This is a genomic window from Flavobacterium sp. C4GT6 (assembly GCF_036347315.1).
In the GTDB taxonomy this organism is placed as follows: domain Bacteria; phylum Bacteroidota; class Bacteroidia; order Flavobacteriales; family Flavobacteriaceae; genus Flavobacterium.
On sequence record NZ_JAZGZU010000016.1, the window covers coordinates 57672 to 98617 of the forward strand.

The 40946-nt window shown below is 37.9% G+C and carries 52 protein-coding genes (1 of these 52 only partly in view); 22 read left to right on the plus strand and 30 right to left on the minus strand.

Going from position 1 to position 40946, the window contains the following annotated elements:
- From V3Z67_RS15680 to V3Z67_RS15710, 7 genes are all read right to left on the minus strand, one after another.
- Nucleotides 1–580: the 5' end (the start) of a pyocin knob domain-containing protein gene (locus tag V3Z67_RS15680; RefSeq protein WP_330444210.1), read on the minus strand. The gene continues 4106 nt to the left of window position 1, outside the view; only the first 580 of its 4686 coding nucleotides appear in the window; it begins with the start codon at nucleotides 578–580; the stop codon falls past the left edge of the window.
- Nucleotides 581–582: 2 nt separating this feature from the next.
- Nucleotides 583–1080, minus strand: a complete 498-nt coding sequence (locus V3Z67_RS15685; protein ID WP_330444211.1) for a DUF6712 family protein — start codon at nucleotides 1078–1080, stop codon at nucleotides 583–585.
- Nucleotides 1055–2212, minus strand: coding sequence for a hypothetical protein (locus V3Z67_RS15690; RefSeq protein WP_330444212.1), 1158 nt, complete (start codon nucleotides 2210–2212; stop codon nucleotides 1055–1057). The genes V3Z67_RS15685 and V3Z67_RS15690 overlap by 26 nt, the downstream gene beginning before the upstream one ends.
- Complete coding sequence (locus V3Z67_RS15695; protein ID WP_330444213.1) at nucleotides 2212–2613, minus strand: hypothetical protein; 402 nt, start codon at nucleotides 2611–2613, stop codon at nucleotides 2212–2214. Before V3Z67_RS15695 ends, V3Z67_RS15690 begins: the two co-directional genes overlap by 1 nt.
- A 14-nt stretch (nucleotides 2614–2627) precedes the next feature.
- On the minus strand, nucleotides 2628–3227 hold the full coding sequence (locus V3Z67_RS15700; protein WP_330444214.1) for a hypothetical protein: 600 nt from the start codon (nucleotides 3225–3227) through the stop codon (nucleotides 2628–2630).
- A 287-nt stretch (nucleotides 3228–3514) separates the two neighbouring features.
- A complete protein-coding gene (locus V3Z67_RS15705; RefSeq protein WP_330444215.1) occupies nucleotides 3515–4573 on the minus strand; it encodes a hypothetical protein in 1059 nt (352 codons plus the stop codon).
- Nucleotides 4573–5598, minus strand: a complete 1026-nt coding sequence (locus tag V3Z67_RS15710; RefSeq protein WP_330444216.1) for a head maturation protease, ClpP-related — start codon at nucleotides 5596–5598, stop codon at nucleotides 4573–4575. The genes V3Z67_RS15705 and V3Z67_RS15710 overlap by 1 nt, the downstream gene beginning before the upstream one ends.
- A 293-nt stretch (nucleotides 5599–5891) precedes the next feature.
- On the opposite strand from V3Z67_RS15710, the gene V3Z67_RS15715 reads away from it, so the two are divergent.
- From V3Z67_RS15715 to V3Z67_RS15730, 4 genes are all read left to right on the plus strand, one after another.
- A complete protein-coding gene (locus tag V3Z67_RS15715) occupies nucleotides 5892–6185 on the plus strand; it encodes a hypothetical protein (RefSeq protein ID WP_330444217.1) in 294 nt (97 codons plus the stop codon).
- A gap of 2 nt (nucleotides 6186–6187) precedes the next feature.
- Nucleotides 6188–6496, plus strand: coding sequence for a hypothetical protein (locus V3Z67_RS15720; protein ID WP_330444218.1), 309 nt, complete (start codon nucleotides 6188–6190; stop codon nucleotides 6494–6496).
- A 117-nt stretch (nucleotides 6497–6613) separates the two neighbouring features.
- Nucleotides 6614–7708, plus strand: a complete 1095-nt coding sequence (locus V3Z67_RS15725; RefSeq protein ID WP_330444219.1) for a hypothetical protein — start codon at nucleotides 6614–6616, stop codon at nucleotides 7706–7708.
- A 4-nt stretch (nucleotides 7709–7712) separates the two neighbouring features.
- Nucleotides 7713–9464, plus strand: a complete 1752-nt coding sequence (locus V3Z67_RS15730; RefSeq protein WP_330444220.1) for a hypothetical protein — start codon at nucleotides 7713–7715, stop codon at nucleotides 9462–9464.
- Nucleotides 9465–9492: 28 nt separating this feature from the next.
- On the opposite strand, the gene V3Z67_RS15735 is transcribed toward V3Z67_RS15730, so the two are convergent.
- Together V3Z67_RS15735 and V3Z67_RS15740 are read right to left on the minus strand one after the other, a co-directional pair.
- Nucleotides 9493–9735: a hypothetical protein gene (locus V3Z67_RS15735; protein ID WP_330444221.1), complete on the minus strand. Its 243-nt coding sequence runs from the start codon at nucleotides 9733–9735 to the stop codon at nucleotides 9493–9495.
- A complete protein-coding gene (locus V3Z67_RS15740; protein ID WP_330444222.1) occupies nucleotides 9736–9975 on the minus strand; it encodes a hypothetical protein in 240 nt (79 codons plus the stop codon).
- 109 nt (nucleotides 9976–10084) lie between these two features.
- Between V3Z67_RS15740 and V3Z67_RS15745 the strand changes: the two genes are divergently transcribed.
- Entirely contained in the window at nucleotides 10085–10939 is an 855-nt protein-coding gene (locus V3Z67_RS15745) for a hypothetical protein (RefSeq protein WP_330444223.1), read from the plus strand.
- A gap of 58 nt (nucleotides 10940–10997) precedes the next feature.
- Here the strand turns inward: V3Z67_RS15745 and V3Z67_RS15750 are convergent, their stop codons facing one another.
- The 6 genes from V3Z67_RS15750 to V3Z67_RS15775 form a co-directional block, all read right to left on the minus strand.
- A complete protein-coding gene (locus V3Z67_RS15750; protein WP_330444224.1) occupies nucleotides 10998–13979 on the minus strand; it encodes a hypothetical protein in 2982 nt (993 codons plus the stop codon).
- A gap of 9 nt (nucleotides 13980–13988) precedes the next feature.
- A complete protein-coding gene (locus tag V3Z67_RS15755; RefSeq protein WP_330444225.1) occupies nucleotides 13989–16169 on the minus strand; it encodes a hypothetical protein in 2181 nt (726 codons plus the stop codon).
- Nucleotides 16170–17051: 882 nt separating this feature from the next.
- Entirely contained in the window at nucleotides 17052–18194 is a 1143-nt protein-coding gene (locus V3Z67_RS15760) for a hypothetical protein (protein WP_330444226.1), read from the minus strand.
- A complete protein-coding gene (locus V3Z67_RS15765) occupies nucleotides 18181–18657 on the minus strand; it encodes a hypothetical protein (RefSeq protein WP_330444227.1) in 477 nt (158 codons plus the stop codon). The genes V3Z67_RS15760 and V3Z67_RS15765 overlap by 14 nt, the downstream gene beginning before the upstream one ends.
- The gene (locus tag V3Z67_RS15770) at nucleotides 18647–19096 is read right to left on the minus strand and encodes a hypothetical protein (RefSeq protein WP_330444228.1); all 450 of its coding nucleotides are present in this window, start codon (nucleotides 19094–19096) and stop codon (nucleotides 18647–18649) included. The genes V3Z67_RS15765 and V3Z67_RS15770 overlap by 11 nt, the downstream gene beginning before the upstream one ends.
- A 371-nt stretch (nucleotides 19097–19467) precedes the next feature.
- The gene (locus V3Z67_RS15775) at nucleotides 19468–20007 is read right to left on the minus strand and encodes a hypothetical protein (RefSeq protein WP_330444229.1); all 540 of its coding nucleotides are present in this window, start codon (nucleotides 20005–20007) and stop codon (nucleotides 19468–19470) included.
- A gap of 292 nt (nucleotides 20008–20299) precedes the next feature.
- Here V3Z67_RS15775 and V3Z67_RS15780 point away from each other — a divergent pair, with 292 nt between their 5' ends.
- Entirely contained in the window at nucleotides 20300–20497 is a 198-nt protein-coding gene (locus V3Z67_RS15780) for a hypothetical protein (protein WP_330444230.1), read from the plus strand.
- Between the two features lie 57 nt (nucleotides 20498–20554).
- The gene (locus V3Z67_RS15785; RefSeq protein ID WP_330444231.1) at nucleotides 20555–21646 is read left to right on the plus strand and encodes a hypothetical protein; all 1092 of its coding nucleotides are present in this window, start codon (nucleotides 20555–20557) and stop codon (nucleotides 21644–21646) included.
- Nucleotides 21647–21659: 13 nt separating this feature from the next.
- Here V3Z67_RS15785 and V3Z67_RS15790 read toward each other — a convergent pair whose 3' ends face one another.
- From V3Z67_RS15790 to V3Z67_RS15810, 5 genes are all read right to left on the minus strand, one after another.
- On the minus strand, nucleotides 21660–22985 hold the full coding sequence (locus V3Z67_RS15790; RefSeq protein ID WP_330444232.1) for a phage terminase large subunit: 1326 nt from the start codon (nucleotides 22983–22985) through the stop codon (nucleotides 21660–21662).
- A complete protein-coding gene (locus V3Z67_RS15795; RefSeq protein ID WP_330444233.1) occupies nucleotides 22969–23472 on the minus strand; it encodes a terminase in 504 nt (167 codons plus the stop codon). The genes V3Z67_RS15790 and V3Z67_RS15795 overlap by 17 nt, the downstream gene beginning before the upstream one ends.
- Before the next feature lie 867 nt (nucleotides 23473–24339).
- Entirely contained in the window at nucleotides 24340–24849 is a 510-nt protein-coding gene (locus tag V3Z67_RS15800) for a hypothetical protein (protein ID WP_330444234.1), read from the minus strand.
- A 2-nt stretch (nucleotides 24850–24851) separates the two neighbouring features.
- Complete coding sequence (locus V3Z67_RS15805) at nucleotides 24852–25304, minus strand: Panacea domain-containing protein (protein WP_330444235.1); 453 nt, start codon at nucleotides 25302–25304, stop codon at nucleotides 24852–24854.
- A gap of 364 nt (nucleotides 25305–25668) precedes the next feature.
- On the minus strand, nucleotides 25669–26166 hold the full coding sequence (locus V3Z67_RS15810) for a hypothetical protein (RefSeq protein WP_330444236.1): 498 nt from the start codon (nucleotides 26164–26166) through the stop codon (nucleotides 25669–25671).
- A 134-nt stretch (nucleotides 26167–26300) separates the two neighbouring features.
- On the opposite strand from V3Z67_RS15810, the gene V3Z67_RS15815 reads away from it, so the two are divergent.
- The 4 genes from V3Z67_RS15815 (at nucleotide 26301) to V3Z67_RS15830 (ending at nucleotide 28123) form a co-directional block, all read left to right on the plus strand.
- Nucleotides 26301–26717 (plus strand): hypothetical protein, encoded by a 417-nt coding sequence (locus V3Z67_RS15815; RefSeq protein ID WP_157482296.1) that lies wholly within the window; start codon nucleotides 26301–26303, stop codon nucleotides 26715–26717.
- Between the two features lie 16 nt (nucleotides 26718–26733).
- Nucleotides 26734–27162 (plus strand): hypothetical protein, encoded by a 429-nt coding sequence (locus V3Z67_RS15820; protein WP_330444237.1) that lies wholly within the window; start codon nucleotides 26734–26736, stop codon nucleotides 27160–27162.
- A gap of 378 nt (nucleotides 27163–27540) precedes the next feature.
- Complete coding sequence (locus tag V3Z67_RS15825) at nucleotides 27541–27906, plus strand: hypothetical protein (RefSeq protein WP_330444238.1); 366 nt, start codon at nucleotides 27541–27543, stop codon at nucleotides 27904–27906.
- Between the two features lie 19 nt (nucleotides 27907–27925).
- The gene (locus V3Z67_RS15830) at nucleotides 27926–28123 is read left to right on the plus strand and encodes a hypothetical protein (RefSeq protein ID WP_330444239.1); all 198 of its coding nucleotides are present in this window, start codon (nucleotides 27926–27928) and stop codon (nucleotides 28121–28123) included.
- Nucleotides 28124–28156: 33 nt separating this feature from the next.
- Here the strand turns inward: V3Z67_RS15830 and V3Z67_RS15835 are convergent, their stop codons facing one another.
- From V3Z67_RS15835 to V3Z67_RS15870, 8 genes are all read right to left on the minus strand, one after another.
- A complete protein-coding gene (locus tag V3Z67_RS15835) occupies nucleotides 28157–28480 on the minus strand; it encodes a hypothetical protein (RefSeq protein WP_330444240.1) in 324 nt (107 codons plus the stop codon).
- Nucleotides 28481–28680: 200 nt separating this feature from the next.
- Nucleotides 28681–29229, minus strand: a complete 549-nt coding sequence (locus V3Z67_RS15840; RefSeq protein WP_330444241.1) for a hypothetical protein — start codon at nucleotides 29227–29229, stop codon at nucleotides 28681–28683.
- On the minus strand, nucleotides 29141–29941 hold the full coding sequence (locus V3Z67_RS15845) for a hypothetical protein (protein WP_330444242.1): 801 nt from the start codon (nucleotides 29939–29941) through the stop codon (nucleotides 29141–29143). Before V3Z67_RS15845 ends, V3Z67_RS15840 begins: the two co-directional genes overlap by 89 nt.
- 62 nt (nucleotides 29942–30003) lie before the next feature.
- Nucleotides 30004–30252, minus strand: coding sequence for a hypothetical protein (locus V3Z67_RS15850; protein ID WP_035136234.1), 249 nt, complete (start codon nucleotides 30250–30252; stop codon nucleotides 30004–30006).
- A gap of 178 nt (nucleotides 30253–30430) precedes the next feature.
- Nucleotides 30431–30682: a hypothetical protein gene (locus tag V3Z67_RS15855; protein ID WP_330444243.1), complete on the minus strand. Its 252-nt coding sequence runs from the start codon at nucleotides 30680–30682 to the stop codon at nucleotides 30431–30433.
- A gap of 403 nt (nucleotides 30683–31085) precedes the next feature.
- On the minus strand, nucleotides 31086–31343 hold the full coding sequence (locus V3Z67_RS15860; RefSeq protein WP_330444244.1) for a hypothetical protein: 258 nt from the start codon (nucleotides 31341–31343) through the stop codon (nucleotides 31086–31088).
- Between the two features lie 106 nt (nucleotides 31344–31449).
- A complete protein-coding gene (locus V3Z67_RS15865; protein WP_035136239.1) occupies nucleotides 31450–31701 on the minus strand; it encodes a hypothetical protein in 252 nt (83 codons plus the stop codon).
- A 111-nt stretch (nucleotides 31702–31812) separates the two neighbouring features.
- A complete protein-coding gene (locus tag V3Z67_RS15870) occupies nucleotides 31813–32115 on the minus strand; it encodes a hypothetical protein (protein WP_330444245.1) in 303 nt (100 codons plus the stop codon).
- A 129-nt stretch (nucleotides 32116–32244) separates the two neighbouring features.
- Here V3Z67_RS15870 and V3Z67_RS15875 point away from each other — a divergent pair, with 129 nt between their 5' ends.
- The 9 genes from V3Z67_RS15875 (at nucleotide 32245) to V3Z67_RS15915 (ending at nucleotide 37911) form a co-directional block, all read left to right on the plus strand.
- Complete coding sequence (locus V3Z67_RS15875; RefSeq protein ID WP_330444246.1) at nucleotides 32245–32979, plus strand: helix-turn-helix transcriptional regulator; 735 nt, start codon at nucleotides 32245–32247, stop codon at nucleotides 32977–32979.
- A 334-nt stretch (nucleotides 32980–33313) separates the two neighbouring features.
- On the plus strand, nucleotides 33314–33778 hold the full coding sequence (locus tag V3Z67_RS15880; protein ID WP_330444247.1) for a hypothetical protein: 465 nt from the start codon (nucleotides 33314–33316) through the stop codon (nucleotides 33776–33778).
- A gap of 242 nt (nucleotides 33779–34020) precedes the next feature.
- A complete protein-coding gene (locus tag V3Z67_RS15885; RefSeq protein WP_330444248.1) occupies nucleotides 34021–34503 on the plus strand; it encodes a hypothetical protein in 483 nt (160 codons plus the stop codon).
- Between the two features lie 271 nt (nucleotides 34504–34774).
- Nucleotides 34775–35059: a hypothetical protein gene (locus V3Z67_RS15890; protein ID WP_330444249.1), complete on the plus strand. Its 285-nt coding sequence runs from the start codon at nucleotides 34775–34777 to the stop codon at nucleotides 35057–35059.
- Nucleotides 35060–35183: 124 nt separating this feature from the next.
- Entirely contained in the window at nucleotides 35184–35963 is a 780-nt protein-coding gene (locus V3Z67_RS15895; RefSeq protein WP_330444250.1) for a hypothetical protein, read from the plus strand.
- A gap of 12 nt (nucleotides 35964–35975) precedes the next feature.
- A complete protein-coding gene (locus V3Z67_RS15900; RefSeq protein ID WP_330444251.1) occupies nucleotides 35976–36392 on the plus strand; it encodes a hypothetical protein in 417 nt (138 codons plus the stop codon).
- Between the two features lie 59 nt (nucleotides 36393–36451).
- A complete protein-coding gene (locus tag V3Z67_RS15905) occupies nucleotides 36452–36844 on the plus strand; it encodes a hypothetical protein (RefSeq protein WP_330444252.1) in 393 nt (130 codons plus the stop codon).
- A 69-nt stretch (nucleotides 36845–36913) separates the two neighbouring features.
- Nucleotides 36914–37264, plus strand: a complete 351-nt coding sequence (locus V3Z67_RS15910) for a heavy-metal-associated domain-containing protein (RefSeq protein WP_330444253.1) — start codon at nucleotides 36914–36916, stop codon at nucleotides 37262–37264.
- Nucleotides 37265–37332: 68 nt separating this feature from the next.
- Nucleotides 37333–37911, plus strand: a complete 579-nt coding sequence (locus tag V3Z67_RS15915; RefSeq protein ID WP_330444254.1) for a Crp/Fnr family transcriptional regulator — start codon at nucleotides 37333–37335, stop codon at nucleotides 37909–37911.
- Here V3Z67_RS15915 and V3Z67_RS15920 read toward each other — a convergent pair.
- Together V3Z67_RS15920 and V3Z67_RS15925 are read right to left on the minus strand one after the other, a co-directional pair.
- The gene (locus V3Z67_RS15920) at nucleotides 37894–38508 is read right to left on the minus strand and encodes a biopolymer transporter ExbD (protein ID WP_330444255.1); all 615 of its coding nucleotides are present in this window, start codon (nucleotides 38506–38508) and stop codon (nucleotides 37894–37896) included. The two genes, V3Z67_RS15915 and V3Z67_RS15920, sit on opposite strands and share 18 nt — an antisense overlap.
- Before the next feature lie 6 nt (nucleotides 38509–38514).
- Nucleotides 38515–39093 carry an NAD(P)H-dependent oxidoreductase gene (locus V3Z67_RS15925; protein WP_330444256.1) on the minus strand — a complete coding sequence of 193 codons (579 nt, stop codon included), beginning with the start codon at nucleotides 39091–39093 and terminating at the stop codon, nucleotides 38515–38517.
- A 146-nt stretch (nucleotides 39094–39239) separates the two neighbouring features.
- Between V3Z67_RS15925 and V3Z67_RS15930 the strand changes: the two genes are divergently transcribed.
- Together V3Z67_RS15930 and V3Z67_RS15935 are read left to right on the plus strand one after the other, a co-directional pair.
- Nucleotides 39240–39848, plus strand: coding sequence for a hypothetical protein (locus tag V3Z67_RS15930; protein ID WP_330444257.1), 609 nt, complete (start codon nucleotides 39240–39242; stop codon nucleotides 39846–39848).
- 17 nt (nucleotides 39849–39865) lie between these two features.
- Complete coding sequence (locus tag V3Z67_RS15935; protein WP_330444258.1) at nucleotides 39866–40699, plus strand: hypothetical protein; 834 nt, start codon at nucleotides 39866–39868, stop codon at nucleotides 40697–40699.
- Nucleotides 40700–40946: the final 247 nt, after the last annotated feature.

The window sequence follows — 40946 nt, forward strand, 5'->3', positions numbered from 1 at the left end:
CTAAAGAAATTACATTAGATTTACTGTTTGCAGTAATATCTTCCGGCAGTAACGATTCGGGTGGTAACTGATAAAGATGTGAGGGAAGTACAGCACTTCCGCCAGCTCCCCAGGTTCCTTTTCCTCCCATAAACTGAAAACGCAGTTTTTGGGCAACCGAAGCTGTAGAAGCCGACTTATATGCTGTAAAAAATACCGGGTTATCTGTAGCGGAAATAAGTGTGGTTTGTGAATTAATATCTCCTAATACCTGAGTTAGTAAATCACTGCCGTTAACATAGTCAAGGTAAATTATCTTGCCCACATTGTTTTGCTCTACAACTTCTACTTCGTCACTGCCCAGTGTGGCTCTGGAATAGACTACAGTTTGTAGTGTCGACTGTAAATCGGAAGCATTGCTATAAGTTATTCCGTTAAGGCTAACCTCACTATAATGGGTTAAAGGGAGCATAACATCGTCGCGCTCATAGCAGTTAAAGATTTCTATCCTTTCACCGCGAACAACCGATATGTAGTTCCTGAAATATTCTATTCCGTTAAAAGAGAATAGGGTGTTGCTTACACTGTTTATTATGATCATGGTTATCCAATTTTAGTAAATCGTAGTCGTTGAGGTGTACTGCTGCCTTTACAGTTAAAATCAGGATGAGAGGTGCGTACCAAATAGTTTTTTACGTTTTCCCAAATTTTAAAGGCATTGTCCCTGTTAAGGGTATATATGGCTTTTTTTGCCGATGCATCTGCCGTTCGGCTGCTGTCGTTAAGCTTTTCTACTACCGAGTAAGGTGTATCTGTAATCGAAGAGAACATTATATGCCTGGCATAAGCAAAATAGGAGAGCACCATTTTAAGTCCGTAATTGGTATAGGTTTCACCTTTGTGGTCATAAGTGCCACCGTCCATTAATTCGTTGTATTCCTGAGGAGCAGAAATTATCTTATTGTAGAGTTTTTCACCTAAAAGCGGTGCCATATCCTGAATTTGGGCATCCAGTATCATTTCATTCAGTTTATCGGTATTTGGAGTTTTGGATATCTGCCTGTATTGGGCTATATCACTTCGTGTTATTAACAGCTGCATTATCTATCAGTTTTTGAGGTTCAACTTTAAGGCTTGGATAGTCCTGCGATTTTTGTAGTAGTTGATTAATTATGGAAGTTAGCAGATTACGCTCTTTTGTGGTGTTTTCCCAGTAGGTACGTTTCATTTCCCTTATGGCTTCGCCGGAATTGCCAAACAACGAAGTTTCGTTGGTTTTTATAAGTCCGGCAGGGAGGTTGTTAAAGGCAACCAATATATTTTCGCGGACACTGGTTTCGGTATAATTAAAGAGTTTGTCGTCTATTTTGCTTTCAATCTGTTTTATCAGTATTGCATCGTCCAGTTTTTCTCCGGCAAAATCCATTTCAAGGCATAAAACCCCACCTGTACTTTCGGCACCCAGACTGTCTTTTATGGCCTGTTGGAACTTTTCCCTTTCGCTTTCGGCTTCTATAAGAGCTTTGCTGCCGGGTTCGAGCCCTTCGCCGATAAGCGGACGGGTAACTACCAGTGTATTCCCGAAAAAGCCTTTGCGCAGCAGCCTGTTTTTGTATACTGATGCCTGCGCCTCACTATCACAATCGTTAGCTACACTGTCAATACGGGAAAGGGGATAAATAAGCCCGGTATCCATACTAATGTAAAGTACCTGACCTTTGTATTTGTCCCATCCACCTGCTTTTTCAACCTGTGCATCAATAACCCTTTTATCAGGGTTGTATACATCTATAAGCTGGATGTCGGTTTTTTTAGGTTTTAGCCATTCCTTGCATACGGCAATTTTACCGTGATAATCGTTACTGTCGGCTTTGCCCAGTCTGCACCATTCGTAAGGAATAATGCTAAAATCGGCAATTTGATACAGGGCATTCCAGTTAATATGGATATACACCCCGCGTTGTTTTACCAGTGCTTCGGCCACATCGCAGGCAAAATCAATAAGTTTAGTGTTTTTGCTTTTGTTTACAATAATGGTATCGTTTTGCTCCCCGTAGCCTTTACCTATAAGGTATTGTACCATTATGGCTGCTGCCGATTTTGCCGTTACACTGTTGTTTATGAGCCTGTCCATGCGTTCAGGATAGGCATTATCAGTATCGTTGGCGTATACGTCGGCCGACTTACTCCACGGGGTGAGCCTTTTCCATACGTCTATTAACAGGGTTCTCATTATACTTTATTTTGGTTGTTGTTTTTTCTTGGTTTACGCTTTGGTTTTGGCTTTTCTGTCGGTTCTTGGATTACTTCCTGTGGAATATGGGCAAAATAGCGCTTGCCGTTTTTATGTTGCAGCAGTTTTTTGGCATATTCTGTAGTGATATTGGCATTGTTTACCAGTATGGGAGATCCAAACTCCAGCGGAATGTTTTCATATTTGGCATGCAGCCTGTATGGTGTGGTGTTTTCCATGCTTTTAAAATAGTTTTTGTACTTCTCTAAGTAAGCGGTTAAACATTTAGGGCAGGAGGGGTTTACCCTTTCGTTAAATATTGAGGTATACTCTTCCAGAAAAAGGCGGAGATACCGCACACCATCACCTGTTACTGAACGGGCGATGGTGCTGATATCCATTTGGGTAAAATCCATTATCCTGCTGCCTGAGCGAACTTGTTATTAAATGCTGTTTTAGTAGCAGCATAGTCAACATCAAGAAGTGTTTGTGGCATGGTTACTTCTTCATAGCCGTCTACAGAGGCTAATTCGAACATAATCATGTTGTCGTTCTCTTTAGAGTTGTTTGTCATGGTAGACAGTTCAAGGCCCGATGTTAATCCAAGTATCTCAAAGGCATCTTCACTGAGTTCGCCTTTCCATACCTGCTCTATAACCACTACATATTTGGCTCCCATTGAAAGGTTTGCTGCCTGTAGTTTGTTTTCTGCTGTAGGGTTAAAAATTACACCGCTAAAGGTATGTTTAAACTTATCGGGTGCGTTTTCTTTTTTAACCAGTTCCCACGCTTTTCCGTTGGATTGTTTTACTCCGGTTAAAAGGTAACCCGTAGTACCCGGTTTTAACTGAAGATTAGTTGTTTTTACCCTGTTGTTTTCATCTGTCACGACATTGGCATAATCAATATGTTCTTTATTGATAAGTATCACATTTTGTTCGATACCTGCTACCGGTGCATAGGCACAGTCAAATTTAATTTCTTCGGTAAGAATTGATGTACAATCTATTGGCATATGTTTTTTGTTTTAAGATTTAAAGATTGAATTATTGTAGATGTAAGATGATAGAGAATAGATGATAGACTTTCTCTAAAGAGAAATAAAAGGCAATGCACAATTCACACAATGTAGTAAGGAATGCCGGGCGGGCGCTGTGACGGCAAAGGCTTTTTAAATTAGTTGTTTCAGGTTTAAAGTTTCAAATTAAAATGGCTTCCTTATGAGGTTTGGGAAGGGAATGTGTTTTTAATACCCATTCATTTTTAGTATAATCTGAAACCTGAAATTAATAATAGCGGAGCTTAGTAAGCTGCTACTGTCATGTAGCTTTCAAGGTGCTTGGCATCTATAGTATAGGCAGCATCCATGATGTTTGTTTTAAGGGTTTTGTCGTAAAACACATCCAGTTTAGAAAGGTCTTCGTCGCTTAGTGTACCTACAGGGATGTTTGATTTTGTAGTGAATACAGCCCTGTGCGGAAGGTTATGGATGGTGCCGTTGTCCTGGTAGGTTTTAATGTACCTGTCCCAGTCGTAACGTACTTTTACCTCGATACCGTCGAAGAACAGGCGCGGACGACCTTCTTCCACCACCTCAAGGAAGCCTGAGCCTAAGTTCTTTTTCCTTAGTGTGGCACGGTAGTTATCGGCAAGGGAACGTGTTGCTAGTATGTAGGCATCATCTGCAGATACCAGACGCTCATCTGCGGCGGTTACCATTTTTTCAAAGATATCCAGTGCTGCATCTTCGGCAAGAGCCTGAGAGGCATAGTCAACACCTGCGTTTTTATCGATGCTTACATAGTTTGCCGCTGTGGTAGGTACTTCGGCAAAAATTTGTTTAAACAGTCCGTCAAACGAGTTAAAGTAATCAAGGTCAGTTCCGTTAGTAAATACACCGTTATTATCTACAGTTTCTGCAGTGGTGTCGTTAAACCATATTTTGCGGTGCATGTTTTCGAGCATGGCGCTTTCTACAGCCGATATGATTACGCCAAACTCTTCGGTACCCACAGCATCAAAGAAATCAGGGTTAATGCGTTTTGACTTTTTGAACAGCTTTAAAAGGGCCGGCATATCTGCCTGACAGTGAGAAAGACGGAAATCTTCCAGTACCGGAGTCCAGTATTTCTCTGTTAATTCAAAGCCACCAGCCTCGTTTGGTGTACATCCTACAGCTTTTTTACCCAGTAGTCCTAATCGTCCGGCAAATGCAATTTGTGTACTTACATCGATTCCGGTTTCAATATCGTGGAATTCCTGCAGGTCTGAATCGTTATAGACTCTGCTGAAAATCACCCCGCTTACCGTTTCGGCCTCACGAGGGTTTAGAGTAAGGTTGTCTGCATTTACTAATGCCATTATCGTGCTTTTTTAGATCTCAAGTATTCTTTCATTCCGGCTAATTTGTCGTTTTCGGCAGGTCTTTTGTAAGCTGCCCTTTTTCCGTCAAGGCTATAGTTGCTGGTAACCTGCCTTTTAAGCGCCATTACCTCACCTTTAATAACGTTAAGCTGTTTTTTAAGCCTTTTGTTTTCTGCCCTTAGTGCAGCGGCTTCTTCAGCCGGGGCATCTTCTTCGGGTTCAATAATTTCGGTTAGTTCACCTTCTGTAAAAATGTAGGTAAATCCGTCGGGCATTGTAAACTCACCATCTGCCGGAAGTCCGTCTACAGTTGCCATTTGTCCAATTTCGATTACAGCGTCGTCTTCTAAATCGGTAAAATCAATTTCGGTTCCGGTGGCATCCTGCACCACTTTGTTAAACATGTGGCTGTGCTTAAATTTCGCCAGCACTTTTGTAAACAGGCTTTCCATCCAGTGCCTGTCTTTCTCGGTAAATTTGGTCATAGTATTGGGTTTTAAATATGCTTTTGCAGCTATTGCTACCTGCTGCGAGGTGGTAAAGCCTAAATCAGTTAACTGTGTAGCGGTAAGCCATGTTTCGTTTTTAAGGAGGGGGAGTATGGCCTGCTCTTGTATGTTTAGGGTGTTTTTGTAAAAACCAACGAGTTTTTTCTCGATGCTTTTTAACTGTGTGGCAAATTTTGAGAGTTCGTCTGCCGTTCCCATGGAGCCGCCCCAGGGCAGGTGAATCATGAAAGGGGTGTTTTCACGAATGAGCCTTTTGCTGCCTGCCATGAATATCACGGTGGCTATACTGGCTACTATACCGCTGCCTATGGTGGTTATGGGCCTGCCCAGCGATTTGAGGTAGTGGTAGATGTCGAAGCCCACATCTACGAGTCCGCCCTCCGAATTGATGTGTACGTTAAAAGCAGTGGCTTTAGGTTGTTTTTTTACCTGGCTTACAACGTCTATAAGCTCTATGCCGGGGGTTCCGTCAAACGAGCCTATCTGGCCGGAGATGTAAATGTTTCCTGTCATTTCATTGTGTTCATTTAAGATTGAAAGATTGAAAATTTGAAAGAGGGGATTGCAGAAAAGGAGTGCAGTAAACAGTGGAGAGGGGAATTGAAAATTGAAAGATTAAAATATTGAATAAAGATTGATGATTTGTATGGGTGGAATCTTTAAATCTTAAATGTTTTAATCTTTAAATAAGAAGTATTTGTTATCTCATTTTCACAGTACAAAGATACGACGGGTTTTTAGTGTTTTACTGAAGCGGTTTTTTCAGTAAAATGTTTTTATATTTGGACAACCAACAAACACACCTAATGATTTTATTTTTTTTTACCTCAATAGAGAATGAGGCTATATTGGCTAGTTCTATTTTTAGTAATTATATCGTTATGATAGTAATGAGATGGATAGCCATTATTGTTATTGCTGCCTGCTTTATAAGGTATATTGGGGTTCCGCTGCAAAACGTACTCTATAATTTTATTGAGCACCTTTTGCCTAATTACAATAAAAGAATGAAGAAGCTAAATAATGATAATTATGAGGCATATTTAGCATGGGCAAAAAGTAAGGGATATGAACCTGTAATTGAGAAAAAAGAAGTGTAATTATGGGAGATATTAAATACATTTTTTTGTATGCTTTAGAAATTAGTGTGTTGATTTTAGCCATATGGTTTGGCTTTATAATTATATCGGGCATATTTGCCGTTGTTGGGCAATTTTTCAGTTCTGATAAAATGGAAAACTTCACACCGAAAAGAAATGATTATATAAAGCAACATCAAAAACTTATTGCGCGGGGGTATGATACTCGTATTGCGCATGATGCAGGTATTACAGAGTTAGTTTATAATGAAGAGGAGGAAAACGCAGAGGATGTAATTATTGAAAAAAAGAAGAAGAAAAAGAAAAAGTAATATACTGTTATGAAAATCATGTAAGAATATTGCCTTATACTCAAAGCCTTTTTATAAGCGGTAATAAAATTTTAACATTTTGCGTTATATTTGGTAGCAACCAAAACAACACAAAACATGAACCTTACCCGCTTTGTTTTTCTGTTTTTGACTTTATTACTTTTATCGTGCAAAAAGGAAACCCAAAACACGTTACACTCTATTGAGGTTGTTGATTTAAACCTTAATGGTGATCCAATTGCTGATTTTATTGAAGGTCACAGCCGTGAAAAAAGCTTTGGTGAAGCAGTTAATCTCAGCTTTTTTAAAAACACTACTTTTTTTACTACTCCGGCAGGCACTTTAAGTAAGAATAAAAATGCCATTTACTGTCCAACTCTATTAATGGCATGGGAGCAAATAGTAAAAACATATGATAAACCTATTGTTGTAGCTAGTAATTACCCCGAACTGGAAAAACTAAACAGTTATAAAGATTACAAAGGCTGCCTTACCGAAAACGAATATCAAACCGCCGTACAGATAATTGTTAATACTTTTGAGATAAAGGCTGCTGCCCGTTTTACAAAGCAACTTCCGTTTAGTGAACGTATGGAGGTGTATAGAGAACCGTTTTTGTTTAATAATGAAAACGTAGAGGCTTTTTATACACGGGGAGGTCATGATGAGAATCGTGTAAATATACTTAACTACAATAGCGATAATGACTTTATAGTAAGGCTAAACCCTAAAGATAAAAGCCATGAGATTTTGTTATGGATGCCTAACCAAAAACCACAATCATTACAGCAGGGTATAGAACAGGTAATCGAAACCGTTAAAACAAGAAGTTCTTTTGAACCTGCTGCCGATAAAGCCTGGAGATATAAGTTTAATGAAGAAGACCGTTTGGTTATTCCTAAAATATATTTTAACCTAAAATCTAACTGCCCTGATCTTACCGATAACAGGTTCACCCTTAAAGGACAACCCGAGGAATATAGAGTTAAAGAGGCTTATCAGCGTATTTCCTTTCAGTTAGACGAAGAAGGTGCTGCTGTGGAGAGTGAAGCTATAGTTGAGTCTATTACTGAAGAAATGCCTGAGGAGAAAATTGTACCTAAAAAAATGTTTGTAAACAAACCATTTATGGTACTGCTAAAACGCAGGGATAGTGAGAGTCCGTATCTGGCAGTATGGATAGAAAACACCGAGCTTTTAATTAAAAACTAACCCCATGAAAAAGTACCTTACGTTATTACTGCTACTGGTTTCTGTTTGTTTTTACGGGCAGGAAGAAGAGAAAGAAATTGTAATTGAAGGCTTTTATAAAATATCTCTTGGCGGAGGAGGCCATGCATTGTTTCCGGTAGTTAATAATACCGTTAATGGACCTATTAATCTGGAAATTGAAAGATATAAAATACCCAACGGGTTTGTTAATACAGCACGGGTTAGGATTAAAGGAAAAAAATTGAGAGCAAAATATAATTACGATTGCTATTATGTAAAAAACCGAATAGTGGTTGATGAGGTTACGCTAATTGACACCACTATGCTCATGGAAATATTTTTAAAAAAACATGCCGATGAAAAAAGGGAAGTTTTAAACGAAGGTGAAGAAAGAATTGAATATTTTGAAAGTGAAGGCTTTTACAATGAACGCTATGGGGAACTATATTATGTAGAACTGAAAGACGGAGAAGTTACAGATACTTTAGGCATTTGTTTTGAAGGGAGAGCTTCCCGTAAACATAGCGAAGTGTACCCTGATAAGTTTACTGCAGACGGGGTGTATGTAAAAGGCAGCGGATTTAAAATTACCGGTCGTAGTTATGGTTTATCAGGGGAATATAACAGTCAGTTTAATATTACCGAGTTAACAGAAATAGACACAACCAAAACTTTTTACAAGTATAAGCAGGAAAGAAAAAATAAAGAGAAACAAGGCGTTGTTGAGGTAGAAGGGTTTTATAAAATAAATGGCAGGGAAAATCTTTTTTTTCCATTAAAGGACAGCTTGGTACAGGTGCCAATAATAGTAAATCTTAAAAATAATAAGCTTCCTGATGGTTTTGTAAATACATCTTTTGTTAGGCTGAAAGGGAAATTAATAGAGCAACGTTCTTTTTTTGAAAGTTACTTTACCAAGTATACTATAGAGGTCGACGAGATTATTGAGGTTGATACTAATATTTTATTGGAAGATTATTTAAAGAAATATCAGGTTTATAAAACTAAACCAAAAATAGATGAACAGCGACTTGAATACTTTGAGAAAGAGGGATTTTATTCAGGTACGTTTGAGGGACATTCATTTGTATGGATTAAAGACAAAGAGTATGAGGGAGAAGGCTGGGCTTTTTTTGATGAAGATGTTAAACAAAGTGTGGTTGTTGAAGGTAAAATGGGATTAGGCATTAAAAGTTCGTTTAACAGGGGAATATATATGAAGGTGAAAGGTATTCGTACTTATGGAAAGCGTTACGGACATTTTGGAGGATGGAAAAGTCAGATTAATATTTCTAAAGTAGAAGAATTTGATATTAATAAATCATTATGGGAGTTTATTGAGCTTAAAATAAGAGAAAATGGTTTTTATAAAGATAGAAAACAAAAACTGATTTTTCCTAAAATACTCGAAGAGGGTAAAAAGTATACTTTTAAAGCAGTAGCTGTTTGCGACTGCACGCTTGAAGCAAAAAGAACAGGTGGTTATATTGATTATACCTTTACCGAGAAAGAAAGCACAGGTATAAAAAACAGTTTTAGCGGCAGGCTTATAACAAATCCCTGGACTTATGACAATAATACGTGGGATAATTACAGGGTTACCTACGAGAGTGTAGAAACTGAAAGTAAGGTTTATGACAATTCTAAGTTTACAGTTCAGGTATATCGTGAAAAAGATGAAAACGGTAACATAACAATTGCTATTGAAGACTATATAAATAACAGAGAGTTTGGCTTAACCCAAGTAAAAAACTAAAAAAAGAGGCTTATATAAAGCCTCTTTTTTAGCCCTCCATAAAGGCAACTACGTTAAACATGGTACGTTCGGTAATGTTATAGTTTTCGGCAACCTGTTGTATCATGTGGGTTTTACGCACTTTTTTAAAGTATTTTTTATGGTATTCGGTTTCTTTAAGGTAGGCTTCATAGTATACTTTCCAGTCCAGTACATGTACAGGGATAATATTTTTTGCAACAAGCTGCATAAAATTTTCCTGTAGGTTTATAAGTGTTTCATAGCGGGTCATTTACCATTTATTTTCAGGACAAATATCATTAGAGCGCACCTTTGCCGATAACGGGCACTTACATATATTACAGTAAGTTCCCTGTATTTCCTTAAGGTCGTCTTTTATAAAAACAAGTAGCTTTCCCTTTGCAGCATGCGGGCATAATGCACACAGGGCAGCACGCTTGCGGGCAGTGTTTTCGGTTACTTCGCTTTTTTGGATAAAGTTTTTCCAACCGCTAAGTATCTCATTTAACATGAGTTAAAAATGTAGTCAAATATTTAAAAAAAGGCACTTAAAAAGTTTTACAAACTTAGAAAATTTTCTCTATATTTGAAAAAAATCATACAAATAAACCACATCAATAATGAAACAGTTTACATTAGCATTATTATTACTATTTAGTGTGCTTGCAATAGCACAGGAAGAAAAAAAGCCAGAAATTTTTCCTTTTAAACGCCCGGAGCTTTTAGTGGGTAAAACCGTTACAATAAGACCGCTTACTGATGAGGAAATAAAAACACAAAAAGGCTATCATAATTTTTATAAAGACAAATATCATCGCCATTCCTATCATGAAATAGGATTTGAAACATCTGACCCAAAATCTCTGGAAAACAGGGTTTTTAAAGTAGTATCAACACACCCTAAGTATAATAATAAACTAACACTTGAAGCAGAAGATGGAGAAATTATTTATTACGACGTACTGGAAAATTATCCTAAACACTATTATTTTGAGGTAGAAGGAGGGCTTGATGTTCCAAACGATTTTTATTGTGATTATTTTGATAGAGGTGTTGAAGATGAGGATTTAATTTATCTTACAGCAGATGGCTTAGAAGATTATGCTAATGTATCGTTAACAAATGGAGGAACATTTGAAACAATGGAAAAAGATGTTGTAACGCTTACTATGCAGGTACCCTCAAAAGAAAATATGGGACTTACTGTAATTTTTGATAATGGTGCTAAATTGGAGTTACCTAATGATCCACTTATAGTTTCAAGAAAGGGTAAAGATAGGCGTGCAGTTATAATAGAAATAGAAAGTGATGAATATAAAAAACTTTTTAGTGAGAATAGAATAGTTAGTGTACTACTGGGAGGGAAAAAGGAATCGTCAGAAAATGATATATCTCCCGAAGGCGGCGAAAGAATAAGAGGTGTCATAGCATGTGGTATTGCCAAGCTTGAAGCCCGAGAAAAAAGCAAGAAATAATACAATATAATTAATATAAATAAAGGCTGTCTCAAATTTGAGACAGCCTTTATTTTATTTAAAAGTTAGCCCCTTCTCTTATCTGTACATAGCTGTTACCCTGTGTAATAATATCTTCTACAGCTACAATAGGAGGTGGTATGCTTTTAACGGCTTCGGCAGTTAGGTTAGCCAGTTCCTGCATGTTTATTTGTGAGGGGGCTATATCACGCGATACTATACCGCCACTCTCAAAATAATTGCCCGTTGTACTGCCACCCCCCGCCGGGAATGCATTGTTAAATGCCATGAAGTGACGAGCGGCATTGCGGTTCATTACGCCTATAAGTTCGCCCTTTTCGGCTTCAAAGCGGGTGCCGTCTTCACCGGTAAACATAGTACCCCCGGCACTGTGCCTTTGTCCGCCAATATTAAACAGCGCACCTTTTTCGGCCTTTGGTGTTTTGGTCGATGTAATTTTCTTTACGTTTGCCAAACCTGCCGCTACAGCGGCTCCTGCAGCCGCCGCACCAAGTGCCGGGCCAACAATAGGTATACCCGCCATAGACTTGTATGCTCCAACTGCCGACTGGTAGGTATCAATAGTGGCCTGAGCCGCTGCCATAGCCTTACCGGCTTTACTCTCTTTACCCAGTATGGTACTAAGGTTACCAAAGGTGCTTGAGGCAAGGCCCAGTTTAAAGTTGGTAGAAGCTTCTTTAATTTCCTTTAGCTTTTCTTCATGTTCTTTATCGTTTAACTGTATTTTGCTATTATATTCATCGTTTTTGTCTGATAGCTGCTTTTTATATTCATCTTCGCTAATAAGTCCGTCATCGCGTTTTTCCTTTAATTCAGCAACTTCTATTATTTTACGTTCGTCAAGTTTGGCTTTTTCGGCTGCATAGCGGGCATCTTCGGCAATAGTTTGCTCCTGGTACTGCGTTTCGGCATTTGCCATTTTAATATCAAACTGCAACTGTTCAGCCTCTGCCTTTTTTTGTATTTCCTCTATCTCTTTTGCTACACTGTCTTTATTGGCTTGTTTTTTAGCATCTTCACCAGCCTTTGCGACAGCTTGTTTTGCATTATTATAATCCTCTTCTATCTTTAAATACTGGGTATACAGTTCAATTTCGGCGTCTGTTAGCTCCTGGTTAGTATCTATTTTTTGGGCTATTGCTGCAGCATTTTTTTCAGTATCATCTCCTAACGTTTTTAACTGTAAATCTCTTAATTTTTGTAATCTTTCTTCCTCCTCAAAGTACATTTCATCTGTAAACTCTTTACCGTTATTGAGTTTACTTTGGTTTTGCTGTTTCCACAGTTCCAGTTCGGCATTGGCAAAGTTTACGGTAGCCTGAAATGTTTTTGAATCAAATTCATTCTTTATATTTTTCATTTCAGTATCATACTGCACCCTGCTTATTTTTTTCTGTTTCAGCTCTTCATTCAGCAGGGCTATAGATTTTGTCATGTACTCTTTTTGATAGTCGAGTTGCTCATTTAATGTTTTTGCCACACCATTATTTTGGGCTACATACAGGTCTAAAAGTTCCTTTTGTTTTTGGAGCATGTGGTCTACATATTTGTCCCACTGTTCCTTTCGTTTGTTTAGTTTGTCTTCCTGTTCGTCTGTAAACTTATCTGTAAGGGAATTAATATTGTCGTGGTGTTTTACGGTAAGGTTGGCATCTTCCTGCTGTATTTCAATACGTTTTAGTTGGGCATCTTTGAGTGCCTCTATTTCTTCTTCACTAAGACTTTTTGTTTTTTGCAGTTTTTGTGCATACTCATAGCCCTGTTCCTTTAGCAGTTTTTTTTCTTCATCATTAAGGTTGGCACCGTTAGCGAGGGCTTCGGCAGCAATTCTGTAAGCTTCTTCTGCATGGTCTTTACGCTCATTAAGGTTTTGCTGTTCAAGTTCGTTAGCCTCTTTAAGAGCTGCTAATCTTTCCTCTTCGGTTTTGGTTTGATCTTCAGAGGCACGGGTATATGCTTCAATGCTTTTTTGTGCCTCGGCATTTTTTATTTCCTGCAGTTCCATTTGCTTGGCAAGTTCCTGTTGTGCATCTTTAAGTTTGTAGGCTTCTGCGGCAGCTTCGGCCATGTTTTCTCCCATATCTGAAAACCAACTGCCTATTGATTTTGCTCCCGATAATACATTAATAAGATCGAGTATTGAGTTTTTAATAGACTCAAAAGCTGCACCTGCCGCCGCAGTAACTTTTTCTACCGTTTCTACAATTGGCTGAAAGGTTTTAAATATATCTACAACTGCCGATGCAGCAATTGCTACGGCTGCAAGTATTAACCCAAACGGATTTTTTACAAACTGCCATGCGGCTTTTGTCATCCCTACAATACCCGATGTCATACCCGAAAAGGCACTACTTAAAAGAGGTGCTGCACCACCAGCTTCTTTCGCTCGTGTGATAAGTCCGCCAATTCCGCCGTTAAATATATTAATCTTGTCGTAGGAGTCAGTAAGCTCTTTTTTATAGCTATTGAAAGTGTTTTTTACCTTTTTTACTTCTGTGTCACCCTGGTCAACCGCAGTATTCATTTTTGTTATTGATTTGGTAAATTCATTTAGGGCATCTTTACCATCTTTTGCAGTATCCGAAAGGTCGCTTAGGGTATCGGAGGTTTCATCTACCGAGTCTGAAAACTCTTCCTGGTCTTTTGCCGCTTTTTTTGCTGCCGAACCATAATCCTTCATTGCCGATTTTCCGTCTTTAAGAGCATCTGCAAAATCGTCTTGTTGTTTTGCGGCTTTTTTGGTAGTCTTGGTAAGGTCTTTTTGGCTATCAGTCATTTTATCATTTTCCTTGCTTACCTTTTTTAGGGCTTTAACCTGCTGTTCGAGCTTTAAGATAAGGCTTTCCAGTTCACTGCGCATTTTTTCAAACTGCTTGGTATTTTCCTTACCTTCTTTTTTAAGGCTGGTCATTTGTTCCTTTAAGGAGTTAATGGCCTTTTTTGCCTGCTTGGCACTCGCCAGTAATGCCTTTACGTCGATATCGAGCTTTGCAATTACAATTTCTTTTTCTTTTGCCATTGTTTTATGTTAGTCAAGTATAAAAGTATTGGAGTAGGTTTTGGTACTGTTGTACAGTAGCCTGAAATGGGTAGCATTTACACTGGTTGTTAAAATACCCGGTTGCCCCGGTAAAAGGGTTACCCTGCCTGTTTTCCAGTTAGTACCATCGGGCGAGTACTGGTGCATTACATCAAACCTGGTAGGGAAGTTGGTTATATAGCCTACCTGATAAGTAGTAGGGGTAAGCCTTACCACATTGTTTATGGTTAACGACGGGGTGCGCACTATAGGCCCTAAAACAAAACCGGTTTGTGGTGGCGAATAATTTACCCTTACCAGTTCGCACTTTGTTAGTTTACCCGGTATGTAGTTGTTTATTTTATTGACTAGAAAATACCCCGATAGCGCATCTATGTAATACAGTTTTTTAAAATCGAAATTTGCCACATCAGTATCATTAAGGTACATTTCGGTATTAACGATAAGGGCTTTTTCCAGTATGCTTTTAAGCGGATTATAGTAGGTGTTTATAATATCAAAAAAGGATAGTTTGCTAAAATTTTCGGTGTAAAATTTAGGTGACTGGGTAGATTGTGCCAAAACGCTGCTTATTACGAGTGTTGTCATGTTTACCGGTTCACAACGCATAAGGTAAAACCTATTATCAAGCGATTTGTAAGTTACGGTTGGTTCGCCCGGTTCGGGGTTTTCTACGGCTTCTTTTTCCCAAAACTTATAAATATTGGTAAGTCCGCCTATGGAGCTTTGGTAAGGCTCCGGACTGTAAATTTTTGACTTAATACTGTCTTTGGTCTCATTTAAATTTTCGTTGTCAACCCCTATGTAATGGTCGTTGTGCGCCGAACCTTCGCCATTGTACTTGTACCTAAACCAGTTTTGTTTTGCATAACTGCCATATATATAACTTTCGTTAATTTTTCGGGCAAATTTGTCACTCCAGTCGGTACTTGGCGGAGAGGTTAACTGCTCTGTGAGGGTTAGAAATTCGTATTTGTTTTCGTTTTTATCCTTGTAAAGTACCAGCCCAAAACGGTATATAATTTCCTTTAGGAAATCTTTTAGGGTAAAGCCCGAAAGCGCATCGGTAAAATTAGTTTGTGCAGCATTTAGCTTGGTAAAAGTGACATCTAAGGTAGGGGTGTCCCAAAACCTGAATTTTTTGTTGGTATTTCTAAATACCAAACAAACGGTTTCGCCTTCCTCAAGCCTAAATGTTTTTGAGGTACTGAAATTAGTATAGGGCTGTATGTTTTTTGCAGCGATGTAAAATTCGGGAATCAGAATGTTATCGTAAGCAAGAAATTCACCATGGTAATCGGCGTTTTTACATACAACAAGATCTACCGAAGTGTTTACATTAGTAAGGTTGCCTTTAATGCTTAGCCTGTACATGCCTGATTGTGGAGCTTTAAGGTAACGAATACGTTCGGGGTCATCGTTTTCGCTCCAGGTCTCTTCAAGCTCATTCACTTCGGGATCGTAAAAGGCAGCCGAGTATATTTTCCATTCTGGCCATCCCTGTTTTAACCAGTGCCAACTTTCGGGCGTACTTTTAAAAAGTACTTCACCATTGTTTTCTGTTCCTTTAGGATAGGTTAACCAAAGGTTTTTAAACTCATCTGAATCAAATACAGACCCCGAATATTCAAACCCGTATTTTTCAAATATCTTATCCCAAAGCCATGCTACATTAAGGCTGGGTATTAGGTAATCAACATATATTTTAAGTGTATTAGATACATTAAGCGGGTTTTCTCCGTTATAATCGGCAAGAATGTAACGGTAGGGCAAATCCTGATTCCATGTGTTTGCAACAGCTTCGGGGGTTTTGATGTGTTCTGTTTCGGTAAGATCAAGATCGGCGAGCGAAGCGTTTTCTATAGCCTTGAACAAATCTATTATACCGTCGTAAACCACAGCTTCATAGTAATCGCCAGAGTCGGTTATCACAGCATAGCCGTTATTTATAAAGCATTCGCCGGTATTGTTATACAGTGTGCACTGATTTTTTTGATAGGGTACGTTTGAGGCATTTCCGGTAAGGGTCATGTGGTCCAGTGCCCTTACATTATTTGCGGTTTTAGGGAGTTTAAACTTGTTGGTAAAGCTGGACTGACGGTCTTCAAGGCTGTTAAGGTCGTTTACCTGTTTGGTTTGGGCAATAACCTCGCCTGCGTCTAAGTCCATTAACTGCCGGTTAATGTAAAGTAAGAGAGACAAGTTGTTTTGTTATGGTCAAATATTTTTTTAAGACGGGAGATAATAGAGTGTAGACAGGAGCCTGTTATACTTACTGAAGAAGGATCTACTTTTTTTTATAACACGAGCGGGATGCTCGCGTTAGCATAACGATTTTTGATTAAGATTTTTCGACTCCACTCCGTTACGCTCAAAATGACAGAGTGTGTTTGTCATCCTGACGGAGGAAGGATCTTATTTTCTATTTCGACCGTAACGGAGTGGAGTGGAGAAATCTGAATAAATTAATACCTGTTCTTTTGTCCGTGACACAAAAGAAAGAAAAAGTCGGGCTTAGATGCTTTAGGCTAAAAATTATGGCTCTCGGCTAAACCATCCGAACTCGGCTATCGCCTCAAACAGCGGATGCTTTTTACGCCTCATTTATAATTTTCTTTACGCCACAGCACCTTAGGCCGTTTTTTACTGTTGTGTGCTCACTCGTGCCTGTCATCCTGACGAAGGAAGGGGATTTTTTATTGCGGGTTGCGGCATGAGCGGGACGCTCGCGCCAGCTTTAGAGTTGTCATTGCGAGGAGGAACGACGCGGCAATCTCATCTCCTTCCTTCTTTTGTCCTTGACACAAAAGAACCAAAAAGTCGGGCTTAGATGCTTTAGGCTAAAAATTATGGCTCTCGGCTAAACCATCCGAACTCGGCTATTGCCTCAAACAGCGGATGCTTTTTACGCCTCGTTTATAATTTTCTTTACGCCACAGCATCTTAGGCCGTTTTTCATACTGGTGTGCTCACTCGTATTTGTCATCTTGACAGAGGAAGGATCCCTATTGTTATTAGTTGAGGCACGAGGACTTTAGGACTTTACAGACTTTACAAACTTATTGTATATCGCTGCGGAAGCTCAATATCAAACGTAAAGTTGGTTAACGGCTGTTTTGGGTTTTTAACGCGGGCATTGCCTGTTTTTAATGTAACCTCTACCCAGCTGTTTTTGTTGTTTTGGCTAAGGGGCTTTCCTGTAAAAAAGTACACTTTCGGACTTTCCAGAATCCCTTCTACAATGCGGCGTTCGTTTTCGCTAAGCAGTTCGGCAGTGATTTTATAAGAGTCAATACTCTCTTTCCCTATTTGTATGCTTCGCCCAAAGGAGCGATCTATATTACTGTAGTCGTTATCAATTTCGCCCATGTATTTTGTGCTTCGGTCAATGCTGTAGGTGTTTTCAAAAAGCCAGTAACTGTAACCGCCATAGGAGTTTAGCCATTTTAGGTAGGCCCCTTTTTTATACGGAATTTTTTCGAGTGTGATAAAAGTATCATTATTACTATCGGTGCTACCTGCCTTAAACCTCAGTTCGTTATGCCCTTCAATAAGTGGCAGTACATTTTCCAGAGTTTCATCGGTACGACCATCACTAAGTACCAGCCTTGATACCCTGCCGCGTGTAAGCATTTGTGTAGATAGGGTAGTGGTGTTATTTTTCAGAGTAAAATACTGCGTGTTTGGCATGTGCAAGGTAATATCAAACGGATAGCCTTCCCAGTATTTTAGGTAAAAATGCTGTGTACTGTTTGACTTTGACGGAGTAAGCGGAAAATAATCATTAATCGTTCGGCGGTAATAATCAGTATGCTGATTAACGCCTGCCAGCCATGTTAGGTTATAAGTGGCCTGTGTTTGGGTATCGTTTTGAAAGTAGATGGAAAAATGGATTTCCTGCTCCAGATAGGTACCATCACTAAAGGCTTTTACATAAGAAGACGGATTTATACCACCAATTGACGGACTCAATGTGTCTTCAAAATTACGGGTGTTTATAAGCGATGTAACATAGGGCTTGAGGTTTAGGAAAAAAGTCCCGTCGGGTGCAGGGAAAAGCCTTATGGGCGTTTCTCCAAGTGTGATGTCGCAGTACTTTGGCTTTACCAAAAAGTTGTCGTAAAAGCTAAGTACGTCGTTATTATACGCCATCCTGAGGCGGGTGGTGTCAATAGGGGTTTTAAATACTATCATAAAAAGAGTTTAGAAGATTAGTAATATTTGAAGTAATCATAGTGAGTTCATTATCGCTTACATCATCAATAATAAACTGTATGCGTTGTGGGGTAATTACACTGCTTATCAGTTCGGTACCGCCATGTTCGGTTCTGTCCCAACCTTCACGGCCTATTTTTCGGGCAATAAGGTAGGCAAGGCTGCTAATGGATATATTGCCTTCAACTTGAGTAGAGATTCCTTTTGCAATAATCCATTGCTCTATGGCCTCACTAGGTGGTTGCTTACCGGGTTTGTAACCGTTTTCCAGAGCCTCGCTGTAGGGTGCACCTGTAATTTGAACGCTATAGTTTTCAACTTCAACTTTAAGCGTATCGGCCCAGTTTCCGGAGGCGCGCATACCCAACTCATCATATTTTTTAATGAGGTCATTTTTCAGTATTTCAAAATGAGATACTAAAATAGCTGTACTACTGCTCATAGCTTACCGGTATTCTAACAGAATAGGAGCATAGTAGTCCGTCCATATTAGCATCGAGCGCATCGGTAACATCTATGTTTTCCCACTGGTGTACAGCAATACCTTTACAGGCAATTTTATTACCCAGTGTTTGGAATACTGTAAGTAACGGCTCTATGTTTTGGGTAAACTTTCCGGTTTGGTTTGGATCGCGCTCTGCGAAATACTGCTGGTCTAAGTCCGACTGTTTTACAAGGAAGAATTTACCCGAGTAATTATCGGCTACAATTTTTGTACCCGTGTCGTTGTATTCGCTTTTACGTGTAGTAATTTCATGAAGGAAATAAGTGGTGTTGGGTTCGCCTTCACCTTCCAGCAGGTTTAGGGCAGCTTTTTTTCCGTAGTGGTAAATAAGGTTTTGGTCTTGGGCTATTTGCTGAAGAAAACGTACAATGTCCATGTTGTTTTAGGGTTTAGGGTTTCTTGTTTCTTGTTGTGGGTTGCTTTGTGGTGTGTTTGCTTGAGTTTGTCATCCTGACGAAGGAAGGATCTCTTTTAGTGAATGTTGATTTACCTGTTCTTTTGTCTTGAAACAAAAGAACCAAAAGTTCAAGGCTGTGATGCCTTAGGCTAAAAATTATGGCTCTCGGCTAAACCATCCGAACTCGGCTATCGCCTCAAACAGCGGATGCTTATTAACGCCTCGCTTATAATTTTCTTTACGCCACAGCACCTTATGCCGTTTGCTAAAGCGGTGTGCTTACTCCTGTTGTCGTCCTGACAGGGGAAGGCTCTTTTTTACTAAATAAACTGAGCAATGAACACTAATCACTACTTACTATTCAGTTTTTGGTAATCGTGTTCCACTTCATTTTGGGTTTTGGTTTGTACCAGCAGGCTGAATATTTCGCCATAAGGTTTCCTGCCTAAATCAAAGGGGTATTGCCCAAACAGCTTGCCTAACTGAAGCAGAGGGAGTGTATCGCTGTAGGGTTTTAACCTGTCGGCGCCCGCCATCTGCCACAAATGCGCATCGGTCGATTGGGAGGCGAGTGCCTTACTTTCGGTAGTAATGATTGTTTCAAACTCACTTACCAGGTATTTTTTTGCGGGGAAATATTCGGCTATCGGGGTTGCCCAAAACTCAGCTTCGGTAATATCAAAACAAATAGTGAAGAGTTGGCAAATGCCCTCCCAGCTGTTTATTTTTGGCAGCAGCCTAATGCAGTATTTTACGTTGGCATAAGGCATTTTATTAGTATCCATGCTCCTGCCGGCAAAGGTGTTTTTGGGGTTTAGGTGTTCCAGTACGGCATCATACATAAGGGTATCCTGCAGGGCTGTGTACTGTTTTATACTTATGTTTTTCATTGTAATGGGTATTGATGTGATGTTATTAGTTTTCGGTTGATGGTGGTAGTTGATGGTTTAGCTTGTATGTCACCCTGACGGAGGAAGGATATTTTTCCATTTCGACCGTAACGAAGTGGAGTGGAGAAATCTCAATAAATTAATACTTGTTCTTTTGTCCGTGACACAAAAGAACCAAAAAGTCGGGCTGTGGTGCCTTAGGCCGTTTGCTACAGGTATGTGCTTACTCGTACTTTAGTATATTAAGTAATAGGGAAAAATCACTATTTTTATAATTAAAACCACACTTACTATGCGTTATCTTACTGGTTTATTATTCCTTACTTTTTTAGTGTTAGCCTCATGCAGGGAGAGAACTGATTTTGAGAAATCACTCATGGCTAATAGTTGGGTGTATTGTGAACATGAAACACTGGATCGTGGTTATAATGTGGTTTTCGTAAACAGGATTTACTTTGACAAAGAGGGCAGATGCATAAAAAGGGAATAATTGCAAATATTGATTTTTTATATGATAACTTTCCGTTTTAGTATCTAAACCTACAACATGAAACACTTTATAGCCTTTTTTTTGTTTTTATCAGGGACTTACAGCTATGCACAATCTGATTCTTTAGTTTCTTATAAAGACATGATTGTAGATAGTCAAAATATTTATGCTCTAAGCAATACAGGGAAATTAACCGTTTGGAACCTTAGCACACTGAATAAGCAGCTTATAGATAATGATACCATTACTTATACAGCAATAGCTATGGATAGGAATGGGATTATTCATCTTGGATCAAAAACAGGTTATCATGCTACATTTGATTCTGAAAGTGCTAAAGTACATATAGAGTCAAAACTAAAATATAATAACGAGGTTCATTTTATGTTCTTTAATTCGCAAAATAAAATGTTTCTGATATATGCAGGAGGAATATATGATCCCGAAATAGATAAATATTGGAATAAGTTTAAAAACAGACCCAATGGTTTAATAGTTAAAAGAAAAATAAGTTTTTTACTCTTTTCTGTTTATAAGACAACCAATGTATATTTTATTACTCCCCAATATGCCTTTATGGATAGTAATGGAGTTATATGGATGGGGAAGATGTGTGGAGAATTTGGCAGTATGTTTTATGCTTTTGATTGTGAAAAGAGCGAAATTATAGACGTTAGTAATTTTGTATTTGCTGATGGGCTTTCTTTTCAATCTATTTTTGAAGATGACAACCATAATATATATATTACATCAGGTTTACAACATATTGGGAATAGTGGGGAAATTTATAAAATAGATAATAAAAATGCTGTCACCCTATTTGATTTTATCAAGGTTGATGATAAGTTGTCTGATAAAAGAGATTTGTTTATAGGCCCCGGGGCATACAGTAATACAGAACAAAAACTTTATTTTGCTACACAGGCTGGTATATATTGTACAACTGTACCAAATGAAGGGAGTATAAATGAAAATGAATTAGAGTTGTTGTTCTCACCACAATTAGGAGCCGTTCGTGAAAATCATGCAATGGGTATGAAAATGGCTGTGAAAAAGATGCTTTTCACCCGAGATAATAAATTGGTATTTCTCACAGCCGTAAATGGTATTGGCTTATACAATGGAGACGATTACATAATGTTGAAGTAGGTTGTTTAACAAATCACCCCACTCTTACGGTAGTCCTGTAGTCTTTTCGCAGGGCAAACCAGTAACGCATCATTATACTGTCCCACTCATCGGGGGAACGGCCTATGAGTTCCTTAACCCTTTCTTTAGGGATAATGCCCTGCTTACCATCGCGGTCAATATCCTTTAGTTTTACCTGTTCCATTTCCTCGGTAACGGTTTGTTGTATGTGGTGGTTATCACACAGTTCGCCTGCCATTCGGTTTACAACCATCCCCGCCATTTTAATGGAGCACTGGCTTTTAAGGTTATCGTAATTAGGTTTTACATAGGTGTTGTTTTCACGGACTTCAAGCGGTGCCGAATTGTTTACAAACCCTTTACACCTTAAAAAATCTACCACACCGCCGCCCACGCCATCCTCATCGGCAATAGTATTAGAAGGGGAGATACCATACTTGGCCTGTAATTTTTTTGCCTGAGCTACTACCACGTCAAGCCCTGATTTTGCAATATACTCCCGTGCTATACATACCCAGCCGTGCCATACCCTGAAAACGGTTTTGTCCTTACCCTTACGGGCTACATCTATAGTGAGGTATTTGGTGCCTTCGGGTTTAAGATGTATGGGATTAAAGTAGTCGGCTATACTGTCGTGGTCTATAAGGGTGGCTGGGTCGTCGTCATACTCCCAGTTGCCAAAGTAGAGCCTTTCCCTACTGTTTTTGTCTAACCGAAGCAACGACTTTAAATAGCTGGGGTGCAGGTGAGGGTTATCTGTAGGGAGTGATTGTACAAACTGCCGGTAAGGGGGGAGGGAGTTGTCCCGTTCGGGTTTGTAAAATTCTTTGTAAGTCCAGTTTTTTGCCGGATTGCAGCTACCCAGCATTTTAGGGATAAGTTTATACTCGTTGAGTTTATACCTTATTCGGGATTTTACAATTTGCCATGCGGCATAAGCTATTTGGCTGCATTCGTCAATAAAAGCTCCGGTAATTTCGAGTGAACCGAGGGAATCAAAATTTGGATCGGACGGGTACAGGAAAAGATCCTTCAGGATTATTTCGCTTCCGTTTTTCCATACAATGATATGATCGGCCGACTTATAAGTAAACTGATTGCCCAGCCGTAGTTGTGCTGCCAGTTCAAAAAACGTATTTAGGGTAGTTTCCCGAAGTGTTTTGAGCTTGCTGCGTCCCATAAGCCAACGGGTACCGGGGTAGTTTTGACACATTTCCATAAGCCAGAGGCAGCCAAGAGCACTTTTCCCTCCGCCTGCCGCTCCGCCATACACTACCTCTTCGGTTACCGGGTCTTTAAGGAAATACACGGCGTGTTCCTGTTTAATCAGTAGTTTCATGAGGGTTAAGGCCAGAGCCAAGGTTTAGGGTTATACTTTTGTCGTTTTCGCCATCATCATCGTCGTGTTTGTCACTCCACTGTTGCGGGTTTCGGTTTTTGAGCCAAAACTGCTGACTGCGGAAGTCGGCCGGAATGTGTTTTTCCACCTCTACGATTTCCACGCGTTCCTTTTCTACACGCTTGCCGTTTTGGTCGTAATACACCTCTTTGCATTTAATGGCCTGTTTTATGGATATTACCCTGTCCAGCGTTGCCTGATAAAGTGATGCGGCTACCTCCATATCGGCAGCTTTTTGTCCTTTTTGTACGGCAAGGTTAAAGTCGGGGTGCTGTTTTTTCCAGTTGGTTAATGTGCGTTTGCATACGCCGAAGAATGTGGCGAGGTCTTTATCGGTAGCGCCCAAAAGGCAAAGCTTGTGGGCCTGCGAAGGGAAGTGCTCCCCGTATATGGTTTTTTTTCGTGGTGAAGCTTTGGCTTCGGGCATGGTATTGAATTTGGGAAATATTTTGTTTTAATATGGCATAATAGTGTTGTTACAGCACGAGCGGGACGCTCGCGCCAGCTTGAGGATAATCTCACATGTTCTTTTGTCCGTGACACAAAAGAACGAAAAAGTCGGGCTTAGATGCCTTAGGCTAAAAATTATGGCTCTCGGCTAAACCATCCGAACTCGGCTGTCGCCTCAAACAGCGGATGCTTTTTACGCCTCGTTTATAATTTTCTGTACGCCACAGCACCTTCGGCCGTTTACCATTGTGATGTGCTTACTCGTGCTTTAGTATCTTATTTAATAGTGTTGTCATTTCGACCGTAATGAAGTGGAGTGGAGAAATCTCAAAAAATAATACTTGTTCTTTTGTCCGTGACACAAAAGAACGAAAAAGTCGGGCTTAGATGCCTTAGACTAAAAATTATGGCTCTCGGCTAAACCATCCGAACTCGGCTGTCGCCTCAAACAGCGGATGCTTTTTACGCCTCTTTTATAATTTTCTATACGCCACAGCACCTTCGGCCGTTTACCATTGTGATGTGCTTACTCGTGCTTTAGTATCTTATTTAATAGTGTTGTCATTTCGACCGTAATGAAGTGGAGTGGAGAAATCTCAAAAAATAATACTTGTTCTTTTGTCCTTGACACAAAAGAACGAAAAAGTCGGGCTTAGATACCTTAGGCTAAAAATTATGGCTCTCGGCTAAACCATCTGAACTCGGCTGTCGCCTCAAACAGCGGATGCTTTTTACACCTCGTTTATAATTTTCTGTACACCACAGCATATTAGGCCGTTTGCCACTGTGATGTGCTTACTCTTGTTGTAATGGAAAAGTGTATACTGATTACTGTCTGCTAAAACTACCCTATAGTATTATTTGCAGGGTTAGTGGGCATTGCAGGCATGCCGGACATACCCGGTTTTGTATTAGCTGAGGATGTTTCCTTACGGTAAAACAAATAGCGTAACACTAAGGTGTAAAAGGCAAAAATGGATGCGGTTAGGGAGCCTATTATAAACAGGAATTCGGTTTGTGACAGGGAGAAGAATTTAAACTGCTGCCCAAATCCGTGAAGTAATATCACTATGGCTATAAACACCGCCCAGGCTGATGAAAAGATAAAGGCAAGTTTGGCATTCTTTTTCCTTAGCTTACGTTCTGACTTTTCGTTTTTCTGCTGAATTTTAAAACGCTTAAACTGCATGAACTCGTTGTAGTTTTGCGGATTAGTGTTGCCGTTTTTAATAAGGTTCTCCTCATTTTCGGCTTCTGCAGATAGTGTGTTTTGGTTTGGAATATCCTGAACGTCTTTTGTTAGAGCTTCTCCTTTTAACTGATCAGCAATAGATACCTTGTCCTGTTGTTCCATTTTTAATCGTTTAGCTTGTGTTCGTAATAGTCTTTTATAATGCTGTTCTCTATGATAGCATTATGGTTTCCGTCCCAAACCTGCGACCATGGGCTGCCTTCTTCGTGTGTTAGTGCAGATAACTGCAGTCCCGAAAAATCTTTATAATTGTTCCATATTTTTTTTAGGAAGTCCTTATCCTCCTTACTCAGCTTGTTTTTAGTGTACAGCTTAAAAATATAGGGGTCTACGTTGTTCTTACCGAAAATTTTGATGGGGAAATATAAATCAGGAATTACAGAGCCGTATTTCCACGCCTGTATCTGATTATGAAATAAGGGTTTCCCGGTTATACCTAAATACCAACCATGAGCTATATAAGTAAGCTTTAATAGCTTCATGGGGTCAATTCCCTGACCCTCTTCTTTTGCCAGTTTTGTAAAAAAATCGGCTATGTCAAAGCAGTTATAAGTCATTACTTTATGATTAATGGTTATTTACAAAAATAGTATAAAATATTGTATTTCACCAGGTGGAATTACGGGTGTTTTATAAGTGTGGAAAATACTTAGTGAGTGTTGTTCTTTTGTCCTTGACGCAAAAGAACGAAAAAGTCGGGCTTAGATGCCTTAGGCTATTAGAGATTTATTTCATCAGTTCGGCTTTTAGCCTCGTGTTTCGACTTCACTTCGTTGCGCTCAAAATGATAGAACGTGATTGTCATCCTGACGTTAGGAAGGATCTCTTTTGAATGAAATTCTATAATCTATAATTTGTAGTAAATAAACATCCTTTCCCTCTCTGTAAGGTAACCATAATTGTTGTTTAACTCAGCAGATTTTACGGTCGCAGCCAGCTTTTAACGGCCGGAAAGGGCGGATGTCCGTTTTGTATTTCAGTATCGTTATAGGCAATTCCCATCCATTGGAGTAGGGGCAGACCTATGTAGTTTCCGTTTGAAAAATTGTCTATGTGCCAGTCAGAAGCGCCTTTGTAGCCATCGGGATGAAAAACTTCACTTAGTGGTATATCTAAGTGCTGCGCTACTGCTGCCGACCATGCTATGGCGGCAATTTCATCGCCCATGTTAGGCCAGTCTTGCGGCATTTTATCTGTGCCTATATACTGCCTTAGGGCCGATTCTGTTACGGCAATATGTCCGGCTTCATGTAATATGTCTCCGGGGTATTTCAGTTTATCAAAGTCCACGTAAATTACACAAGGCCCTAACTCGAGTCCCGGTAGGAATGTGGTGGCTGTTAGGGGGCCTTCAGCGACCTCTATCCTGATAGACTCGAGGAAAGACACTATTTGTGTTAGGCATGGTTTGTTTTTCACATAGCAAAAGTACAGGGGAAATTCCTGTTGGCACTAAGTAGTTTTACGGGTTTAGTAAGAACAGGTATTTTTACGGGTAAATAGGGAGGTTTTTCTTATTAAGTGATTTGCTTAAAAATCATTATATTAGCTATATGACACTGGTACGTTTTACTATAGTAAGCTTTGTGTTATGCCTAGGCATGATGCTGTTTTTGCTGTTTAAAATTGGGCGTTTTCCGGTTTTAGACGGTTTATCGCTCGTTGTGTTGGGTATTAATATCGCCCTGCAGCTGTGGCTTAACAAACGCTTGGGGAGAGTACCGTTCTCTTGGGGGTTTTATGGTATTAATATATTGTACCTGCTTTACTTTTTAACTACCACCCGTACGTTTTACGATCCGTTTAGGAGTTACACCCGTGTGTTTGAAATGCTGGGACTGCAAAGTCCGCAGGAAATATGGTTTGTTTTTTTCTCCATGTCGTTTTATGCCTTTTTTACTTCGGCTTTACTGGAGCTTGTAATTGTTGCACTTTTTTTAGCAAAGTACAGGGAAATCAAAACTTCTTAAAACGTATATCATTAACATGACTTTATTACGCTTTACCTTAGTTGCTTTTTTGCTATGCTTTATAGTAGTTCTTGTTAATAGTAACGAGTTTAAGTTTTTTCTTCCGTTTGATATTTTTGCTCTTGCCTTAATGGGAGGGAGTGCTTTGGTGGAATATCTGTTTATAAGGAAAGGATTTAAAATACCTTTTAAAATAGGTTTTTACATAACAATAGTATTGTTTATAATGTACTTTGTTTTCTCTGCAAATGTGTACCTTAAGACATCCCGTGATTTTTTTTGTAATACACATGTAAGGATATTAAGCAGGGGGAATGAATGGAACGGGTTAATGGTTAAATATAATACCGCTTATATATACTTTTATATGCTAGCAATACTAATGCAAATGATAACAGGTATTTATGCTATTATTATTTACAGGAAGAAAGCTTTGTCTACATAATATCCGGTTTCAAAAAGCTGGTTTTTGTACTTTAATTAAATAGTGTAATTATGTTAAACAATTAATTTTCAATACTCGGTAAGGCTTATTAACAAAGGGTGTTGAAATATTTTAATGTTAAATTTTGTACCCATCTGTTAATCTAAAGTTAAATTTATATATCTTTATACCTAACTAACTAAAACAGAGTGCTATGAACTTTAGATCGCTTATTGAGGTGCTGTACGATATTGTTCGTTTTGAGATTAGAGAACATAGAAATATCAGATTATAGCCTTACAAACCACTTTCTTCAAAAAACTTACTATTGTTAATTTATGTGTCTGATTATTGTTTAATAACCAGACATATAGGTTAACTTTTTTTATCTCTGGGCCTATGGTTATTAACGATAATATAGATGCTAAGGTAGCCGCTTTTATAGAGGGGCTTAATCGTGAGTACTTTGAACATGAAAAAGGTAAGGTTAGGCTTGTGCTTCGGGTTGATTATATTGATTTCAGGATGTATGGCTATGTATATGCCATTGACCCTAACGAAGAACAGGGTGTTAATACCAACCTAGAGAATACATGTTACATTCCGCTGATAATAAATAAGGATAGCGGACAGGTATATCAGCTTACCGGTTACCGTGATTTTGATCATGAAAAAGATACTCTTGATTATACTTTTACCCAACTGCTGCAAAATAACCTTATTGAACGCTACGACGAGTTTTACCGTATTAGTAACTTTGAGTGATTTTTTATAGCTTTAGCAGATGGATTTTGTACTGGAAATAGTTTTTGAATTTATTGCCGAATTTATTTTTATTTACCCCGGTGCTTTTTTGCGTTTGGTGTTTTTTGGTCGTAAACAAAAATTAGACAGCTATATTCAAAAAGATAATGCCTATAATTTTATAATCAGTTTTTGTTTAATAGTTGGTTTAGGAATGTTTTGTGCTACAATCTTATAAAGAAAAGAGAGCTTACTAGCTCTCCTTTTTAATTTATTCCCGGGTTACTTTGCCTTCGTTTGGTTTCCCCATTTGTACACCCTTTGGTTTTGGATGCATTTTTACTTCATTTTCCTTTTTTTTAATAGTTACATTATCATAAGGATTGTTCGATTTCTTTTTTGTTGTAGTTGTGTTGTAATTGTTTGTTGAAGTTGGCTGATCAATTATAACATCAATACCTTTTTCATGAGGAATTACGGTTGAGCTTTTATTTCCTTCGTTATTAGTATTGATTGTTGTAGTGCTTTGCGCTGAGGCATACCCAGCAACTAAAAACATCCCCAGCATTAAAACTAAAGTTTTGATTGTTTTCATAATGTAAAATTTTTAGTTGTTTATAATATGCTAATTTATAATGTTTTATGTTTTAATAAAATCCCCATTAAAGGGTAAATTTTAAATAAAAAGAAAAAACAATATGTCAAAGAACGGGAGACCAAATAGTCCAAAGTCTTCAGGTCAAAAGTCGAAAGTTGAAAGTCTTAAAGGGTGAAGTCTTAGTTTTTCATTGATTACTACTTATACCTCGTACTTCCGGTTAATACCCTTTTTATGTTTTTAGAGTAATTAAATTCCGAATGGCTTTTGTCGTCGTTATGAGTTCGTAGTGACTGCTGTTCGGCAAGCTGGCAGCGTTCTTCAAAGTATTCCCTAAAAAACGACAGTACCTTTGGGATGGTGAGGCTTTCGTAAAATTCGCCATACGCGCCACTGATTATTTTTTTAAACAAAAAGGTAAGGTCGCTTATTTTGAGGGTGTAGTAGGTTTCGTTAACCTCAATGGCACAAAGCTCAATTTGATCTTCGGTCATGGGTTTGTTTAGGTTAAGTATATCGTTAAGGTACACCAGCCAACCCATTGTAAGGCCTATAGCAAAATCTTTACTCTTTTCGCGTTGCAGTGTTCCCAGTGTGGGGGCGGGGGCATTTATGGCTTTGTCGATAGTGGTAAGCCTTCCGCCGTGGCGCATGCAGTTAACCGGACTGTAAACGCTTAGCAATTTTTCGTTTGAAGTCGTCGCTATACTTAACTTTCGACTTTGAGGCAGGTTCTTTCCCTGCATTGCCTTGTTGTTTTATTTCAAATAGTCCTTTCCATCCCTTGCTGATGCTTTGGTGCAGTATAGCTATGGCGGTAGTTTGTTTACCTTGAGCAAGGTTGGTTAGCTGTACCAGTGCTGCCTGTTCACTTTCGGCGCTTTGGTAGTTTTGGTTGTGCTCATTGTGGCGGTAGGTTTTCCAGAGTTGCCATTGGCGGGCAAACTCGGCCGAGGGGTAGGGCAGTACCACGGTTGGTTTTTCTCCCATACCCTCTTTTCCGTCAAAATCAGTTTTAATTTCAACTTCAATGTCAATATCATTGTCATTGTCAATGTCAGTGTTTTGCAACACTTTTGCAGGGATTTTGTTTAGGGTTGTTGTATTTTCTTCTGCTTTATTATGTCGTTTTTTAGCAGCTTTAGAACGTGTTTGTGAGATTGTTTTTTCACGTTGTAAACGTCGGGAAGTAAAACTGTAACCTCCTTGTATTTCATCGATTGCACATATATTATTAATGCTGAGTTCATCAATAAGTTCGGCAGTTTTATCGGCTGTACATTTCCAGAGAATTTGTAAGCCTTTTGCAGAGGTTTTATATACGGGTTCATTACCCGAAAGGTGCATTTTAAATATTATTTTAAGCCAGGCCATTTCGGCTTCCAGCGATAAAACATTACAGTCACGTTCCCAGTCGCCCACATAGAGGGCTATATGCGGAAGGTTTTTTTTGCTCATTAAGCGCAAAAATTCATTTCAAATATTTTTAGCAAATGCTTTGCAGGTGTTTTGCAGGTAATTTATACCCTTACAACATTATCAATAATCACGTTATTGTAAAGACCTTTAGATCCGCTAATGTGAAATTCAAGGTCGGCCACATCGCCCGGCAGCATATCGTCCAGTAGTTCTATTTTAGTACCCAATGCAGTAGGGTAAAACAATTTGCCGTCTTCCTGTTCAAACTGAAGTTGTTTAAGGGCTGTACCTTTTTTGGTTGTTTTGGTATCGCCTACGGCTACTACTATTCCTCTTATTTTATATTGCATGGTTCGTTTGATTTAAGATTTAATAATTATACTATTTAAAGATTAAGGTTCCCAAAAGGGCAGGTGACATTTTTAAATTTGAATGTTCAATTTTTCAATCTTACGAAATTGAAATTAACTATTTAAGTATTAAAGGTTTCTCAAGTAAATGTTAATATTTTTATAAGTAACTACCTGATTATTTAGTAACCGAATTGATTACACACAGTCGGTTTGCAACGTGGTTAAACTCCAGTGTATTTACCTGTTTTTGGGTAAGCTGACTGTACACTACCGCAGGGGCAAGGTTTGCCAGGGCATGGAAAAAATCGGCAGCATTGTTATTGTCTTCCAGTTCAGTAAGGGAAATGGCATTGTCACTGTTTTCGGTAAAAAGGGTTTCCAGTTGCTCCAGTATTTTACGGGTATATTCTTCCTGTTTGGTTTTCATGATTTTATGTTTTTTAAGATAATGAGTTAAAAGGCATAAGGCATAAGGCATAAGTAGAATTTTTATTTATTCAATTACTAATTATTTAGTTTTTTTTGATTTTCAGATAAAAAAAAACTAAATAATTAGTAACTTTGATATTTCCTATTATCATAGGAATCAAGATATTTCCCTTATTTTATTAATTATGCCCAAACAAAAGGCGAACTGGGGATTAGACCTCAAAATTTCAGAAAAAAGCTTTACTAATCTCATCATTTTTATAGTATTGCTTATTCTATTAATTTATCGTGAAGAATTTGTTTTACTTTTCTTTCACAGTTTACTCAAGAAAATAAAATAACTGAAAAGTTTTTAGCTCCTTTAGGGGCTTTTTTTATGAGTTCTATCTCCCCAATATTTTCTACCTTAAAATTTGTGTTACATTTTGTGCTACAAAATTATTGTACTGTATGCCGCTGTTTTTAGATATTTTGCCTTCCAGCATTACACTAACCTGTATTTCGTCGTTTTCTTTAAGGCCGTGTAGGTCGTCCATTTTACGTCCGCGAAACTCTACAAAGGCTCTTTGGCGATGATCGGGCACTATGGTTACTACTTTTTTTTCGTGTCCGGCTGTGTTGCGGTACTCAATGTTTTCAATGTTTCCTGTAATTGTCATGGGATTTAGATTTAAAGATTAAAAGATTGAAGAATTAAATAGAAGGTAAAAGGCATAAGTAAAAAGCAGGCGTGGAAACTTTTGCCTTATGCCTCATTGTTTTGAACTAACCCGCAATAGCATATTGCTCACTTGCGGCTTTTTCAAATTTTAGTGAAGTTTCCAGCTGGTTTAGCAGGATAATTTTTTGGGAGTGGTATCCCTTTAACTGAGAAGTGAGTTGGGTTAAATCGGAAGTGCGCTGATCTTCCAGCTTAAAAACCGAATAGTAAGGCAGGTTTTGAATGGATTCTATTTCCTGTTCGCATTCGCTGATAAGGCGGTTAACCGATTCTAACTGGCAGATAAGGTTTTTCATGGCGTAAGGCGTTTTAAAGTTAATTTTTTAAAGACTTAAAGAGGATAGATGACAGATAATAGATTAATGAGTAATTGTCTTTTGTCTTCAGTCTATTATCTACTATCTGTATTATTCTGTAATACTAAACCTTTTGTCGTTGTTAAAGTGTAGTATTGCACTTTGTTCATGGCTACAGGGAGTGTATTTAGTGTAACGTACCGGGGCAGGGTTGTGCTGCTGTGTTGCCTGTTGTTGTGCCAGCTTAGTGTAAAGTTGCTTTAAACGGGCGCTTACAAGGGCTTTTTGTTCCAGTATGTAAGTGTAATTTTCTACATCCTGCTGTGCTTCATAAGAACGTAAGTACTTATTGTATCCTTTTTTTATTTCGCTAAGTTCCACAATTTGATGTGTAATATTGTTGTTTATTTGCATATAATGTGTATATTTGCTCAAACATTGGTACAAAATTAAGTGGAATATTCCACATTTCAAAATACGAAAGTGTAAAAAATCACTTTTTAACATCTAAAAGTTATCAACAGTTACGATAAAGTATTGAATATGGACGCATTAGAGATTAAACAGAAGAGGGAGCACCTGGGACTAACCCAACGCGAGTTGGCCGACCTGATAGGTGCAAGTCGCGAAACCATTATTAATTATGAGAAAGGAAGACCCATACCCAATTCTAAAATAGAGATACTTAACAAGGTGCTTAACAGCGATACACCTTATACCACAATTGTTAGGAGTAGTGAGGTAGTGAAGCTCCCTGTTGATTTTGAAAACAAAAACGGGAATAAGTTTATAGAGCTGCCTAACGGACAGTATTATATGCTGATGCCACTGGCCGACTTTAATGTACAGGCTGGGTTGCTTAGTAATTATCAGGATGCCGACTTCCTTATGGATTTGAGTCAGCACGGGATACTGGTAGACAAACCGGTGCAGGGGCGTTATGTAGCCTTTAAGGTTAACGGCGACAGTATGGACGACGGCAGTAGTAACGCCATTAGCCGAAATAGTATTGTGAGCACGCGCGAACTGCAACGCCAACATTGGACAAACAAGTTGCGTTATCGTGATTTCCCATACTGGGTTATTTATACTACTCAAAGTAAAATGCCGCTACTAAAAGAGATTATTGAGCACAATACCGAAGAGGGGTATGTAGTTTGCCACTCCCTTAACGACAGCCCTGAGTTTACCGATTTTAAACTTCATGTAAATGATATACAGGCTTTGTTTTATGTTATTGATGTAAACAGGAGTGTTAGTAAAAAGGTGGTATATTAATTTTAAGACTGACGATAGGAAGAATTTTTTCCATTTCGACCGTAACGAAGGGGAGCGGAGAAATCTCAATAAAATTGTAGTTGTCCTTTTGTCCGTGTCACAAAAGAACGAAAAAGTCGGGCTTTGATGTTTTAAGTCAGTTTGATACAGTTTAGAGATTTATTTCATCAGTTCGGCTTTTAAGCCTCGTTTTTCGACTCCACTTCGTTGCGCTCAAAATGAGCGAGGGTGATTTTCATCACTGACGATAGGAAGGATCTTTTTTTTTTAAGTTTATAGTACTAACCAGACTTAGTACCAGTTAGAGGATTGCTTAATCTGAAATTAAAGTAACATGATTAAAAATATAGACTGTTTTCTTAAAAAAGAAATAACCGCATTGTATAAGATTTCGGTATATGAGGATGGTTATAACGACGAACTTACTGATACCTATATAATAGAGTGTAGTGATAACAGTTATATACAAATTTTAATAGAGGGAGATGTTGTTATCCGTAAAATGGAATCGGTTACTGATTATGTAGTTTTAGGGGAATATGATGTAAAGCGGTCTAATTTTGAACTGGTTTTCTGTAATAGTATTTTGAATAATACAGTTATAGATGCTATTGAAACCTATGTAAATGGTGATAGCTATTTGTTTGGTATTCGGTTTCTGGATGCGCAAAAGCAATATATTGCCGGTTTTACTCTTGGTTTTGATGAGATAAAACTGATTGATGAAACTGAGTTTGAAACGATGTTAACGACCTATACTAAGACAGAGGCCGGAGTAATAAAACAGTTAATAAATTAATACTTGTCCTTTTGTCCGTGACACAAAAGAACGAAAAAGTCGGGCTTAGATGCTTTAGGCTAAAAATTATGGCTCTCGGCTAAATCATCCGAACTCGGCTATCGCCTCAAACAGCGGATGCCTTTTCGCGCCTCGTTTATAATTTTCTATACGCCACAGCACCTTAGGCCGTTTGCCACTGTGATGTACTTACTCTTGATGTTATTGCTGGATACGAAGCAATCTTATATATTTACATTCTTATGAAATCAGTTTTAATTTTATTCCTTCTTTTAATTTGTTCCTGTGCTGTGGTACATTCGGTTGCAGATGATAGATATACTGCTGCAATAAGCTACCTTAATGAGGAAATGAAAGATAAACCTTTTCAAGTTGTTGATACTTTGGTTTATATACCCCAAACAGCATGGTTTAATATTAATCGTAAACCTGATTCCATTAATGATATTGATTATATTGACCATTTAGAAAGTCTTGATGATGTATATAATTTTAAAAATGAATATCATAGCTTTAAGAAAAGCAACAGTTTGGCTAAATTCAATGTGTATTTTTCAAAACCTATAGATAATTACCTTGATGCCGAAGTGGTAAACAATAGAGGGAGAGCTAATGATTCACGTAGTTCCTTAACGATGTTCAATACTACAACCGTTTACCGTTTTACTTTTAATGACCGTAATGAGGTAATAAGTGTAAAAACGCAGAAGTTGATATATAATTAATATTTTTCATCAGTTCGGTTTTTCAGCCTCGTGTTTCGACTTCACTTCATTACGCTCAAAATGACAGAGGGTGAGCTGTCATCCTGACGATAGGAAGGATCTCATTCAAAATTTATCATTTAAAATAGTGATTCTTCTCACAATCTGATAATGTGGCTATCGCCTGACAAATCTTACTAATTTCATGTAGAATTTTATAACTGTGCTTGGGTGTATTATAATTTATTTTGCCGTTCATTCAACCAATAGATAGTTATTAATAGTATTTGCCATGAGTTTTGATTACGGTGAGTTTGAAAAAGAGCTGGAAAGCGCATGCCTTGTTGCCTACAAAAACTTTTTGAAAGAGTTTAATGCCGACAGTACCTACATTTCTGCCGGAGGGGGTAAACTCGAAGCCTTTATACAGGGGCTGCAAAAGGAGTTTGATAAGACCACTACCTATTATCTCAAAAAACACAATGTGGAAACTGATCCCGAAGCACGCCGGCGCGCACTGGCTGTTGCTAAACAAAGTGCTAAAAAGTGTATTGAAGAGTTTAGCCGAATACAGTAGGTTAGTTTGTTAGAATACACCTGCATTATTAATTTGAGGCCCCGCCATTTGTGTGGGGCTTTCTTTTTTTAAACAGTAAACTTTAGCAGGAAATACTTACTTTAGCGCAACTTAATATTTAAAAATGAAACATACTTTTAAAGCACCGTGGTTCAATATAATAAGGCCTATACTATACGTAATTATTTGCCTGGTGTTTTTATACCTGCTTATAAACGGTAATATTAACCAAAAGGCTTATATAGCTGTAGGTATACTTTTGGTTTACCTTATTATACACAAAGAATACACTTTTGCAGAGGTAGATACTATTGCTAAAACCTTTACTGTGCGGTACCGTATTTTTTTCTTTTTAATCCCTGTACAGAAAAAAGTGAACTATACTAAGGCAGACTGGGAGACATTAAGTAACAGCTCTTTTGAACTTACCGAAGGTAAAACCACCGTGGCACTTGCCGGAAAAAATATAGGAAAGGATAATATTAGTAAAATAGCCGATGTGCTTATAGCATCGGTTAACCAGGGGTATGATGATGTACCCGTTATGTGTCCGGTTTGTGGTAGTAACGAGGTGACAGGACTATTGGAAAAACCAGTTCCGTTTTTTACCCGTGAGGCCGAATGCCAGTGTTGCTTGTTTGCCAGTGATTTAGATCTTGAAGATGAAGGCGACCCTGATTTTATTATGTTTTTGAGGGAAGACTGGATTAAGGATAACTGCAAAAACGTAATGTTGTCTGATGATAAAAAGTCTGACTGGAGTGTGGAAAAAGCCATTACTCAGTTAAATAACCTAAAACAGCTAAATTCTGCAAAATGGCCTGATGATGTTGCCCGAATCAATCCAAACTGGACGCCTGATTTTAATGAACAAGAGGTAAGAGAGCATTTTAAAAATGATTAATTTATTTAGTCAATGAAAAAACAACCGGAATTTCCCTTATTAGATGTTTCTGTAAAAAACTGGAACAGTGAAGAGATTTTAGGGCTCATTGAATATAGCGCTATAATGCCCGGTGTTTCTCAAAAAGTTTTTGAAGAATGTCACCTAAACAGAGTTTTAGTTGATGGTAACGGATATGTTTTTAAAATTACAGGTAAAGAGTTAATAGCTGCCTGGAGAAAATTTGTTCCTTTTTTTGTGCCTGTTCATCGTTATGTGTTTGATTATCAAAATAGGAAGATGAGTTTTGATGAAGTAAAGGAATATATGGTTAACGGTTTAAATAGTTTAGATAATAAAGAAGGAGAAGATAATACAAATCTTAAAGATAGGCTTAATCAATGTCATACTATAAGAGATATTATAAAACAGTATTCAATTAGTTGGTAAAACTTTTTGATAATTGAAAAACAGTAAAATTCTTATATTTATCGGCTAAACAAACACTTATGACAAAACCTTTACTAACCCTGATGTTGCTTTTAGCCCTTGGATTTACAGGGTATGCACAGCAAAAAATTACTGCAGCTTATATAGAGCAACACTATGGCGGATGGTACTTTTTACATCCTGAAACCGAAATACAGCCACAATGCCGTGAGCTGGAAGACAGTAATTACTGTATAAACAGGCAGATTAAGGAATTTGCCGGTATGATTGAGCAACAGGTTGCCGCCATGCCCCATGATAAGCTGACCAACTGGAAACAAGCCTGTGATGATAAGGTGGAGCAGTTTATAGCCTCGATATCAGATTCTCCAGCAAAAGACCTTATGAAAAAAGCCTATACCCGCGATGTGTATAAAGAGCTTTTACTCTCACTGCTTGGAAAAATAAAATAGTTTAGGCTGAGGATTTCAGTTTTGCTTTTGTAAATCGGTATCTTATATTTGGAAAAACAATAAACAACCATGAAATTACTTAAAATATTATTTTTTGCCTTAGTCCTTTTTATGTCGGCTAATGCTTTTGCTCAGCAAAAAAAGATTCAGACAACAGTTATTAAAACCGCTATTTACTGTGATCATTGTAAACAATGCGAGTCGTGTGGAGACAGGCTTAACCTTGGGTTGCTAAAAACAAAAGGTGTACAAATGGTTCAGCTGGACGAAAAGGCTATGACAATTAGTGTTACCTATAATACTAAGAAGACTGATTTAGCTACCATTAAAACAGCAATTAGTAAACTGGGCTATGATGCAGATGATATTAAAGCCGATCCGGTAGCTTATGAGGATCTCGACGGATGTTGTAAAAAATAGTATAATATGAAGCATGGAGTTATCCATGCTTTTTTATTTTAAGTAAAATTGTATTTTTGAGATTACCTATGAAAAAGCTTTTTGAATCTTTTAATGTATTAAGTACAGGTCAGTTAGATAAACTGGACGGTTTAATTTATACTAAAAATTTAAAAAAAGGAGAGTACCTTATTGAGCAGGGTATGCTTTGTGATGAAATAGCTTTTATAGATGAAGGTATTCTTCGCTCGTTTTATATAAACGATGCGGGTGATGATATTACTAACTGTATTGCATTTAGTGGTGAATTAATGGCTGCCTATTCCAGCTTTATAACATCGTTTCCGGCAGAATACAGTATAGAGGCACTGGTTGCTACCCGTTTAACAATAATAAAAAAAGAGAGTCTTGAAGCCTTGTATGCTCAAAGTGAACAATGGCAACAGGTGGGGAGAATGCTTGCCGAGATACAGTATGTAGAGTTAGAAAAGCGTATTGCTTCGTTTCAAAAAGAGACAGGAGTACAAAGATATGAGACTATGTTAAGGAGTTATCCTAACTACATAAAGCACATACCTTTGCGATACCTGGCTACTTTTTTAGGAGTTACCCCAAGGCATTTAAGCCGTATAAGAGCCAGCTATAAAGCCTTAGATTTCAGCCTCTAAGTTGGTTACAAGACTAAACCTGTTTATTTTCTGACTTTGTAAAATATCTATAATGTTTTTAACATATGGATATTTTTCGTTTCCGTCTCCTTTTATGGCAACGGGCAAATCTTTATTGCGTAATTCTTTGGCCGAAGTTCGGGCTTCAAAAATCCAGTGATAAAATTCTGAAGGCTTATTGCCTATAGAATCAAGAGGAATACCCGCAACCGGGTATTTTTCACGCTGCACAGCCGGCAGTGATAAGTAGCCCGATAGTTGGTTGAGCGGTAGTCCATAAGTATCGGTATTAATAAACTCGGTTTTTTCAGCTTCTGTAAAACTAATACCATATCGTTTTGCCATTTTTTCGAGCGTTAATTCTCTTACACTTTTTTCACGTATGCTTAATGTTGTTTTTTCTTCACCTATAGTAATAACAATAGCATCATCGGCCAGTGTGGGCTGTTCGGTAGAAAGCGGAAGTTCTATAGGTAGTAAATCAATATCTTTTGGTTTTGCGGTAAGTATTAGGAAGGTAAGAAGTAAAAAAGCTACATCTACCATAGCAGTCATGTCTAAAATTTGTTTTCTTTTTTTAATTTTTACTCGGGGCATAATAATTTACTTTAGCTTTTTACCTAGGTTATATGCTTTATTAATCCAGTTTTCAATTTGTTCTTCACTGGCAGTTTTTACTATACCTATATAGGTGTGCTTAACAGGACTTATGCCGCAAAATTGTAACACTGATTTTTTTAACTGATTAATGCTTGGCCTGCCAAAAAACAACCTGTAGTACCACCCCGGCTGATCGAGCGTAGTTATAATATGAGCCGATCGTCCTTTTAACAGCTTATTCCAAAAAACCGAATTCTCTTTATAACTAAAAGCCATACCCGGAAGAAACAGTCGGTCAATAAAACCTTTAGTAATAGCAGGCAGACCTCCCCACCATACCGGATGTACCCATACTATGTGGTTAGACCACTGTATTTTTTGCCAAGCATCAAGGAGATCGGGTTCCAGCTCCATACGCTTTTTATACCCATATTGAAGGTTAGGGTTAAAGTTTAAATCGCTTATAACAATTTCCTGTACCTCATAACCGGCAGCTGTAGCCCCTTTTTTATAAGCTTCACACAAAGAGTGATTGAGACTTTCTTTATTGGGATGTCCGTTAATAATAAGTATCTTTTTCATACATTAAAGTTTTAGGTTGTAGCAAAAGTAAATTTGAGGTAGGGTGTAAATTGAGGACAAATGTCTATTAATACAGCTAGCATACACTAATATATAATAGAGTGAGTAATTTTAGTTAAATTATTATATTTGAGAAAACCTTACCTATGAAAGTAACTTCCTTATTAGTTTTTTTAGTTTTATTATTATCCTGTAAAGAAAATGTTGAGCCTAACAATAGTGTTGTTCATGAAAAAACAGAAGTATCTGTCAAGCCTAAACCATCGCTTTTAGATGAAGATATAAATGTGCAGGATATTAAACGTCAGGTAGGGCGCAATGTAACGACTTCGTTTTTGGGTAAAAAAAGGGTGAGTATTTATCCTGACAGAGGGAAAAATAATTACTACGGAGTGTATTATTTTACATCAGATAATGAAGGTGATAGAGGTGTTATTGGTTCATTGGTGGTGTATGACTCTGTTAACCCATATGTTTATGATAAGTTAACCGATGAGTTTGTAGAGGTTTGCCTTTTTGAAAAAGGAATTTCACTATATAATAATAACGTGAGTGTGGGTATGCCTGTAAAAAATGTTATTGAACTTATGGGTAACAACTACACAAAACTAAATGATTCGTTACTGTGTTATAATCAAACCGATAAAAAAGCGTTTTTTAAAATTAAAGACAGTTTGGTTACCGCATTAAGAATAGGTGTTTACCGTGGGGGTATTGTTGTCGATTCCATAATAAATAAAAAGCTGGGGTATTAGCCTTATTAATGTACTGTATGAAAACTATTTCTTTACTAAGTTTACTATTATTACTGGTTTCCTGTAAAAAGGATAAAGAATTATTATCTGCACAGAATATAATACACGAGCAAAGTATTAAGCTTGCTGCAATTCAGGAAGGTATTATCAATGAAAACTATAATAAGCTGGTAGAATATTCGTCTCATTACAATACGCAGAAAGGGGATTCACTACTCTTATTAAAAAAATATACCGATAGTTTACTGGAAATACTTCCTAAATGTAACAGGCAACAAAGTTTAAAGCTGTATAATAGTGCGGTTAGCAATGCTTCGCTTCACGATAAAAAAATAAAACTGCCTGCAGTAAATGATTTACATCAGTTGAATGATGCGATTGTTAAGGATGTTATTAGAGCCCGACTCCTTAAATTTTGTGCCGATGCTTCTTCATATATAGTAAGAAATAGGATTGATGATGGTATGATTTCAAAAGGAGATTCGCTTGTAGCTATAAGACTCAATAAATATGTAAGCTTTTACTGGAACAATAACAGCCATATGATTATGGGTGCCGACAAGTTTACCGGTATGCCACACCATGTTAAGCTACTTATTGCTTCACAAATTGTAAATACCATTAACAGTGAGGCTCTAAATTGTGAGAATAAACCACTACCCGAAGGTGATTTGGCTTTTTTAGTTCTTGATAAAACAGAAAAACTTCCTTTAATGAAAGTGTTAAATACACAATTAGATGTGTACCCGTATAACTGTCCGTATCCGTTGGGGTTATTTCAGACTATAGAAAATGATAGGGAAGGAGTATCTCAGTGTGTAATTGAGTATTTAAATTCTTACCAACATTAATTTTGAATTAAATATTAGAAATAAAAACTCTAAATGAGTTAGTTCTTATACTATATATAATAGAGTAGGTGTATTATTCTTATATATAGTATAGCTGTTTTGGAGCTGTTCTCTATTATCTCAAGTTGTTTCAAGTCTTTCTCAAAAAAAAACTTTTTCTCAAAACACATCTATTCAGTTAGTTATAAAATAGCGTTAAAAAAACATTAAAAAAACAGTACTAAAAGTTTGTAAAAGTAGAAAAGAT

Excerpts from the sequence above, each read along its gene's own strand:
- V3Z67_RS15685 (WP_330444211.1), bottom strand. The coding sequence starts at position 1,080 with ATGCAGCTGTTAATAACACGAAGTGATATAGCCCAATACAGGCAGATA.
- V3Z67_RS15690 (WP_330444212.1), bottom strand. The coding sequence starts at position 2,212 with ATGAGAACCCTGTTAATAGACGTATGGAAAAGGCTCACCCCGTGGAGT.
- V3Z67_RS15695 (WP_330444213.1), bottom strand. The coding sequence starts at position 2,613 with ATGGATATCAGCACCATCGCCCGTTCAGTAACAGGTGATGGTGTGCGG.
- V3Z67_RS15700 (WP_330444214.1), bottom strand. The coding sequence starts at position 3,227 with ATGCCAATAGATTGTACATCAATTCTTACCGAAGAAATTAAATTTGAC.
- V3Z67_RS15705 (WP_330444215.1), bottom strand. The coding sequence starts at position 4,573 with ATGGCATTAGTAAATGCAGACAACCTTACTCTAAACCCTCGTGAGGCC.
- V3Z67_RS15710 (WP_330444216.1), bottom strand. The coding sequence starts at position 5,598 with ATGACAGGAAACATTTACATCTCCGGCCAGATAGGCTCGTTTGACGGA.
- V3Z67_RS15715 (WP_330444217.1), top strand. The coding sequence starts at position 5,892 with ATGATTTTATTTTTTTTTACCTCAATAGAGAATGAGGCTATATTGGCT.
- V3Z67_RS15720 (WP_330444218.1), top strand. The coding sequence starts at position 6,188 with ATGGGAGATATTAAATACATTTTTTTGTATGCTTTAGAAATTAGTGTG.
- V3Z67_RS15725 (WP_330444219.1), top strand. The coding sequence starts at position 6,614 with ATGAACCTTACCCGCTTTGTTTTTCTGTTTTTGACTTTATTACTTTTA.
- V3Z67_RS15730 (WP_330444220.1), top strand. The coding sequence starts at position 7,713 with ATGAAAAAGTACCTTACGTTATTACTGCTACTGGTTTCTGTTTGTTTT.
- V3Z67_RS15735 (WP_330444221.1), bottom strand. The coding sequence starts at position 9,735 with ATGACCCGCTATGAAACACTTATAAACCTACAGGAAAATTTTATGCAG.
- V3Z67_RS15740 (WP_330444222.1), bottom strand. The coding sequence starts at position 9,975 with ATGTTAAATGAGATACTTAGCGGTTGGAAAAACTTTATCCAAAAAAGC.
- V3Z67_RS15745 (WP_330444223.1), top strand. The coding sequence starts at position 10,085 with ATGAAACAGTTTACATTAGCATTATTATTACTATTTAGTGTGCTTGCA.
- V3Z67_RS15750 (WP_330444224.1), bottom strand. The coding sequence starts at position 13,979 with ATGGCAAAAGAAAAAGAAATTGTAATTGCAAAGCTCGATATCGACGTA.
- V3Z67_RS15755 (WP_330444225.1), bottom strand. The coding sequence starts at position 16,169 with ATGGACTTAGACGCAGGCGAGGTTATTGCCCAAACCAAACAGGTAAAC.
- V3Z67_RS15760 (WP_330444226.1), bottom strand. The coding sequence starts at position 18,194 with ATGATAGTATTTAAAACCCCTATTGACACCACCCGCCTCAGGATGGCG.
- V3Z67_RS15765 (WP_330444227.1), bottom strand. The coding sequence starts at position 18,657 with ATGAGCAGTAGTACAGCTATTTTAGTATCTCATTTTGAAATACTGAAA.
- V3Z67_RS15770 (WP_330444228.1), bottom strand. The coding sequence starts at position 19,096 with ATGGACATTGTACGTTTTCTTCAGCAAATAGCCCAAGACCAAAACCTT.
- V3Z67_RS15775 (WP_330444229.1), bottom strand. The coding sequence starts at position 20,007 with ATGAAAAACATAAGTATAAAACAGTACACAGCCCTGCAGGATACCCTT.
- V3Z67_RS15780 (WP_330444230.1), top strand. The coding sequence starts at position 20,300 with ATGCGTTATCTTACTGGTTTATTATTCCTTACTTTTTTAGTGTTAGCC.
- V3Z67_RS15785 (WP_330444231.1), top strand. The coding sequence starts at position 20,555 with ATGAAACACTTTATAGCCTTTTTTTTGTTTTTATCAGGGACTTACAGC.
- V3Z67_RS15790 (WP_330444232.1), bottom strand. The coding sequence starts at position 22,985 with ATGAAACTACTGATTAAACAGGAACACGCCGTGTATTTCCTTAAAGAC.
- V3Z67_RS15795 (WP_330444233.1), bottom strand. The coding sequence starts at position 23,472 with ATGCCCGAAGCCAAAGCTTCACCACGAAAAAAAACCATATACGGGGAG.
- V3Z67_RS15800 (WP_330444234.1), bottom strand. The coding sequence starts at position 24,849 with ATGGAACAACAGGACAAGGTATCTATTGCTGATCAGTTAAAAGGAGAA.
- V3Z67_RS15805 (WP_330444235.1), bottom strand. The coding sequence starts at position 25,304 with ATGACTTATAACTGCTTTGACATAGCCGATTTTTTTACAAAACTGGCA.
- V3Z67_RS15815 (WP_157482296.1), top strand. The coding sequence starts at position 26,301 with ATGACACTGGTACGTTTTACTATAGTAAGCTTTGTGTTATGCCTAGGC.
- V3Z67_RS15820 (WP_330444237.1), top strand. The coding sequence starts at position 26,734 with ATGACTTTATTACGCTTTACCTTAGTTGCTTTTTTGCTATGCTTTATA.
- V3Z67_RS15825 (WP_330444238.1), top strand. The coding sequence starts at position 27,541 with ATGGTTATTAACGATAATATAGATGCTAAGGTAGCCGCTTTTATAGAG.
- V3Z67_RS15830 (WP_330444239.1), top strand. The coding sequence starts at position 27,926 with ATGGATTTTGTACTGGAAATAGTTTTTGAATTTATTGCCGAATTTATT.
- V3Z67_RS15835 (WP_330444240.1), bottom strand. The coding sequence starts at position 28,480 with ATGAAAACAATCAAAACTTTAGTTTTAATGCTGGGGATGTTTTTAGTT.
- V3Z67_RS15840 (WP_330444241.1), bottom strand. The coding sequence starts at position 29,229 with ATGCAGGGAAAGAACCTGCCTCAAAGTCGAAAGTTAAGTATAGCGACG.
- V3Z67_RS15845 (WP_330444242.1), bottom strand. The coding sequence starts at position 29,941 with ATGAGCAAAAAAAACCTTCCGCATATAGCCCTCTATGTGGGCGACTGG.
- V3Z67_RS15850 (WP_035136234.1), bottom strand. The coding sequence starts at position 30,252 with ATGCAATATAAAATAAGAGGAATAGTAGTAGCCGTAGGCGATACCAAA.
- V3Z67_RS15855 (WP_330444243.1), bottom strand. The coding sequence starts at position 30,682 with ATGAAAACCAAACAGGAAGAATATACCCGTAAAATACTGGAGCAACTG.
- V3Z67_RS15860 (WP_330444244.1), bottom strand. The coding sequence starts at position 31,343 with ATGACAATTACAGGAAACATTGAAAACATTGAGTACCGCAACACAGCC.
- V3Z67_RS15865 (WP_035136239.1), bottom strand. The coding sequence starts at position 31,701 with ATGAAAAACCTTATCTGCCAGTTAGAATCGGTTAACCGCCTTATCAGC.
- V3Z67_RS15870 (WP_330444245.1), bottom strand. The coding sequence starts at position 32,115 with ATGCAAATAAACAACAATATTACACATCAAATTGTGGAACTTAGCGAA.
- V3Z67_RS15875 (WP_330444246.1), top strand. The coding sequence starts at position 32,245 with ATGGACGCATTAGAGATTAAACAGAAGAGGGAGCACCTGGGACTAACC.
- V3Z67_RS15880 (WP_330444247.1), top strand. The coding sequence starts at position 33,314 with ATGATTAAAAATATAGACTGTTTTCTTAAAAAAGAAATAACCGCATTG.
- V3Z67_RS15885 (WP_330444248.1), top strand. The coding sequence starts at position 34,021 with ATGAAATCAGTTTTAATTTTATTCCTTCTTTTAATTTGTTCCTGTGCT.
- V3Z67_RS15890 (WP_330444249.1), top strand. The coding sequence starts at position 34,775 with ATGAGTTTTGATTACGGTGAGTTTGAAAAAGAGCTGGAAAGCGCATGC.
- V3Z67_RS15895 (WP_330444250.1), top strand. The coding sequence starts at position 35,184 with ATGAAACATACTTTTAAAGCACCGTGGTTCAATATAATAAGGCCTATA.
- V3Z67_RS15900 (WP_330444251.1), top strand. The coding sequence starts at position 35,976 with ATGAAAAAACAACCGGAATTTCCCTTATTAGATGTTTCTGTAAAAAAC.
- V3Z67_RS15905 (WP_330444252.1), top strand. The coding sequence starts at position 36,452 with ATGACAAAACCTTTACTAACCCTGATGTTGCTTTTAGCCCTTGGATTT.
- V3Z67_RS15910 (WP_330444253.1), top strand. The coding sequence starts at position 36,914 with ATGAAATTACTTAAAATATTATTTTTTGCCTTAGTCCTTTTTATGTCG.
- V3Z67_RS15915 (WP_330444254.1), top strand. The coding sequence starts at position 37,333 with ATGAAAAAGCTTTTTGAATCTTTTAATGTATTAAGTACAGGTCAGTTA.
- V3Z67_RS15920 (WP_330444255.1), bottom strand. The coding sequence starts at position 38,508 with ATGCCCCGAGTAAAAATTAAAAAAAGAAAACAAATTTTAGACATGACT.
- V3Z67_RS15925 (WP_330444256.1), bottom strand. The coding sequence starts at position 39,093 with ATGAAAAAGATACTTATTATTAACGGACATCCCAATAAAGAAAGTCTC.
- V3Z67_RS15930 (WP_330444257.1), top strand. The coding sequence starts at position 39,240 with ATGAAAGTAACTTCCTTATTAGTTTTTTTAGTTTTATTATTATCCTGT.
- V3Z67_RS15935 (WP_330444258.1), top strand. The coding sequence starts at position 39,866 with ATGAAAACTATTTCTTTACTAAGTTTACTATTATTACTGGTTTCCTGT.